Origin of the sequence: Mesorhizobium kowhaii (assembly GCF_042431665.1) — a bacterium.
Lineage (GTDB): Bacteria > Pseudomonadota > Alphaproteobacteria > Rhizobiales > Rhizobiaceae > Mesorhizobium > Mesorhizobium kowhaii.
Map to the genome: position 1 here is coordinate 110991 of NZ_JBHLYT010000176.1, position 56889 is coordinate 167879.

Annotated in this window: 49 protein-coding genes and 1 pseudogene (1 of these 50 cut by a window edge); 23 read left to right on the forward strand and 27 right to left on the reverse strand. The window is 63.1% G+C overall.

Going from position 1 to position 56889, the window contains the following annotated elements; genetic code table 11:
* The 3 genes from ACFFNA_RS37570 to ACFFNA_RS37580 form a co-directional block, all read right to left on the reverse strand.
* Positions 1–201: TCP-1/cpn60 chaperonin family protein (locus tag ACFFNA_RS37570; RefSeq protein WP_281034660.1), on the reverse strand; the 201-nt coding region annotated here is incomplete at its 3' end.
* Positions 202–263: 62 nt separating this feature from the next.
* A complete protein-coding gene (gene groES / locus ACFFNA_RS37575) occupies positions 264–560 on the reverse strand; it encodes a co-chaperone GroES (protein ID WP_006203049.1) in 297 nt (98 codons plus the stop codon).
* A gap of 287 nt (positions 561–847) precedes the next feature.
* Positions 848–1474, reverse strand: a complete 627-nt coding sequence (locus ACFFNA_RS37580) for a TetR/AcrR family transcriptional regulator (protein WP_378925161.1) — start codon at positions 1472–1474, stop codon at positions 848–850.
* Positions 1475–1599: 125 nt separating this feature from the next.
* Between ACFFNA_RS37580 and ACFFNA_RS37585 the strand changes: the two genes are divergently transcribed.
* From ACFFNA_RS37585 to ACFFNA_RS37600, 4 genes are all read left to right on the forward strand, one after another.
* Positions 1600–2784 carry an MFS transporter gene (locus ACFFNA_RS37585; RefSeq protein ID WP_378925163.1) on the forward strand — a complete coding sequence of 395 codons (1185 nt, stop codon included), beginning with the start codon at positions 1600–1602 and terminating at the stop codon, positions 2782–2784.
* Positions 2785–2793: 9 nt separating this feature from the next.
* Positions 2794–4074: a D-arabinono-1,4-lactone oxidase gene (locus ACFFNA_RS37590; protein WP_378925165.1), complete on the forward strand. Its 1281-nt coding sequence runs from the start codon at positions 2794–2796 to the stop codon at positions 4072–4074.
* Positions 4071–5216 carry a DSD1 family PLP-dependent enzyme gene (locus tag ACFFNA_RS37595; protein WP_378925167.1) on the forward strand — a complete coding sequence of 382 codons (1146 nt, stop codon included), beginning with the start codon at positions 4071–4073 and terminating at the stop codon, positions 5214–5216. Before ACFFNA_RS37590 ends, ACFFNA_RS37595 begins: the two co-directional genes overlap by 4 nt.
* 276 nt (positions 5217–5492) lie before the next feature.
* On the forward strand, positions 5493–5807 hold the full coding sequence (locus ACFFNA_RS37600) for an antibiotic biosynthesis monooxygenase family protein (protein WP_378925169.1): 315 nt from the start codon (positions 5493–5495) through the stop codon (positions 5805–5807).
* Between the two features lie 59 nt (positions 5808–5866).
* Here the strand turns inward: ACFFNA_RS37600 and ACFFNA_RS37605 are convergent, their stop codons facing one another.
* The 6 genes from ACFFNA_RS37605 to ACFFNA_RS37630 form a co-directional block, all read right to left on the reverse strand.
* On the reverse strand, positions 5867–6700 hold the full coding sequence (locus tag ACFFNA_RS37605) for an AraC family transcriptional regulator (RefSeq protein WP_378925171.1): 834 nt from the start codon (positions 6698–6700) through the stop codon (positions 5867–5869).
* Between the two features lie 146 nt (positions 6701–6846).
* Positions 6847–7866, reverse strand: a complete 1020-nt coding sequence (locus tag ACFFNA_RS37610) for a LacI family DNA-binding transcriptional regulator (RefSeq protein ID WP_378925172.1) — start codon at positions 7864–7866, stop codon at positions 6847–6849.
* A 68-nt stretch (positions 7867–7934) separates the two neighbouring features.
* Positions 7935–9044, reverse strand: a complete 1110-nt coding sequence (locus ACFFNA_RS37615) for an ABC transporter ATP-binding protein (protein ID WP_378925174.1) — start codon at positions 9042–9044, stop codon at positions 7935–7937.
* A gap of 33 nt (positions 9045–9077) precedes the next feature.
* Positions 9078–9944 carry a carbohydrate ABC transporter permease gene (locus ACFFNA_RS37620; RefSeq protein ID WP_111545891.1) on the reverse strand — a complete coding sequence of 289 codons (867 nt, stop codon included), beginning with the start codon at positions 9942–9944 and terminating at the stop codon, positions 9078–9080.
* The gene (locus ACFFNA_RS37625; protein WP_167458572.1) at positions 9937–10863 is read right to left on the reverse strand and encodes a carbohydrate ABC transporter permease; all 927 of its coding nucleotides are present in this window, start codon (positions 10861–10863) and stop codon (positions 9937–9939) included. Before ACFFNA_RS37625 ends, ACFFNA_RS37620 begins: the two co-directional genes overlap by 8 nt.
* 188 nt (positions 10864–11051) lie before the next feature.
* The gene (locus ACFFNA_RS37630; protein WP_111545927.1) at positions 11052–12353 is read right to left on the reverse strand and encodes an ABC transporter substrate-binding protein; all 1302 of its coding nucleotides are present in this window, start codon (positions 12351–12353) and stop codon (positions 11052–11054) included.
* 299 nt (positions 12354–12652) lie between these two features.
* Here ACFFNA_RS37630 and ACFFNA_RS37635 point away from each other — a divergent pair, with 299 nt between their 5' ends.
* A complete protein-coding gene (locus ACFFNA_RS37635; RefSeq protein WP_281004958.1) occupies positions 12653–12781 on the forward strand; it encodes a hypothetical protein in 129 nt (42 codons plus the stop codon).
* A 263-nt stretch (positions 12782–13044) separates the two neighbouring features.
* Here the strand turns inward: ACFFNA_RS37635 and ACFFNA_RS37640 are convergent, their stop codons facing one another.
* Genes ACFFNA_RS37640 through ACFFNA_RS37665 form a run of 6 tightly spaced genes read right to left on the reverse strand, consistent with a single transcriptional unit; the run spans position 13045 to position 18837 of the window.
* The gene (locus ACFFNA_RS37640) at positions 13045–13980 is read right to left on the reverse strand and encodes a phosphatidate cytidylyltransferase (RefSeq protein WP_378925177.1); all 936 of its coding nucleotides are present in this window, start codon (positions 13978–13980) and stop codon (positions 13045–13047) included.
* On the reverse strand, positions 13980–14642 hold the full coding sequence (locus ACFFNA_RS37645) for a lysophospholipid acyltransferase family protein (protein WP_378925179.1): 663 nt from the start codon (positions 14640–14642) through the stop codon (positions 13980–13982). Before ACFFNA_RS37645 ends, ACFFNA_RS37640 begins: the two co-directional genes overlap by 1 nt.
* Positions 14639–15082, reverse strand: a complete 444-nt coding sequence (locus ACFFNA_RS37650; protein ID WP_378925181.1) for a hypothetical protein — start codon at positions 15080–15082, stop codon at positions 14639–14641. The genes ACFFNA_RS37645 and ACFFNA_RS37650 overlap by 4 nt, the downstream gene beginning before the upstream one ends.
* Complete coding sequence (locus ACFFNA_RS37655; protein WP_378925183.1) at positions 15079–16404, reverse strand: phosphatase PAP2/dual specificity phosphatase family protein; 1326 nt, start codon at positions 16402–16404, stop codon at positions 15079–15081. The genes ACFFNA_RS37650 and ACFFNA_RS37655 overlap by 4 nt, the downstream gene beginning before the upstream one ends.
* 5 nt (positions 16405–16409) lie before the next feature.
* Positions 16410–18194: a bifunctional alpha/beta hydrolase/class I SAM-dependent methyltransferase gene (locus ACFFNA_RS37660; RefSeq protein ID WP_167458581.1), complete on the reverse strand. Its 1785-nt coding sequence runs from the start codon at positions 18192–18194 to the stop codon at positions 16410–16412.
* A 40-nt stretch (positions 18195–18234) separates the two neighbouring features.
* Positions 18235–18837: a CDP-alcohol phosphatidyltransferase family protein gene (locus ACFFNA_RS37665; RefSeq protein WP_378925185.1), complete on the reverse strand. Its 603-nt coding sequence runs from the start codon at positions 18835–18837 to the stop codon at positions 18235–18237.
* Between the two features lie 263 nt (positions 18838–19100).
* On the opposite strand from ACFFNA_RS37665, the gene ACFFNA_RS37670 reads away from it, so the two are divergent.
* From ACFFNA_RS37670 to ACFFNA_RS37685, 4 genes are all read left to right on the forward strand, one after another.
* Positions 19101–19580, forward strand: coding sequence for a MarR family winged helix-turn-helix transcriptional regulator (locus tag ACFFNA_RS37670; protein WP_027038640.1), 480 nt, complete (start codon positions 19101–19103; stop codon positions 19578–19580).
* A complete protein-coding gene (locus ACFFNA_RS37675; protein ID WP_378925187.1) occupies positions 19577–20758 on the forward strand; it encodes an HlyD family secretion protein in 1182 nt (393 codons plus the stop codon). Before ACFFNA_RS37670 ends, ACFFNA_RS37675 begins: the two co-directional genes overlap by 4 nt.
* A gap of 311 nt (positions 20759–21069) precedes the next feature.
* Positions 21070–22605 (forward strand): DHA2 family efflux MFS transporter permease subunit, encoded by a 1536-nt coding sequence (locus ACFFNA_RS37680; RefSeq protein WP_378925189.1) that lies wholly within the window; start codon positions 21070–21072, stop codon positions 22603–22605.
* Between the two features lie 350 nt (positions 22606–22955).
* The gene (locus tag ACFFNA_RS37685) at positions 22956–25685 is read left to right on the forward strand and encodes an EAL domain-containing protein (protein ID WP_378925191.1); all 2730 of its coding nucleotides are present in this window, start codon (positions 22956–22958) and stop codon (positions 25683–25685) included.
* A 70-nt stretch (positions 25686–25755) separates the two neighbouring features.
* Here the strand turns inward: ACFFNA_RS37685 and ACFFNA_RS37690 are convergent, their stop codons facing one another.
* Entirely contained in the window at positions 25756–26268 is a 513-nt protein-coding gene (locus tag ACFFNA_RS37690) for a CAP domain-containing protein (RefSeq protein ID WP_111545882.1), read from the reverse strand.
* 319 nt (positions 26269–26587) lie between these two features.
* Positions 26588–27811, reverse strand: coding sequence for a TadE/TadG family type IV pilus assembly protein (locus ACFFNA_RS37695; RefSeq protein ID WP_378925193.1), 1224 nt, complete (start codon positions 27809–27811; stop codon positions 26588–26590).
* A 301-nt stretch (positions 27812–28112) separates the two neighbouring features.
* Here ACFFNA_RS37695 and ACFFNA_RS37700 point away from each other — a divergent pair, with 301 nt between their 5' ends.
* Complete coding sequence (locus ACFFNA_RS37700; protein ID WP_378925195.1) at positions 28113–28937, forward strand: DUF2189 domain-containing protein; 825 nt, start codon at positions 28113–28115, stop codon at positions 28935–28937.
* A 58-nt stretch (positions 28938–28995) separates the two neighbouring features.
* On the opposite strand, the gene ACFFNA_RS37705 is transcribed toward ACFFNA_RS37700, so the two are convergent.
* Together ACFFNA_RS37705 and ACFFNA_RS37710 are read right to left on the reverse strand one after the other, a co-directional pair.
* Positions 28996–29628, reverse strand: coding sequence for a LysE family translocator (locus ACFFNA_RS37705; RefSeq protein ID WP_378925196.1), 633 nt, complete (start codon positions 29626–29628; stop codon positions 28996–28998).
* Positions 29629–29853: 225 nt separating this feature from the next.
* Positions 29854–31841, reverse strand: a pseudogene (locus ACFFNA_RS37710) (TadE/TadG family type IV pilus assembly protein).
* A gap of 324 nt (positions 31842–32165) precedes the next feature.
* Here ACFFNA_RS37710 and ACFFNA_RS37715 point away from each other — a divergent pair.
* Both ACFFNA_RS37715 and ACFFNA_RS37720 read left to right on the forward strand, forming a co-directional pair.
* Entirely contained in the window at positions 32166–33026 is an 861-nt protein-coding gene (locus ACFFNA_RS37715) for a TIGR01459 family HAD-type hydrolase (protein WP_378925568.1), read from the forward strand.
* Between the two features lie 6 nt (positions 33027–33032).
* Positions 33033–34013 carry a bifunctional riboflavin kinase/FAD synthetase gene (locus tag ACFFNA_RS37720; protein ID WP_378925198.1) on the forward strand — a complete coding sequence of 327 codons (981 nt, stop codon included), beginning with the start codon at positions 33033–33035 and terminating at the stop codon, positions 34011–34013.
* Between the two features lie 57 nt (positions 34014–34070).
* Here ACFFNA_RS37720 and ACFFNA_RS37725 read toward each other — a convergent pair whose 3' ends face one another.
* A complete protein-coding gene (locus tag ACFFNA_RS37725) occupies positions 34071–34625 on the reverse strand; it encodes an HdeD family acid-resistance protein (RefSeq protein ID WP_378925200.1) in 555 nt (184 codons plus the stop codon).
* A gap of 189 nt (positions 34626–34814) precedes the next feature.
* Here ACFFNA_RS37725 and ACFFNA_RS37730 point away from each other — a divergent pair, with 189 nt between their 5' ends.
* The 3 genes from ACFFNA_RS37730 to ACFFNA_RS37740 all read left to right on the forward strand — a co-directional run bounded on the left by ACFFNA_RS37730 (position 34815) and on the right by ACFFNA_RS37740 (position 39784).
* Entirely contained in the window at positions 34815–35621 is an 807-nt protein-coding gene (locus ACFFNA_RS37730; protein WP_378925201.1) for a MipA/OmpV family protein, read from the forward strand.
* Between the two features lie 291 nt (positions 35622–35912).
* Positions 35913–38885, forward strand: coding sequence for an isoleucine--tRNA ligase (gene ileS / locus ACFFNA_RS37735; RefSeq protein WP_378925203.1), 2973 nt, complete (start codon positions 35913–35915; stop codon positions 38883–38885).
* A 218-nt stretch (positions 38886–39103) separates the two neighbouring features.
* Complete coding sequence (locus tag ACFFNA_RS37740; RefSeq protein WP_111545875.1) at positions 39104–39784, forward strand: hypothetical protein; 681 nt, start codon at positions 39104–39106, stop codon at positions 39782–39784.
* A 49-nt stretch (positions 39785–39833) separates the two neighbouring features.
* Here the strand turns inward: ACFFNA_RS37740 and ACFFNA_RS37745 are convergent, their stop codons facing one another.
* Entirely contained in the window at positions 39834–40283 is a 450-nt protein-coding gene (locus ACFFNA_RS37745) for a nucleoside deaminase (RefSeq protein WP_111545874.1), read from the reverse strand.
* A gap of 242 nt (positions 40284–40525) precedes the next feature.
* Between ACFFNA_RS37745 and ACFFNA_RS37750 the strand changes: the two genes are divergently transcribed.
* The 5 genes from ACFFNA_RS37750 (at position 40526) to ACFFNA_RS37770 (ending at position 47168) form a co-directional block, all read left to right on the forward strand.
* Positions 40526–42709, forward strand: coding sequence for a pseudouridine synthase (locus tag ACFFNA_RS37750; RefSeq protein WP_378925205.1), 2184 nt, complete (start codon positions 40526–40528; stop codon positions 42707–42709).
* 13 nt (positions 42710–42722) lie between these two features.
* Complete coding sequence (rsmD, locus tag ACFFNA_RS37755) at positions 42723–43277, forward strand: 16S rRNA (guanine(966)-N(2))-methyltransferase RsmD (protein ID WP_378925207.1); 555 nt, start codon at positions 42723–42725, stop codon at positions 43275–43277.
* 119 nt (positions 43278–43396) lie between these two features.
* Positions 43397–44785 carry a M16 family metallopeptidase gene (locus tag ACFFNA_RS37760; protein WP_378925209.1) on the forward strand — a complete coding sequence of 463 codons (1389 nt, stop codon included), beginning with the start codon at positions 43397–43399 and terminating at the stop codon, positions 44783–44785.
* Positions 44786–44931: 146 nt separating this feature from the next.
* Positions 44932–46302: a M16 family metallopeptidase gene (locus ACFFNA_RS37765; RefSeq protein ID WP_378925210.1), complete on the forward strand. Its 1371-nt coding sequence runs from the start codon at positions 44932–44934 to the stop codon at positions 46300–46302.
* Entirely contained in the window at positions 46299–47168 is an 870-nt protein-coding gene (locus ACFFNA_RS37770) for a patatin-like phospholipase family protein (RefSeq protein WP_378925212.1), read from the forward strand. The genes ACFFNA_RS37765 and ACFFNA_RS37770 overlap by 4 nt, the downstream gene beginning before the upstream one ends.
* Before the next feature lie 70 nt (positions 47169–47238).
* Here the strand turns inward: ACFFNA_RS37770 and ACFFNA_RS37775 are convergent, their stop codons facing one another.
* Both ACFFNA_RS37775 and efp read right to left on the reverse strand, forming a co-directional pair.
* Positions 47239–47781, reverse strand: coding sequence for a dihydrofolate reductase family protein (locus ACFFNA_RS37775; protein ID WP_378925214.1), 543 nt, complete (start codon positions 47779–47781; stop codon positions 47239–47241).
* A gap of 242 nt (positions 47782–48023) precedes the next feature.
* The gene (gene efp / locus ACFFNA_RS37780; protein ID WP_027038615.1) at positions 48024–48593 is read right to left on the reverse strand and encodes an elongation factor P; all 570 of its coding nucleotides are present in this window, start codon (positions 48591–48593) and stop codon (positions 48024–48026) included.
* 113 nt (positions 48594–48706) lie between these two features.
* Here efp and epmA point away from each other — a divergent pair, with 113 nt between their 5' ends.
* Positions 48707–49759 (forward strand): EF-P lysine aminoacylase EpmA, encoded by a 1053-nt coding sequence (gene epmA, locus ACFFNA_RS37785; RefSeq protein WP_378925217.1) that lies wholly within the window; start codon positions 48707–48709, stop codon positions 49757–49759.
* A gap of 19 nt (positions 49760–49778) precedes the next feature.
* On the opposite strand, the gene ACFFNA_RS37790 is transcribed toward epmA, so the two are convergent.
* Genes ACFFNA_RS37790 through ACFFNA_RS37805 form a run of 4 tightly spaced genes read right to left on the reverse strand, consistent with a single transcriptional unit; the run spans position 49779 to position 54108 of the window.
* Positions 49779–50606 carry an ABC transporter permease gene (locus ACFFNA_RS37790; protein WP_378925219.1) on the reverse strand — a complete coding sequence of 276 codons (828 nt, stop codon included), beginning with the start codon at positions 50604–50606 and terminating at the stop codon, positions 49779–49781.
* Between the two features lie 2 nt (positions 50607–50608).
* Positions 50609–51889, reverse strand: coding sequence for an ABC transporter permease (locus ACFFNA_RS37795; RefSeq protein ID WP_378925221.1), 1281 nt, complete (start codon positions 51887–51889; stop codon positions 50609–50611).
* Positions 51890–51891: 2 nt separating this feature from the next.
* Positions 51892–52944 (reverse strand): ABC transporter substrate-binding protein, encoded by a 1053-nt coding sequence (locus ACFFNA_RS37800; protein WP_378925223.1) that lies wholly within the window; start codon positions 52942–52944, stop codon positions 51892–51894.
* Positions 52945–52950: 6 nt separating this feature from the next.
* Positions 52951–54108: an ABC transporter ATP-binding protein gene (locus tag ACFFNA_RS37805; RefSeq protein WP_378925225.1), complete on the reverse strand. Its 1158-nt coding sequence runs from the start codon at positions 54106–54108 to the stop codon at positions 52951–52953.
* Positions 54109–54418: 310 nt separating this feature from the next.
* On the opposite strand from ACFFNA_RS37805, the gene ACFFNA_RS37810 reads away from it, so the two are divergent.
* Together ACFFNA_RS37810 and ACFFNA_RS37815 are read left to right on the forward strand one after the other, a co-directional pair.
* The gene (locus ACFFNA_RS37810; RefSeq protein WP_378925227.1) at positions 54419–55807 is read left to right on the forward strand and encodes an aminotransferase-like domain-containing protein; all 1389 of its coding nucleotides are present in this window, start codon (positions 54419–54421) and stop codon (positions 55805–55807) included.
* A gap of 10 nt (positions 55808–55817) precedes the next feature.
* Positions 55818–56889: the 5' portion of an NAD(P)/FAD-dependent oxidoreductase gene (locus tag ACFFNA_RS37815; protein WP_378925229.1), read on the forward strand. 179 nt of this gene lie beyond the right edge of the window; the window shows 1072 of its 1251 coding nt (coding positions 1–1072); its start codon is at positions 55818–55820; its stop codon lies off the right edge, out of view.

Sequence of the window (56889 nt, forward strand, 5' to 3'; positions counted from 1 at the left end):
TTCGAACTTGTCCTCAAGCTCGATTTCCTTGGCGACGGTCACGCCGTCCTTGGTGATGCGCGGCGCGCCGAACGACTTGTCGATGACGACGTTGCGGCCCTTGGGGCCGAGCGTGACCTTCACCGCGTCGGCGAGGATGTTGACACCGCGCAGCATGCGCTCGCGGGCATCACGGGAGAATTTTACGTCTTTGGCAGCCATTTTTAACTCCTGGCAAGGGCTTGGATTGAGCCCGGGAATTCAGTTGACGGAAAGGCCTGATATCAGCCGATGATGCCCATGATGTCGGATTCCTTCATGATCAGAAGGTCTTCGCCATTGAGCTTGACTTCGGTGCCCGACCACTTGCCGAACAGGATGCGGTCGCCGGCCTTGACGTCCAGCGGGACGAGCTTGCCGGCTTCGTCACGAGCGCCGGAGCCGACAGCGATGATCTCGCCTTCCTGCGGCTTTTCCTTTGCCGTATCGGGGATGATGATCCCGCCGGCGGTCTTGGATTCGGATTCGACCCGGCGAACGACCACGCGGTCATGAAGCGGGCGGAACTTCGACTTTGCCATTTTTTCTTCCTCGATGAGAACGGTGAGAACAGTTCCTCCGTCCGGCGGCGCCGGACATATGGTTAGCACTCACCAATGGCGAGTGCTAACGTGGCGCTGAAATAGGCTGCTGGCCTGCCAGTGTCAAGGCGCGACACGCTGCGCAAACGCGCGAAATTCGCATGAGGCGGTGTCGCCACGACCACTGAGCAGGTTCCGCAAAAGTGTTCTACGGTTTTGCGACAAGAACCTGCGGCAAACAAAGAAACCTAAGCGGACGGCGCGATGGCGAAGCGAGCGGAGTCTGCTTAGAGAAAGAGCCGCAGTTGGGTGTGGATGATCGACCGGTAGTCCTCGATGGTCTGGCGACTTTCCGCTTTGCCCTCGGCAAGCGCCAGGCGCACCACACCACCGGCTAGCTGGAAGATCAGGAGAACCATGCGTTCGAACTGCTCGCGCTTCTCGGGTTCGAGCAGGGCGATGACATGGTCGCAGAACATCTTGGCTTGATGCCGGGTTTCGGCGATGTCGAGATTCTTGAGCGCCTTGTCGGCCTGGATGGCGTTCTGCAGATCCTGGATGGCCGGATCGCCGGCGACACGGCTGAGATAGTCGTCAAGCAACCGGTCGGCAGCCACGATCACGTCCTTGGCCTCGCGGATGTCGGTGATGATCGCAGTCAATCGTGCCCGGCTGACTTCGGAAAACCGCTCGTAGAGCATCGCCAGGATCGCCGATTTGTTGGGAAAATAGTGGTAGACGGTGGCGATCGGCCCGCCCGCCAGCATGCCGACTTCCTTCATGGTGACGGCGTCGATGCCCTTTTCGCCGATCAGCCGCATGGTTGTCGACAGGATCGCGTCGATGCGCTCGCGGCTGCGCTCCTGCTTGGGTTTGCGCCTGAGCCTAGTCACTGTTCGCCTTGCTTCCGTCATGCACCGATCTTCCCCGACAATTCCGGCTCCATGGTTGACAAAATAATATGATCAAGTATCAGTTTTTGAATACTGATAGGTTGTCAGCTTTTTTGCGGCACGGCAAGGGACGTTGGGAGGCGGCTTTGGCATCTGGTGACGCGCATACCGGAAGCAGCGACTGGCTGGTCGGCAATCCGACCGGGGGGCAGCTTGCCTCGGCCCTGTGGATCGGTTCGGTCGGCCTGCTCATCCTCGGACTGCAGCCGGTGCTGCTCGGCGCCCTTTACACCGAAGGCCACGTCAGCGGCGACGAACTGGCGCTGGTCGCCACCGCCGAGATGATCGCCATCGCCATCGGCTCGGCCGTTGTGGCGATGCTGCTTTCGGCGCACAACATGCGCTGGAAAAGTGCGATCCTTTTGCTCCTGCTGGCGCTGGCGAATTTTTGGACGGCTTATGCCGCTGGCGCCAACATGCTGATTGCGGCCCGCGCCCTGGCTGGCCTCGCCGAGGGCGGCCTGGTGGCGGTCGCCACCGAACTGATTGCGCGTTCGCGGCGGGCCGAGCGCATCGGCGGCTATTTCGTCACCATGCAGACCCTGGCGCAATGTGCGCTTGCCCTGCTGCTGGCGCTCTATGTCATCCCGGCCGCAGGATCGGCGGGCGGCTTCATCGTTCTCGCCGTCGTCTGCATTGCCTCGCTGGCGGTCGCCGTCACGGTCCCTGGTGACTATGCTGATCTGCCCAAGGAAGAGAATCTGGCCAATGTGCTGACTGTTCCTTCGATCACCGCGCTGCTGTCGGTCTTCTGCTACTTCATGTTCTTCGGCGCAGTCTGGGCCTTTCTGGAGCCGCTTGGCGCACAATACGGCATCGATGGCCGCACCGTCGGCCTGATCGTCTCGGCCAGCCTCGCGGTTCAGGTCCTGGGCGCGATGACGGCGACCGTGTTCGAGGCGCGCATCGACTACCGCATTGCCATCGCCGTGATCGGTGCCGTCGCGTTTGTCAGCGCGCTGGTCCTCGCCAGCGGACCTGGCCTCACCACATTCTGGGTTGCCGCCTTGGTCATGGGCTTCATCCTCTTGTTCATCGTGCCTTACCAGATCCGCTTGGCGATCACCGCCGACGAGACGCGCACCGCCGTGCTGCTGGTGCCGGCCGCACAGCTTTTTGGCCTGGCGATCGGCCCGATCGCGGCGTCGCTGCTCATCGACGGCAAGGATTTTCGCCCGGTGCCGGAATTCGCCGCCGCCAGCGCCGTTGCCAGCGTGGCGCTGCTCGGCCTGTTCCTCCTCGTGTCGCGGCATCGCCGCGCCGTTGCCTGAGGAGGCGACATGTCGAACACCTGGAGCAACTGGTCCGGCTACGTCACCGCAGAACCGCGGCTGGTTGCCAGTCCCGCCGATGCCGGCGCGCTTGGCGATCTTGTTCGCACCGCACCCGGCCCGGTCCGCGTTGTTGGCGCCGGTCATTCCTTCACGCCGCTGGTGAAATCCGAGGGCACGATCCTGTCCCTGGAGAAGCTGGAAGGGCTGGTCTCGCACGACACCGAAAAACATCAGGCACGCGTGCGGGCAGGGACCCGGCTCGGCTCGTTGATGCACATCTTGCAAGACATCGGCCAGGGGCTGCCCAATATGGGTGACATCGATCGCCAGGCGATTGGTGGCGCACTCGGCACCGCCACGCATGGCTCGGGACCGACGCTCGGCGCCTACCACACGCAGCTTGAAACGGTGCAGATCGTCGACGGGCTGGGCAAGTTGCGTGACTTCAAGCGGGCAGGGGATCAGGAGACGATCCATGCCGTCGGCGTCGCGCTCGGCGCCTTCGGCGTGATGACCGAGGTGACGCTGAACAACATTGCGACCTACCGGCTGCGCCGCCGCAAATGGGTGCTGCCGATCGCCGACATGCTGCGCGATTTCGAAACGATGATGGCCGCGCATCGTTCGGCCGAATTCTACTACATTCCGTTTTCCGGCTATGCGCAGTTCATCGCCAGCGACTTCAGCACGGCGGCGACCACCACGCGTCCGACCGAGGATGACGAGGGTGGGTTGAGGACGCTGCGCCGGCTGCGCACCGGGCTCGCCTGGCTACCGTCGCTCCGCCGCCGGCTGATCCGCGACGCCGTCGCGAAGGTGCCGGCCGAGGACTATGTGCAGGATTGGCTCAACGTCTATGCCAGCGACCGGCAGACCAAGTTCAACGAGATGGAATATCATCTGCCGTTCGATGAGGGGCCGAAGGTACTGGCCGAGATCATCGAACTGACGGAGAAGCGCTTTCCCGAGGTGTATTTCCCGATGGAGGTGCGCTCGGTCGCACCAGACCAGTTTTGGCTTTCGCCATTCTACAACAGGCTGACCTGCTCGATCGCCATCCACCACGATGCGGCGAGCGATCCGCTGCCGTTCATGCGGGCGGCCGAGCCGATCTTCCGCAAATATGGCGGCCGGCCGCATTGGGGCAAGATGCACAGCCTGAAGGCGGCGGAGCTGAAAAAGCTCTATCCGCGCTGGGACGACGCCATGGCGGTGCGCCGCGACATCGATCCGCAAAACCGCTTCATCTCGCCCTATTTGGCAGGCCTGTTCGGCATCGAACGATGAGCGCCTATTTCGCCACTCTTTCGGGCGCGCTGAAGGAAGCCGGCATCTTTCAGCCCTGCCTGCTGCTCGATCTCGACCGGCTGGACCGCAACATTGCCCTGGTGAAAGCGAGGCTTGACCCCGGCCTTGCCGTGCGGCTGGTCGACAAGTCGCTCGCTTGCCTGCCTCTGCTGTCGCACATCGGCAAGGCTCTAGGCACCAATCGCTTCATGACTTTCCATCCGCCGATCAGCGGAGCGGTGTTGAAGGCATTTCCAGATGCCGATCTGCTTTATGGCAAGCCGATGCCGGTCCACGCGGCAAGGGCGGCACTGGTGAAAGGGGACGCCGACTGGTCGCGGGTGTGCTGGCTGATCGATACGCAGGAGCGGCTGGCCGCATATGGCGCGCTCGCGGCCGAACTCGGCACTGAGTTGCGCATTGCTTTCGAGATCGATGTCGGGCTGCATCGCGGCGGTTTTGCCAGCCCGGAGGCCTTGTCGCAGGCTCTTAAGTTGCTGCCGGCTCATAAACGGCTGCATTGCGAAGGCGTCATGGCCTACGAGGCGCATGCGCCGCATATTCCCAGCCTGTTCGGCGGGCCCGCCAAGGCGTTGGCGAAAGCCTCGGAACAGGCCACCGCCTTCGTTGCGTGCCTCGGCGCCGAGCAGCGCCGTATCTTGAACATCGGCGGCAGCAAGACCGCGCTGCTTCATCATGGCAGCGTGGCCAACGAGGTGTCGATGGGCTCGGCCTTTGTGCTGCCCAGCGATTTCGATACGCCCGGCCTCGAAGGCTTCCAGCCGGCAGCCTTTATCGCGACGCCGATCCTGAAGGTCGTCGAGCCGATGCTGCCCGGCCCGCCGGCCGTCACCTGCCTGCTGCAGGGGCTCGGCCGGTTTCCGCGCAAGGGGTGCTATCTCTATGGCGGCAAATGGATGGCCCAGCCGGTCTTTCCCGAAGGGATGAAGACGAGCGGCCTGCTCGGCCTCTCTTCGAACCAGCAATTCATGGGCCTTCCCCACGATGCGACCGCAAAGCCCGGCGACTACGCGTTCCTGCGCCCGACGCAGAGCGAGGCCGTGCTGCAGCAGTTTGGATCGATCGCCGTGTTTTCCGGTGGCAGGATAACCGATCGCTGGCCGGCACTGCCGATGGGATGACGGGGTCGCCACGGCCCGATCACAACAAGCCGCTTCGCCAAATACGTGCGCGATGAACGCCAATTGCTGCCAGCGGTCGGCAATGCTATGCAAAAAGAGTCGAAAAGGACCTTGGAGCGGCAAACGGTAAGCCCGCTCCTTCCATCGGATGGAAGCTCCGTTCTCATCTGGGAACCCACGGCAAGCCCAGGGCGTGCTTTACGTCCGGCTTGGCGTTCGGGGTTTTCGCGGATCGGCGTTCCTTCGTTTGCCAGGCGCCAACGAAGGAGAAGAAAAATGCCCATCATTCGTGCCAACACTGGCGTCATCACCCAGATCAACGTCTTCACCGTACCCGAGGGCGGCCAGCAGGCGCTGATCGACCTGCTGCAGGAGGCGGCGATGAGTTGCCGTGGCATTCCCGGCTGGATGTCCGCCAGCCTGCATCGAAGTCTCGATGGCACGCGTGTCGTCAACTATGCGCAGGCGCAGGATCACGCTGCCATGCGGCACGTCTTCGAGCATCTGCAGGCAAACGGCTTTCTTGAGCGGAACAAGGCCCTTGGGCTAGCCCATCCCGGCCTCTATGAGGTCGCTCTCACCGTGGAGTAATCCTCGCGGTCGCCGCTCGGCGGGCTGGTTCCCTAATGGAACCCAGCCCGTCTCCGAGCCTACGCCTTCACCGGTATCCAGATCTCCAGCCCGCCATTGCCGGTCCGCGGATCGAATTCGGGGCCGTAGCGCTCGAATTCGGGAGCATCCGCGATCTCGTGGCCGGAGGCCGGCAACCACTTGTTCCAGATGGTGTTGACCGTGCGGCGGATGGTCGAGATGTGCTCGCGGTGGGCGAATACGGCATATTTCTGCGCCGGCACGCGCACACGGCTGAGCTCCTTCGGCAGGTCGGAAAAGTCGGAAACCTCGACGCCGGCGATGTAGTCGAAATTGCCGGCATCGTCGCCGTTGACGCAGACGCCATAGGCGACGTTGCCGGTCTCGCCCGGAATGTTGCCGATATAGGGGCCGAAACGTTGCCACTGCATCGGAATGGCGGCGCTGGTTTCGCAGTTGTAGCGTTCGCCGAGGCCGGCGATCAGGAACGGCCGGCTGGTTTCGAAGCGCGGCGGTTCGAGGTTGGCAAGAAGGGACTGGTTCATCAGGATTGGCTCCACGAGGTCGAGATTGTCGAGCGTGCCTTGTGCGCGCACCAGTTCCGGCGTGGTGCCGAACTGGTCGCGGAAGGCGCGGGTGAAAGCCTCATGCGAGTTGTAGCCGGCGTCGAGCGCGACCGAGAGGATGTCGGGCGCCCCGCCAGCCAGCTTGCGTGCCGCCTCGGTCAGCCGGCGCGAGCGCATGTAGCCCATCACCGAACGGCCGGTGGCAGCACCGAAAGCCCGCGTCACATGAAAGCGCGACACGCCGCTGCTTTGCGCGACATCGTCGAGCGAGACCGCTTCGGGCAGATGGCTCTCGACGAACCACAGTGCTTTTTCGGTCGGGTTCATCGAGCTCTTTCCCGCATTGGCCAGATCATCTTGCCGTCTTTCTGCGGGGCCAGTTTGATCGAAATTGCGCCTCTCGTGCAATCGAAGGCGACTGCGATCTCTGGATGGCGCAAGGCGGTCGACCATCAGTCTTCCGCAATGCGGGATCAGGAAACAGCTGGGGCGGCGCAGGAATCTCTGACAACAAGGGTTGATTTCAGCCTCACGGAACGTGGTGCGGCGGACAATCCGTTGATCCGTTCGACAAGCATCTGCGCGGCCCTGTGGCCGATCTCATTGCAGGGCTGCGCGATCAAGGTCAGCCGAGGTTCGAAATAATCCGCCCACTCGAAATCGTCGAAGCCGGCAAGCGATATGTCTTGCGGTATTCTCAGGCCTGCGTTGCGGATCGCTGCCACGGCTCCGATCGTCGTCAGGTTGTTTCCGGTGATGATACCGGTCGGCGGATTTGCCAATCTCAGCAAGGATGCCACCGCGTTCTGAGTGGCCTCGAAATTCTGGTTCGAAGGCTGCAGGAGATCCGGGTCGAAGCCGATGTCGTTCCGCTTGAGCCCTTGTCTATAGCCTTCGATGCGCTCTCTGGTGGTGCTGAACCCCGCCTGGGCCCCGATCATACCGATCCGTTTGTGGCCAAGCCCTGCCATGTGCGAAACCAGATTGGCGACGGCCTGCTTGTTCTCGACGCCGACATGGTCGAAGGCGGACTCGGCAAACCTGTCGACAAGCACGGTCGGAATGCCGCTCTTCTCCAGATAGCGGACGGTCTTGTTTTCGGGATCGCCGCATGGGGCCAGGATGATGCCGTCGACCCTTCGCTCCTGCAACGCCTGCACCACGGCGAGTTCATGACCGGGCTCGTCGCGCGTATCGGCGAGGAAGACCAGCAGGCCGAGGCGCGCGCACTCGCTCTCGATGGCGCAGATGATGTCGCTGAAATAGGGATTGGTGATCGCCGATATGGCAATGCCGACATAGTTGCTGACGTTGCGCGCGAGTGACCGCGCTAGTGCATTCGGCTGATATCCCGTTGCAGCGATCGCCTCGTTCACCAAGGCGGTCTTTTCGGGGCTGACGAGGCGCGTGCCGTTGATGACATGCGATACGGTGGACGTGGACACACGAGCACGGCGAGCGACGTCGCTGATCGTTACAGTCGCTCTCGCCATCCCTCACCTCAATCCGGCGCCGGTCTGCCCGGGAACGTCCCGCGGCCGCCGATCCGCGCGCCGACTATTCATTGTTGTCGGCCATAATCAATGAGGTTTCTGCCGCTCTCGCCGTCGAAATAGTGGACATGGTCCATGTCGATGGAAAACAGCCGGCTTTCCCCAAGCTTGGAACGGTCGCTGGGCGGCAGCCGCGCGATGCACCTGTGATCGCCGATGCTGAGGTCGAGAAGAATTTCGTGGCCGAGATGCTGGACCACATCGACATTGAACGCGATCGAATCGACGCCTGGGATGGCGCCGGGCTGCAGGATCCTGAAATGTTCTGGGCGCACGCCCAACGTGACCATCGTTCCCTTCTGGCCAGCAAGCGCCGCGCGCCGGTTCTCCGGAACCGCGATCCGCAGTCCGCAGGCCTGGTCCGACAGGGAACTGCCATCGTACACAAGGCGCAGGAAGTTCATGGCGGGCGACCCGATGAAGCCGGCGACAAACTGGTTGGCAGGCCGATTGTAGACTTCGAGCGGCGCTGCCGCCTGCTGGATCTTGCCGCCATTCATGACCACAATCTTGCTGCCCATGGTCATGGCTTCCGCCTGGTCGTGCGTGACATAGACGGTCGTTGTTCCGATCTCCTGATGCATCTTGGTCAGGAAACTGCGCGCCTCGATGCGCATTTTCGCGTCGAGGTTGGACAGAGGTTCGTCCATGAGGAACACGCCGGGGCGGCGAACCAGCGCGCGCCCGAGTGCGACACGCTGCCGCTGACCGCCGGAGAGGGCCTTGGGCAGTCTGTCGAGCAGGTCATAGATGTGCAGCCGCTGCGCCACTTGCCGTATCTGCGTTTCGATATCGGCTTTCGGGGTTTTCCTGATCTTCATGCCGAACGCTATGTTGTCGCGAACCGTCATGTGCGGAAACAACGCATAGGACTGGAACACCATGGCGATGTCGCGATCCTTCGGCGGCAGCCCGGTAACGTCGCGCGCGCCGATGCGCAGCGTGCCGCCGGTGATCGATTCAAGCCCGGCGATCATGTTCAGCGTCGTCGTCTTGCCGCAGCCGGACGGGCCTACCAGCACGGTGAATTCGCCATCTTCTATGTCCAGGTTCAACCCGGACAGAACCGGTACCATCGCGTAGCGCTTCTCGACGTCCTTCAGGGACACTTCAGCCATTACAAATTCCTTATTGCAAAAAGCCCGCGGACATCAGCCCTTCACGGCGCCCGAGAGATTGCCGCCCGAGATCTGCCGGTAGGTGAGGATGAACAGCAGGACGATCGGCAACTGCGAGATGACGAGACCCGCGGCCGGCAGGTTGAAGACGGCGAGGTAGCGGTCGCTGTTCAGTTTCAGCATGCCGACCGTCACCGGAAAATTGTCCTCGCTGTTGAGGAACACCAGCCCGAACACGAATTCCTTCCAGATGGCGATGAAGTTCAGCGTGTAGCCGACGAGAATGCCGGGAACCGACAGCGGCAGGATCACCTTCCAGAAAACCTGGAAGTCGGTCGCGCCCTCGACATAGGCGGCCTTCTCGATTTCCGGTGGAATTGTCGTCATGAAGCCGCGCAGGATCAGAACCTGCAAGGGCATTCCATAGACGCCGTGAACGATGATCAGGCCGATCTTGGTATCCAGCAGGTGGAATGTGCGCAGCGTGTCGTAGAGCGGGATCAGCACCGTCTGCTGCGGCAGCATGAGGCCGGTCAGCAAAAGGCCGAATATCCACTTGCGCCCGGGAACGTTCATACGGCTGAGCGCGAAGGCGGGTACCAGCGCCAGCGCCACCGCGAGCGCCGACCCGGCCGTCGCATAGATCAGGCTGTTTCTCAAAAGCGTGCCGAACCCAAGTCCAAACCAGACGTCGATGTAGGGCTGGATCGTCGGCGACTTCGGCAAGGCGAACGGCCCCGCCAGAAATTCGGCGTTCGACTTGATCGACGTCATCACGATCAACAGCAGCGGTCCGAGCCATACGGCAGCTAGCACCAGCATGAGGGCGGTTGCGGCGAGTTTGGGCAAAACCGCAAGGAGGCGGCTGCGGCCAGCGGCGTTCATGGTCGTGTCAGACATCGAAAGCACCCTTCAGGACCTTGCCGAGCAGGACAGCGGCCAGCGACCCGGCAATCACCAGGATGACGACGCTGAGCGCTGCGCCGTAGCCGAAGCGGGAATTCCAGAAGCTCTCCATGTAGACGAGATAGCCAAGCACGTTGGTCATGCCGAAAGGCGCTCCTTTGGTCAGCACGGCGATCAGGTCGAAAGCGCGCAGCGATTCGAACAGCGTGAGCATGACGATGATCGCGGTGACAGGACGCAGCTGGGGCAGGGCGACGCTGCGGATCATGCGCCAATGTCCCGCGCCCTCGATACGCGCGGCGTCGAATGTTTCCTTCGGAACGTCGCCGAGGCCGGCGAAGTAGAAGATCATCGGCATGCCGGTGAATGCCCAGCCGGAAATGACCGCCAGCGTATAGAGCGCGATGCGGTAGTCGCCGAACCATTCATGCACCAGGAAGCCGAGGCCGACCGACCGCAGCAAGGTGTCGAAGGCGCCGAATACCGGATTGAGGATCAGGAGGAACATCAGGCCGACCGCGATCAGCGACATGGTCACCGGAAAGAAGACGATGGTGCGCAACAGCGACGGGGCAAACACCAGGCGCGCCTTCATCACATAGGCGATCAGGAAACCGAGCGAGACGGGGAAGACCAGCGAAACCACCAGCCACTTGGCGTTGTTGACCAGCGCTATGTAGAAATACTTGTCGTGGAACAGGTAGGCGTAGTTGGCGAAGCCGACGAATTTCTTCTGCGGCGCCATGCCGTTCCATTCGAAGAAACTGAGGTAGATCGTGTAGATGATCGGGTAGCCGATGAAGCAGGCGAACACCAGCAGCGGCACCGCGACGCCGAACACGGTTACGAACACATGCTGGCGGGCGTAGCCGATAAAGGTGCCATCATCGAAGCGCTTTGCGCTGCTGGCCATGGTGTCGCGCCTTTCGATTGGTTCAGGAAACGGCCCTTGGTTCAGGAAACGGGTTGGGCAGCGTCGTTGATGCGGCGTCGCCAACATCCCGGCTCCGGCGGTTCGGATAGCGGCCTTGGCGATGAAGCACATGTCTGTCGTGGCAGACACGGGAGAGGCGCATGGCGCCTCTCCCGGTTCGTTCGCGCTTACGACTTCTTGACGCGCGCCGCCTCGTCCTCGGTCAGCTTCATCGCGTCTTCAGGCGACATGGCGCCGGCCAGAACGCCCTGGACGCCATCGAGGAACTTGTCCGAAATCGCTGGTGGCGTGGCATGGTCGACATGCATGAAGGTGAAGGAGCCGGACTCGGCCATCGCCTTGCCGAGGCGCTGCTCCATTTCGCTCAGCTTCGACAGGTTGGAATTGACGTTCGACGGGAAAGGCTTGTCGATCTCGAGCTTCTTGCTCATCGCTTCGTCGGACACCATCCAGTCGAGAAACTCCGCTGCCGCGTCCTTGTTGGGGCTGTTTTCGTGGATCATGATTGTGTCTTCGGCGAACACCGACATCACCGGCTTCTTGCCCGGAAATGCCGGCATCGGGAAGAAATCCATGGGAACGACGCAGCATTGCGGCTGGTCGCCACGGAAGCGGCCGAGATTGAACGAGCCCTGATACCAATGCAGGCCCTTGCCCTGCGTCCACGGCACCATGGCAGGTCCGAGATCGATCGAGTTGAACGACGGCTCGAACATGCCGTCCGTGGCCAGCTTCTGCATCATGGCCGTGACATCGACGGCACGCGGATCGGTCCACGGAATGGTGCCGTTGATCAACCCGTCATAGACGTCCAGACCGTGCTTGTTGACCAGGATTGCCGACCACATGAACTGCGATGGCCACTTCTTCTGGTTGGCCAGCATGAAGGCGGCGAGGCCCGCCTCCTTGCCCTTCTGCGCGTTGGCCATGAGCTCGTCCCATGTGGTGGGAACCTTGAGGCCAAGCTGCTCGTAGATGTCCTTCCGGTACCAGACCACGGAAGCACACATTTCCGTCGGCACGAAATGCTTCTTGCCGTTGTAGATGGACAACGTCACGCCGGCCGGGTTGAGTTTCTTTTCCCAGCCGTATTTTTCATAATAGGGCGTTAGATCCGCCGAGAATCCATTGTCGACGATTTCCTTGCCGCGTCCGCCTTCCCAGGAATAGAAAAGGTCCGGTGGATTGCTCGAGGACAGCTCGATGGTCTGCTTGGTCTTGTAGGTCTCGCCGTCGACGCTGGCGCCGGTGACATGGACCCGATCCCCGTTCTTCTTGTTCCACTCGTCGATCAGCCAGTTGGCGTAGACCTCCGAAGACGGCCATGGCGCCCGGTAGAAATACCTCAGTTCGGCTGGCGCGGCCCGCGCCATCTTGACCCCTGACGCCGCCGCCACGGCGGTCGCGCCAAGTGCAGCGGAAGCCTTCATGAAGGTGCGGCGAGACAGTCCATTCTGCTTGATGTTCATCGTTTTCCTCCCGGTTCAATCTGACAAATGACAGGCAGCACCAGGCCGCCACGAAGCGCGGGCGCGACGTGTGCACAATGGCTGTTGCTGGTCCTCCGAAGGCGAACGCGGCGGCGTGGGTTCTATGCTGCCAAATTCGTCACGGAGAATGAATTAATCTAATCGAAGCGCTTGCGCAAGCGCTTCGATTGACCATTTCCATCTTTTTCTGTCGCATCTCCAGGCCGGCCGACGAAATCCGCGTTGTCGACTGGGCCGCGACCTTCACCTGTCCGGCGGGCGGCAAAGGAGCGGTCGACATGGCAAAGAAGGTCCTGCCCGATTGCGGCTCTTCGGTTGAACCCGACGTCACTGTCGAGATCACGGCAATCACCCGACGCGAACGCAAAGCAGATGATTTTCAAAGAAGCGCGGCTGCACGGAAATAATGCCATCAAGGGCTAGGTTCAGCGATGAGCCTCACCCTTGTCGCGTCGGCACTTACTCATGGAGACGTCTGCTGCGTCCCTCAGGGTTTGCGCAGGATGACCTTTCTCGTCGCCGCGTTCTCGACGGCGATCCTGGTCTAGGTAGCTGGTGTCATCGGCTTCGTCGGACTGATGACCCGCATCTGTCGCGGCCGTCACCATGCTCATCCGCAACCGGCTCTGATCGCGGTGGGCCTGATCGCGGTGGGCAAGAGTTTGCCGACTCAGACCGTCCAGAAATAGCGCACGATGTGAAAGAAGACCGGGGCAGCGAAGACCAGGCTGTCGGTGCGGTCCATAATGCCGCCATGGCCTTCGATCAGGTGGCCCCAGTCCTTGACGCCCTGGTCGCGCTTGATGGCCGACGCGACCAGCCCGCCCAGAAAACCCATCGAGCAGGCGACGAAGGCCACGGCTGCCGCCTGCAGCGGCGAGAAGGGCGTCACAAACGACAGCAGCGCGCCGAGCAGGCTCGCCGACACCAGTCCGCCGATCAGGCCTTCCCAGGTTTTCGACGGCGAGACGTTCGGCGAAAAACGGTGTTTTCCGAAGAGCTTGCCGAAGATGTACTGCAGAACGTCGCTGCCTTGCACGACGATGATCAGGAAGGCGATCAGCAACAGGTTGCGGCCTTCGAAATCAGGCACATTGAGTGTCAGCAGCGCCGGAACATGGCTGACGCAATAGACCGAGATCATCACCGCCCATTGCTGCGCCGCAATCCGCTCGAGAAAGCGTTCGGTGTCGCCATGCAGCGCTGTGATGGCCGGCATCAGCAGGAAGCAGTAGACCGGAATGAAGATGACGAAGAGCCCGTACCAGGCGGTCCACACCAGCCAGTATTGAAACGGTATGATGATGCCGAACATGCCGAGCAGAACCCAATGGTCGCTGCGGCTTGTATGCGTCAGCGTCACGAATTCGCGAAGCGCCGCGAAGGAAATCAGCGCGAACAGGATGGTCATGCCGTAGCGGCCGAAGAAGAAGGCGACCGTTATCAGCACCACCATCACCCACCAGGCGTTGATGCGCTGCGTGAGGTTGACCAGCGTTGAACTGAGCGGCTTTGGCGCCCGCGCCGAAAGTATGGCGGCGACGATGCTGGCAGTGGTCAGCACCGCCAGCAGGCCGATAATCAGAATGGAGATCTCGTGGCGCATCAATCGTCTCGCTCGGGGCGCGGGTTGAGCGCCAGAAGCGTGGCGTGGGCGCGCTCGAGAAAGGCGCGGCGTTCTTCGCCCGGAGCCACCGCCACCGGCGCGCCGAAGACGACGCGGCACAGCAGTGGCACCGGCAGGAATTGGCCCTTGGGCAGCACACGCGACATGTTCTCGATCCAGCACGGGATCAGCTCGACCTCCGGCCGCGCCATCGACAGGTTGTAGAGCCCGGAGCGGAAGGCCAGCAGCGGCTCCTCGGTCATGTTGCGGGTGCCCTCGGGAAACAGGATCAGCGAATGGCCCTGGTCGAGAACCGACAGCATGATCTCGATCGGGTTTTCTTCAGGTTTCGTCCATTGCCGGTTGATGAGCACCGACGACAGCATGTCCTCGGCGATGAAGCGGCGCAGCCGCGACTTTCCCCAGTACTCGCCGGCGGCGACCGCGTGGGTGATCGCGCGCTCCTTTTCGCTCAGGCAGGCCGACAGCAGGATGAAGTCGCCATGGCTGGTGTGATTGGCGAAATAGATGCGCTGCCGGTCGGACGGCAGGCTGCCATTCCAGATCGGACGCACCCCGGTCACCACCCAGGCCAGCGCCGAGAGGCCGACGGAGGTTACCGTCTGCAGCAAGGTGAAGGTCGTGAGCGAAAGCTTGTTCATCGCGGCGCCCAAAATCCCGCCGCCAGAAGCGCTGCGGCAAACAGGGCCAGGGCCGCGCGCTGCTTGAACAGCAAGCGGCGCGTCCCGGCCATGCGGTCGTCGAGCGAGCGTGTCGTGGACGGGGAGGGTTTCAGGCGCATGCGTGCCAATATGCCATCCACCGCGACACCACCGGAAGCCTCGTCATTCTGGCTGGCCATCAGCCGGAACAACAGCGCGTCGAACACCAGAAGCGCCGACAGCGCCAGCACGGCAACGGCGCTCGCGGCTAAGACCGACAGCGCAATGGCCGCAGGCAAGGTCTCGAAGGCGCCGCGCGCCGAAGCCGCCAGGGGCGCAAGAACATTTGCGGCCACCACAACGGCAGCCGGCCATGCGGCCTGCTGCATCAGCACACGGGCGAAGCGCTCGACGCGTTCCTGGTAGGCATTGCCCGTCATGACGCCGCTCGCTCCGTGGCCTCGGCAAGATGAACCGGCCGGCCGGTGGCCATCAGCATCTCGCGGGCAAGCGCCGGCGTCTTGGCCCTGCCGGTCGCCACCAGCCATTCGGCGACAACGCCTGCGCTGCGCTGAAAACCGAGCGCGCAGCAGACCAGCACCGTGCCGTCGCGGCGCGCGCTTTCCAGCGCGCTGGCTGCCTGCTGCTGTACTGTCACCGGCGGCGGCAACAGATCGATCATCGGAAAGCTAATCCAGCGGCAATCCGCTCCCGCCGGCTTTTCAAGTTCGGCGGCGAGGTCGATCACGGTGCCGAAGCCGTTGGCTTCGCTTGCCGTTGGAAAGCGGCCGAAAAAGACGCCATCACTGACGGTGACGAGCGGCGGAAGCTTGCGCGTCCATATGGCGACATTCACCCCAGCGCCGAGCCGGTAGGGCCAAAGCAGGACCCGGCTTGCCAGGGACACATAGCCTTCCGCAGTCTTCTGGAACACCTTTGCGCCGGCCCCGGCATAGGCGAAGGCAACGATGGCCAGCGCCAGCGCCGGCCAGAGCAGGAAGAGCGCGACGCCGGAAAAGAAGGCGCCGAGCGCGGCACCGGCCAGCGCAAGGAAAGCGCCCAGCGCATAGAACAGCGCCAGCCGGCGCGTCTTGGCATCGCTGGTCGGCCGGGCGCCTGAAAACGGCAACTCGCCGGTGCGCGGAAACAGCCACAGGGCGAAAAACCCGAGCAGCGCGCCGGTCGGGATGTCGATGAAATGATGTTGCCATGTCGTCAGCACCGAAGCGCCGATCAGGAAGCACCAGCCATGCCAGAGCGGCAGGAGAGGGCCGCCGAGCCGGTGGCGCCAGTGGTCCCAGATGATCACCAAAAGGGCGATGTGCAGCGATGGCGCCTGGTTGAACGGCTTGTCGAAACCGCCAAGTACGGCAAACAGGAAACCTGGCAAGCCGGTCGTTGCAGGCCGCACGAACGTCGCGGTCAGCGGGAACAGGATAAAACAGGCAACGGCGACGATCTGCGCCGTGAGATAACGCCCTGCTAGGCGGTCGACCCCTTGCCTGCTGTCGTTGAGCAGCAGCGACAGTCCGTAGAACAGGTTGATCGACCAGTAAGGCACGATGGTCCAGGCGAGGAAGGGGATGCTGTGCTCCCAGGAGAACACGATGCTGCCGACGTCGTCGCGCCGCGACGCCAGCCAGTTGGCGAAGCCGTAGGAGAGGTAGAAGAACGGCGCCAGGAAGGCCAGCCAAAGCGCTGCCCTGACGACCACCCGGCCATAAGGTTCGGCACGCACCGTGGATGCAAGCGATGACACCATCCTGTTCAGCGGCGCCGTGCGACCGAGACGGTGAAGATGCCCCATTGGTCGATGCGCTGGTCGAGCTTGTCGAAACCGGCGGCTTCGACGAGCTGGTCCATCTCGCCTTGCGTGCGCCGGCGCATCACCCAGGCCTGGCCGCCGCGATGCGAGGTCAGGCTGCGGGCGATCATCTCGAGCTGCGGATGCCAGGGCTGGTTGGTGTAGAGCAACAGGCTGCCCGGTTGCATGGCGTGCGCAAGCCCACCGAGCGAGCGGGCGATCATCGCATTGTCGGAGAACAGCTCGTAGAGGCCGGAAACGATGGCGAGATCGGGCGCCGGATCGATCGAGGCGAACATGTCGGCATCAAACGCGTCTGCGCGCTGGAACGAGACGCTGGCCGGCAATTGCCGCTCGGCGATCAGCTTGCGGCCGAGCTGGACATTGAGGTCGGAATAATCCTGCAGGCGCACGCTCGCCGGCTGGTCGGGGCTCTTCACGATGGCATCGAGAACATAGCGGCCATGGCCGGCGGCGATGTCGAGAATGTGCGCCGGCCGGCCGGCGGCCTTGAGCGTCGCCAGGCAAGAGCCGATCAGTTCTTCGAGATGCAGCTTGCGCTGGCGGATGCCGCGCCAGCCAATGGCTTCCAGGAAGATGCGGTCGACGGCGCGGCCAAGCTGTGTAAGACCCCGCGCGTCGTTCTCGTAGACGTAATCCAGCGTCGAGCCGGAATCGAAGCCGGTGGTGATGCCCGCCTTCATACCCGACGAGAACCAGGCGCCCATGCGGATGGAGGCACGGCTGAAAGCCCAATAGAGGCCCTTGGGCGACAAAAGATCGAGCGGCGAGGCAAGCCTGTCGGCCTCGTCGCGCGTGTAGCCGGCGATATCCGCCTGCTTCAGGTCGACCGGCGCATCCGGCGCGGCGAACTGTTTTGCCAGGAACGGCCGGATCAGGTCGAGGGCCTGCGCCCGGTCGCGCTCGCCCAGCGTGTCATGGAAGAAACCCGGCAGCACATGGCGTTCCTTGGTACGACTGCCGAGATTGACGAAGAATTCGTGTTGCGGGCCGTGGCGCACCACCCAGTCGCTCCCCGAAAGCAGAAGCTGCGTCGGCACGGTGATGGCGCGGGCGTCGGCAACGATGCGGGCCGCGTGCTGATAGAGTTCGACCAGGATGTTGGAGGCGATCGGCCGCGTGATCAGCGGATCGCTCTCGAAGGAGGCGATGCGCACGGGATCGTGGGTCAGGAATTTCGCCTTCACGTAGGAATTGACGAAGAAGCGGCCTTTGATCTTCTGCCAGAACGCGATGCCTTCCTTGGCGAAAGGCACGTAGAGCTTGACCGAAAAGGCTGGTGAGGCCAGCACCATGGCACGCAGCTTCGGCGCATAGTCGTGCACCCAGGCGGCGGCGAGCACGGCGCCGAAGGATTGCGCGATCAGCGCAACATCCTGCGTGGCAAAGCCATCCCTGGCGGCGATCTCGCGCATGAAGCAGTCGATGTCGCGCACCAGGGCCGAGAAGGAAGGAGCATAGCCGCGCTCGCCGGACGAGCGACCATTGCCGCGGGCATCCCAGGCATAGAAGGCGTGATCCGGCATCTGCAATTCGTCGACGAGATGGGCCATGCGACCGCCATGCTCGTGGCCGCGGTGGAAGAGCACCACCGCACCCTTGGCATTGGCGGAAGCTGCCGGCCAGAAGCGGTAGAAAATCTCCGTCCCGTCATGGCTGCGGAAGACACGCTCTTGCGCTTGCCGCTCAAGGTTTTCCGCAGCCGCGGCGGCGATTGGTTCGTGCATCATGGTCTTTCCCTCTGGCGACATGGCGAAGCCTCGATGCTTAGCTGGCGTTGCCAATAAGGCCGGCGCGTATCCGGTTTATGGCGGTCAACAGCGAAAGCGTTGCCATGGCTGGAAACACAAGCGGCGCGATGGAAGCCGGCCAGAGCCCGGCGGCGCACAGCACGGCGACCACGCCCAGCGCCCTGTCGCTCTTGCCGAACGGCCCGGCATAGTTTCGCCCGATCCCGGCGGCGATGCCGAGCACGCCGGCGAATTCTGTCAGCACGGCGGTCAGGGCGAAGGCGATGACGCCCCATGGGCTGAACTCTGGAAAGGCGGCGAACGGCAGGATCAGCGCAAGGTCCGAAACGACGTCGCAAATCTCGTTCAGATACATGCCGAGCGTCGAGGCCTGCCCGTGTTCCCGCGCCAGCATGCCATCCACGGCATTCAGCGCCATGCGCACGAACATCACGACGGGAACGAGCAGCAGCAGCGAGCGCCATTCATGCAGGATCGCGATGGCCGTTCCGGCCGCGATCGACATCAGGGCCGCCAGGATGGTTATGCTGTTTGCGGTGACGCCGATTGCCGCCAGCCGATTGACCAGCGGCCGCAACCTTCCCTGGAAAGCCGGCTTGAGAGCGTAAAGCGTCGGCATTTCGTTGATCCCCCGATCCTGACCAGCGGCTGTACATCAATATGTCACACGCGACCAGAGTATAGACCGCTGCGGTCGAAGCTGCGCCTCCCAGTGCGCACACCCCGATACGGTGGAAGGGTCACGCCGACTGCCATGGCCACCGGCCAGACGTTCACCACTCGCTAACCATGATTGCGAAGCACGACTGTCATGCACATTTGCCGGCTTCTGGTGCAACGCAGCATCTTGAATAATAAGCACGCTTATTATATATGCCGCTCATGGTTTCTGATGGCATAGACAGATTGGGCTTCTTGATCCACGACGTGCAGCGCCTGATGCGCAAGCGCTTCGAGGCGAGAGCCAGTGGCTTGGGGCTTTCTTCGGCGCAATGGCGGCTTCTGGTCCGCGTTGCCAAGGAAGACGGTGTCGCGCAGGCGCGGCTGGCCGAACTTCTCGAAATCGAGCCGATCAGCGTTTCGCGCCTGGTCGACCGCATGGAGGAGGGGGGCTGGATCGAGCGTCGCTCCGACGCCGCCGATCGCCGCGTCCGCATGATCTTCCTGACGCCCAAGGCGAGTGACGCCTACGCCGTGATCAAGAGCATTGCCGGAGAAGTCTATGAGGAATCGCTGGTCGGCGTGAAGCCGGAAGCCCGTCGCGTCCTTATCGAGGGGCTTGAGGCGATGGTCCGCAACCTGACTGACGACGAGACGCCGTCCATAGAAAAAGTGAAGAATACGGAGGGCGCAGCAGCATGAACGCCGTAGCCAAGATAGACGACAAGGTGACCGAACTGGAAGTGGAAGCGCCGGCTCAGCCGGCCGCGGCCCCGGCGGCGGTTGCTCCTCCGGTGCAGCCAGCCCCGGCGCCGGTGAAGAAAAAGCGCCGGCTGGGCCGCTCTTTGCTGATGGTTGCGCTGCCTGCGGCACTGGCTATCGGCGGCGGTTACGTCTGGGTCACCGGCGGCCGCTACCAGGAGACGGAGAACGCCAATCTGCAGCAGGCCAAGGTGTCGATCGCTTCCGATACGGCGGGCCGCATCGTTCAGGTCGACATTGCCGACAACCAGCTGGTCAGGCAGGGTGATGTGCTGTTTGCCATCGACCCTGAGCCCTACCGGATCGCACTGGCTCAGGCCGACGCGGCGGTGGCGGGCGCTCGTCTCAATGTCGAGCAGCTGCGCGCGGCCTATGGCCAGTCGATGGCTCAGCAAAAGTCCGATGCCAGTGAGGTCGCCTTCGCCCAGTCGCAGTTCGACCGCGCCGCCGACCTTGCCCAGAAGGGCATCAACGCCAAGTCGTCGCTCGATCAGGCCAAGAACGATCTCGACAAGGCAAAGCAGCAGCTGGCCGTTGCCGAGCAAGGCATCATCAGCGCCAAGGCCGCACTTGGTGGCAATCCCGACATCGAGACCGGCAAGCATCCGACCGTGATGGCCGCGCTCGCCGCACGCGACAAGGCGGCCTACGACCTGGCGCAGACTACGGTCAAGGCGCCGGCCGACGGCGTCGTCAGCCAGGCCTCATCGTTCAAGGTCGGTCAGTATGTCGGTTCCGGCACGCCGCTGTTTGCGCTGGTCGAGACCGGCGACACCTGGATCGAAGCCAATTTCAAGGAAACCCAGCTCACCGACATGAAGTCCGGCCAGAAGGCCGAGATCGTAGTCGACACCTATCCGGGGCGCACCTTCGAGGCGACGGTCAAGGCGATCGGTGCCGGCACGGGAGCCGAGTTCTCGCTGCTGCCGGCGCAGAATGCCACCGGCAACTGGGTCAAGGTCACGCAGCGCATTCCGGTGCGCTTGGAACTGACCGATGCCGACGCCAAGATGGCGTTGCGCACCGGCATGAGCGCGACTGTTACCGTCGACACCGGCGTGGCGCGCGGGTTTCCCGCCATATTCGGCCACGCCACGGCGGGCGAGGCGGCGGAGTAAAATCGGCGGAAGCCCGTGGGGAACCAAGCGGGTGGAAGCCAGTGGCAGGATTGGTCTGAAGGGAGGAGTGGGAAGGATCAGCGTTTGGTTGGAGCCGCGTCGCGACTCGACCGGAATCTGAAACCTTCGACACGGACCCGTCGGTCCTCATGTTTCCGGGCGGCAGGCATCCGCTCAATCGAGACTTTCGGTCGATGTAACCCCCACATCGATAAATCGCGTCCCACCGCGATGAGGGTCTCTCAACGGAAGGCCTTGCCGCCCGGAAACCCACCGTACACGATTTTGTTACCTGCCGGAAGTTCCGCATCATGAGCACGCCCGAACCCTTCAAAGAAGTGCCGCATCGTGGCCTGATCACGGTCGCGCTCATGCTGGCGACGATCATGCAGGCGCTCGACACGACGATCGCCAACGTCGCGCTGCCGACCATGACCGGCGATCTCGGCGCCTCTCCGGACAACATCAACTGGGTGCTGACCTCATACATCGTTGCCGCCGCCATCATGACGCCGGTCACCGGCTGGCTGGCCGACCGCTTCGGCCGCAAGGAACTGTTCCTGACGGCGGTGGTCGGCTTCACGGTGTTCTCGATGCTGTGCGGCATCGCCTGGAGCCTGGAGAGCATAGTGTTCTTCCGGCTGATGCAAGGCGTGTTCGGCGCCGCGATCGTGCCGTTGTCGCAGACCTTCCTGCTCGACATCAACCCGAGGGAACGCCATGGCCAGGCGATGGCCATCTGGGGCGCCGGCATCATGCTGGGGCCAATTCTGGGCCCGACGCTCGGTGGCTGGCTGACCGAGAATTTCAACTGGCGCTGGGTGTTCTTCATCAACCTGCCGGTCGGCATTGTCGCCTTCCTCGGCATGGCCGCCTATTTGCCCGCTGTTGCTCGGCGGGTGCGCGGTTTCGATTTCTTCGGCTTCGCCATGATATCGCTCGGCGTCGGCGCGCTTCAGCTGCTGCTCGATCGGGGCGGCGAGGTCGACTGGTTTTCCTCGAATGAGATCTGGATCGAGCTTGGTCTTTCGCTGACCGGCTTCTGGGTGTTCATCATCCACACGGTGACGGCCGAACATCCCTTCATCGATCCCAAGATATTCCTCGACCGCAATTTCGTCACCGGGCTGGCGTTCATCTTCGTCATGGGTGTACTCATCCTGGCGAGCATGTCGCTGCTGCCGCCGATGCTGTCGACCATCTTCGGCTATCCGACCATCACCATTGGCGTTGTCCTTGGGCCACGTGGTGTCGGCACGATGATTTCGATGCTCGTCGTCGGGCGGCTCATGAGCAAGATCGACGCCAGGATCCTCGTCGTCATCGGCTTTCTGCTGACCGCGCAATCACTCTACACCATGTCCAGCTTCACGCCGCAGATGGACAACTGGCTGATCATCAGCTCCGGCGTGATCCAGGGCCTGGGAATGGGAATGGTGTTCGTGCCGCTGTCGACCGTGGCCTTCGCCACGCTTGACGTGCGCTTCCGCACCGATGCCACGGCCTTGTTCAGCTTGGTGCGCAATCTTGGCTCGTCCATTGGCGTGTCGGTGGTGACGGTTCTGATGGTGCGCAACACGCAGGTCAATCACACCGAGCTTTCGGCGTTCATCAATCCGTTCAACCCCAATCTGTGGGCGGTCTCGCCGGCGGCCGCAAGCGGCGATCCAATGGCGCTTTCGGAGGTTGATCGTATGGTCAATCTGCAGGCGATGATGATCTCCTACGTCAATGACTTCAAAATACTCATGGTGATGACCCTGATTTCCATTCCGTTTGTTTTCCTGCTGCGCAAGCCAAAACAGGCGCCGGCCGGTGGCGCACCGGCCGCCGCCCACATGGACTAGATGCCGTCGCCCTCGAGGCTGTAAGTCTCCAGGGCAACCAGTCTGGAGATCATGATCATGCAGCCTGCATTCCCGGTGGTCGATCTCGGGCGGTTCGAAAACTCCGGCACCGAGGAGAAAAGGCGCTCGGCGCCGAAGTTCAAGGCGACAACCAAGTAGGGCTAGGCACGGGTCATGTAGCGGCGATTGTCGGCCGAATTCATCCTGATATTGAAGAATACTGAGCCTGGAAGCTCAAAATAGGTTCGAGAACAGTCCTTTTTGATCAGGTATCCAGGATCCACGGCTCCGATTTCTATCTGGTTCATCTGCTATTAGTATTTCAGTAACACTATGGGCAGACTTTCCGTTTGCAAGCGAGCGGTTTTTTTCCAGACACCAAACCGGAGGAACTCTGTTTGGTCACGAAATCATCCAGGCTGGCCACCAAGGCGCCCGAGTCGAACGGTCTGGCCGTACTGGCAAAACTGGCGACTGCTTCCTACGAAACCCTTGAGCACGAGCTTCGGGCTACGATCGTCGGACTCGAAGGGCAGGCGCTCCGATTCAAGACGGTGATCGACAACATCTCGCAAGGCATCTGCTTTTTCGACGCCGATGAACGGCTGATCCTGTCCAACCGTCGCTATGCGGAGATCTACCGCATTGCGCCCGAGCAATTGCAGCCGGGCCTGATATTGAGCGAAATCATCGAACGCCGCGTCGCTGCCAGGACATCTGCGATGGCTACCGACGCCTATCTCGCGTTGGCCCGGTCGGTCAATTCGGGCAAGGCTTCGAGGGTCTGGACAGCCAACCTTGTCGACGGTCGGACAATTCAGGTCTGCCACCAACCTATGCCCGATGGCAGTTGGGTGGCCACCCATGAGGACATTACGGAACTCACGGCGAATCGTCTGATTGCGGACGAACGCATTTCGCTGCAAACACTGATCGACTGGGTGCCCGCCTATCTGTGGGTCAAGGACACCGAAAGCCGCTTCGTCGTGGTCAACAGCGCCCTTGCGTCCGACAGTGGCCGGGAGCAGACAAGCGACATGATCGGTTTGACCGATTTTGATCTCCATGCCCCCGAACTTGCGCAGAAATTTTGCCTGATCGAGCAGAACGTCCTCAATAGCGGACAACCGATGATCGACGAGGAGGAGTTTGTTGTCGATGCGTCAGGCGCCGGCAAATGGCTCTCGTCGACGAAGGTGCCGTTGCGCAATGTCCAGAATGATATCTTCGGTCTGGTTGGCATCGCCCACGACATCACGGTCCGCAAGCAGGCGGACATCCTTCGAAACGGGCAGGCGAACATCCTGGAGATGATAGCGACGAGCGCTCCGCTCGAAGATGTGCTCGACCGCCTCATGTGCCTCGTTGAATCTCAGCTGACGGGGATATTCGGTTCCGTCTTGCTGCTAGACAAGGACGGCAGCCATTTGCGGCACGGCGCCGCGCCGAGCCTGGCGAAAGACTATACCGTTCTCATCGACGGGATCGCCATCGGTCCCAAGGTAGGGTCCTGTGGAACCGCCGTTTATCGGCGGGAGCCGGTCATTGTCGCCGACATCCTGCAGGATCCCCTCTGGGAAGATTACCGCGAGCTGGTGGCGCCCTACGGCTATCGTTCGTGCTGGTCGACCCCGATCCTGTCGCATCAAGGTGCCGTGTTGGGTGTCTTTGCGATGTATTCGATGACGGTGCGCGAACCGATCGAGGCCGAGACTCGGCTGATTGACTTCACGACGCGCATCGCCGGGATCGCGATCGAGCGCAAACTGGCTGAAGATCAGATCCACTTCATGGCCAATCACGATGTGCTGACGGGGCTTCCCAATCGCGCCTTGCTGGAGGACCGGCTTTCTCAAGCGATCTTGTACGCGCAGCGATACGATCGCTGGGTGACAGTGGTGTTCATCGATCTGGACAATTTCAAACTCGTCAATGACACGCTGGGCCACAATGCCGGAGACGAACTGCTGAAGACTGTCGCCGGCCGTATGGTTGAATGCGTAAGGGCGACCGATACCGTTGTGCGGCTTGGTGGCGACGAATTTGTCATCGTTCTGTTCGACCAGCCTACGAATGTCGATCTCATTTCGGAGACCTTGCAAATGATCCGGGCAGCGATTGCAGCGCCGGTTCATATCGGAGAGCATCACCTGAGGACGACGGCCAGCATCGGCATCGCAAACTACCCCAAGGATGGGGCGAGCTCGGAAACACTCCTGGCCAATGCCGATGCGGCCATGTATCGCGCAAAAGAGCTCGGCCGCGACAATTTCCAGTTTTACACTCCCGAATTCAACTCGAGGGCGCATGAAAAATTCGTGCTTCAGGAGGAATTGCGAAACGCCGTGGCCCGCTCGGAATTCGTGCTGCTCTATCAGCCGCAAGTCGATCTTCGCTCGGGGCGCGTCTTTGCGGTAGAAGCGTTGATACGCTGGAACCATCCGACACTGGGCGTGGTAACGCCGATGACGTTCATCCCGACCGCCGAGGAGACAGGTTTGATCGTGCCGATCGGCGACTGGGTTCTGCATGAAGCCTGTCGACAGAACAAGGCCTGGCAGGACGCGGGTCTGCCGCCGATGACCGTTTGCGTGAATGTGTCGGCACGACAATTCAAGGAAAAGAACCTGGTCGGACGTGTCGTCAATGCACTCAGGGACAGTGGCCTGGAGGCAAGCTATCTTGAGCTGGAGTTGACCGAAAGCCTCATCATGCAAGATACAGAATTGGCGGTCGCGACGATGAACGAACTGCAAAGCCTGGGCGTTCAGATCTCCATCGACGATTTCGGGACGGGCTATTCAAGCCTCAGCGCACTCAAGACGTTTCCGGTTGCGCGACTAAAGATCGATAAATCCTTCATCAACGACGTCGCCGAAGACGAAAACGATCAGGCTGTTGCCAGCGCCGTAATTTCGTTGGGTCAAAAGCTGAACATGAGGGTTATCGCCGAAGGCGTCGAAACCGACGATCAAATCGCCTTCCTGCTCAAAAACAATTGCGATGAAATGCAGGGCTATCATTTCAGCAAACCGGTCTCCGCACGGGACATCGAAAATTTGCTCAACCACAAGGATTGACGGATCAGCCGTCGGCCTACCACGCAGCTTGACGAAGAAGACAAGCGGCCGATGACGACATGCCGGCTCCCTATTTCCCGAGCACAAGGCTCCAGTAGCGCAGGGCGCTATCGCGGCCGTCGCGCACGTAGGCGAGGCCAAAGCGGGTGAAGCGCGGGTCGAGCATGTTGCGGCGATGGCCAGGTGAATGAACCCAGATATCGAACAGTTTCTGCTGATCGAAGCGGCCCTCGGCGATGTTCTCGGCGGCCGCGCCTGCGATGCCATTGCCCTTGACGCGCGAGGCAAAATCCTTGCCCCAGCCGGTGGTGTGGCTCATGCGGCCACGCCGCGCCATATAGCCGGCCTGCTGCAGGGCGGCCTGCTCGAGCTGTGGGTCGGTAACCAATGGCGGCAGCCCCGCCGAAGCGCGGATACTGGTCAATGTGCTGGTGGCGGAAGAGGAGACCCCGGCGCCTTCGCCGGTCGGCAGCACCGTGGTGGCGCAAGCAGCCAGCCCAGCCAGCGCGACGAGGCCGGCAGCCTTGAGCAGCACACGCCTGTTCAAATTTGCTTGTTGATTCTCGGTTTTTGCAACGCTCATGCCTGCCTGACATAGTCGCGATCATGGCTTTTGCCGGGCAGGCGATCAAATTGCGAAACTGCACAGCGATTGGAACCCTTGTGTTGGTTGGGTTATGCTGCGGATGTTCAATCGATGCCTTTCCTGCGTGCCGCAGCCAGAAGCTATTGGCGTGGTATGGTCGGCACGCAGGGTCTTTGCAGGGTTTTGTGGTTGCGTCACGCCTTGATCATGCTGGCGTCAAACTGATGCGCCTAAGTTTCCACAGCCGACGTGTCGATCGAGACGTGTGAGCGGCCGGCGCCGCCGAGACGTCAGGTCAAAACGTGGGAGGCGTCTCTCATTTCACCAGCGTGATCATCCGGTCGGCATACATTGCGCGATTTCCAAGCGCCGCCGCGCAGTCCGACTTGACGGATGAGTTTCCGGTCATCTGCACCGTCATGCCGACAAGCCTGAGGCAGTCGCCCTGGCCGCTCATATCAGAATTACCGGCGTAGGAAATCGGCGCGTCCGGCGCGTAGATGAAACCGCTGAGCGCGGAATTTGCGCCGCCGTTCAGCGTCAAGGCAGACGTATTCCCGTGGTCCTGAAAAATAGTGATGCCGGCATAAGTGCCGCTGGTCGGCGGGGACAGGTTCACCGTCTCATTGGCATTTATGTAGATCTGCGCGCTTTCCATGAGGAATATCGTCACGCCCTGGCCAGTCAGGCTGCCGTTTCCCCCGGGCTTGATGGTGGTGCCGCGCATGATGTAGACGCCCGGATTGAGCGTGATATTTCCCGACAATGTCTTGTCGCAGTAAGTGCCGGGCGACAGCGTGTAGGTTTTGCCGTTCGGGACCGGCAAACACAATGTGTAGGGGGGAGGAATGACGTCGGCCAGTGGATCAAAAGATGCGTATTGATGTTCGTGCGGCGTTCCGCAGGTGAGACTGGCGCTGGGTGGCAAGAGCCCGCTGGTGCCGCCGACGGTTGAGACACAGCCCGCTGAAACCAGAGCGGAGCCGCCCCTATTGACGGCATCGGACGCGTCCGAGTTCGCCGCGATCACGCAACTGTCCATCGAGACATTGGTCGAGCCTTGCAGGCTTACGGCGGCGGACGCATGCGGATCGAGCGCCAGCACGCAGGCCTGCGCGCCAGGTTTTATCTTGACCGAGGCCGTGCGGTAGGCCTGCCAGGGGGCCGAGTCACCGATGAAGCTTGGGCGGCTTATACTGGACGACAGCGAGATAAAGTAGGCGCTTGGGCTGCCGCTGGCCGTTGCCGCGAAAGCGGAGACGCTGCCCGAATATTCCTGCGGGTCGGCCGCGCTCATGTTTGCGGCGAAGAATTGCAGCCCAAACTGACGAACATCGTCAGCCGTCATATCGGGAGAGAACTTCGTGCCGATGGCCAGCCCCGCCGCGTCCAGGGAGTTCTGTAGTTGCGCGGCGTCATGGCTCGTGCCGACCAGATCAATGGCGCCGGCCACACCAAGCATCATCGGTAGCGTCGCTACAACGGTCGCCATGGCAAAGTTGCCGCGCTCCGAAGACCAGAAGCCTTTCAATGCGAACATCGCCCCTCGCCAAACCTTGTAAAGCCCAAGCGATACGACAGGGGTCTCTACGGGCCATTTCAGTAAATGCTAAAATGCGAAATGCTAAAATGCAGCGCAATGGTCGGCCAAAAACGAAAGCCTGCCAAGGCACGGCCATATGAGAGGCGCCAGGGAGGGATGAACATAACCAGGAACTGCTCCAGGCCACTGACGCGGCGACAACCAGCGCCAAGTCTGTTATCGTGACTCTCGTTCTACTAGTGGCAGCTGCGGGCGGCCATCCAGGCGATGACCGCCCCCGACTCACGGGAGGAAGGTTATGGCCGGCTTTCATGTCATGGCGGACGCACGCGGAATGCACGTGCAGCCCACGGTGCGCCTTATCACCACGGCGGATCTCAGGGATGCGCTGCGCCTCGGCGCCGAGGATTTCTGGGCAAAACCGTCGCACTACGTGTTCCTGTGCCTGATCTACCCCGTCGTCGGCCTGATCCTGACGCGATGGACGTCCGGCGCCAACGCCATCCAGCTCATCTATCCCCTGATGTCGGGGTTCGCACTGGTCGGTCCGTTTGCCGCCCTCGGTCTTTACGAGATCAGCCGCCGGCGCGAGCTCGGCATGAACACTTCCTGGCGGCATGCTCTCGACGTGCGCCGCTCGCCGGCGATTCCGTCGATCGCGGTGATCGGTATCATGCTGGTGGCGCTGTTCCTGTTGTGGCTCTACACCGCGCAGTCGATCTACACCGGTCTGTTCGGCGACCAGCCGCCGGCATCGATCGGCAGCTTTGTCCGCGAGGTGCTAACGACCGGCAAGGGCTGGACGCTGATCCTCGCCGGCAACGCCGCCGGTTTCGTCTTCGCCGTGGTCGTGCTCGCCACCACCGTGGTTGCCTTTCCACTGCTGCTCGACCGCGATGTCGGCGCCGTTTCGGCCATCGAGACCTCGGCGCGCGCGGTGATGGCAAACCCGCTGCAGATGGCACTGTGGGGGTTGTTGGTTGCCGTGCTGCTGGTGATCGGCTCGATCCCGCTGTTTGCCGGGCTCGCAGTGGTCATGCCGGTGCTCGGCCATGCCACCTGGCATCTCTACCGCAAGGTGGTCGAGCCGGAGCGGGCGCAGCAAATCCGGCGGCCGATGTAGGCAAGCCGTACGATCCTGGCAACATAGCCGATGCGACCGCTGCTTTGCAGTTTCGCTCTCAGCGTTGCGCGTCGGTCGCCATCTTCAGCGCGAGCGCCATCAGCACGGTGCCTATCATCCAGCGCTGGATGACCAGCCACAATGGCCGTCCGGCGAGGAAAGTGGCAATCGAGCCGGCCGTCACCGCGATGATGGCATTGACGCTGAGGCTGATCGATATCTGCGTCGCACCGAGCACCAGAAGCTGCGACAGGACATGGCCCTTGTCCAGGCTGATGAACTGCGGCAGCAGCGACAGATAGAGCACGGCCACCTTCGGATTGAGCAGATTGGTCATCAGGCCCATGGCGAACAGCTTGCGCGGCCGGTCCCTCGGCAACTCGCGCACTTGGAATGGCGAGCGTCCGCCCGGCTTCACCGCTTGCCAGGCGAGCCACAAGAGATAGAGCACACCGGCAAAGCGCAGCGCGTCATACGCATAAGGCACGGCAAGCAGCAGCGCGGTGATGCCGAATGCCGCCGCCAGCACATAGAAGACAAAGCCGAGCGCCACGCCACCAAGTGAGATCAGCCCCGCCTTTGGCCCTTGCGACAGGGAACGCGAGATCAGGTAGATCATGTTGGGGCCTGGCGTCAGCACCATGCCGAGGCAGACCAGCGCGAAGGCGAGATGGTTGGCGGTTTCGGGCATCTGTTCGTTTCCCTGTGCATCGCGGTACGGAAGCGAGCGGCCAATATCTGCCCGCACCGGCAGGCAACCGCAAGAGCATGGCGGCGCCAGCCGTTGCGCCAGAGGGCTGCCAGTGCATGTCGCCCAAAAGTGGCCCGGTTTTGGGAGAACGACATGCATAAAAACAAAGACCTAAAGCGCGTCGCCTGAATCCGTTCAAACGCGACGCGCTTTAGTGCCTTCGGATCAGCTGACGACGCGCAGGTTCGACAATTCGTTGCCGATTTCCTTGAAATCGTTCGACAAGGTGGCGCCCGTGGCGTTCCAGAACAGCTTGGCCGGCTTGCTCGCGTCCGTCGGATCCTTGCGGAAGCGCGAGTTCGACGAGCAGGATTTCAGCGCCGCGATCGCCGCTTGATCGGCGGTTTTGGTCGTGGACAGGTCGAGCGCCACCGTCATCACCATGATGTTGGCTGCCTTGGCGTTGTTGCAAAGCGTCGCCATATCTGCTCGTTGAGTGCGCCTGTGTAATTGCCGTTCGAATAGTCCAACTGGCCAATGGCGCTCGATGTGCCCAGAAACAGGCGGCCGACCGAAGTGCCGTTGTAGCCGGGGTTGAGATAGCCGTAGGACGCATAGGTCGACTTCGAATCGGCAGGGTCGGAGTAGCCGAGCGACGAAGGCGTGTAGTAGGTGTTGGCGCCGTCGGTCAGCACGATCACGACCTTGTCGTTGCCTCGTTCTGTTTCCGGGCGACCTTGCGTGAACGGCTCGCCGCTCGAAACCACCCGCCAGCCCCAGGCCATGCCCTCGGGAACGCTGGTGCCGCCATTCGGCTGCATCAGGTCGATCGCTGCCTTGATCGAGGTGAGTCCGGCGGCGACGCTGACATCGGTCAATGGCGTGATCGGGTTGGTGGTGCAGCTGTAGTTCGGACCGTTGCCAGCCGGCAGCGCCGGCGCATCGATCGGCCGCGGCTGAAAATATTTGGCCATGTTGCGCAGCCGGGATTGGCCGGTGCTGCTCGTCGGGTCGTCATTCCACCAGCTGTTCACAGCGCCATAGGTTGTCGGCATGGCCTCATCGGGATCCTGGGTGAGCTTCCAATGATTGCCTGGTTCGTCCGGGGCGAACATCGGCACGAACATCGTTGCCGGATCGCCGACGCCTATGCCGGTGTTCGCCGAGCCGCCGGACGGCGGCGCGTCGTTGACATTGTAGGGGTGGGGCCGGGACTCGACACAGCCCTGCCAACTGGCGAACGGGCCATAGGAATCGATGTAGTCGTACTCGTCGTGGTTTCGCTTGCAGGTGTTGTTCGAGTTGTACTCGTCGCACACCACGCGCTTGCTGTTGGTGACACGCTCGTGGTTGGTGACGACTTTCATGTCGTGGTAGAGCGAAAACCGGGTCAGCATCTGGCCTTCATCGGCACCCCATCCGGAGCCGCGCTTGTACCAGATGCCGTTGGTCTGCTGGGCGTATTTGGCCGCCGCGTTCAGCGTCGACCAGTCGAAGTTCTCGTTCGATACCGGCGACAGGCCTTCGGTGTCCATCCAGGATGCATTGCCGTTGCTGGCACCGACATTGACCGAGGCGGCAAACGGCACGAGGCCGAATTGCACCGGCTTTTCGACCTGCTTGATCATTGCCGCTTGCTGGGCCAGCGTGTCGACCAGCTGTTTGGCCGCAGTTTTGAGAAGATCGATGCGCTTTTGCCCCGAGCCGGTTCCGGTGGTGGTCATCGATCCGGAATTGTCGAGCACCAGGGCAACTTCCAGAGTGTTCTTCAACCGCACTTCCGAGGTGACGTCGAAGCTGATCTTCTGGTTCGCGTCGGTTTGGGATTTGCCGACGAGCTGGCCGAAGGCAGGATAGAAATAGGGCTTGTAGTCAAGCCGCGCGCTCATCTTGAGCAAGCCGCCGCCCGTGGTGTTGCTTGGCAAGGTGACATTGAGCGTCGTGTTGGCGGGATCGACGTTGTTGAGGTTGGCGTTGAAGAAGTCGAGCGCATAGGCTCTCAACTGGTCGTCGGTCGCACCTTCCGTCAGCCGTCGCGCCGTGGCGAAGTTGGCGGCATCGAGCGCATTCAACACCGCCTGCTTTTCACGATTCATCTCGGTGAAGTCGACCGCCATCGCCAGGCCGCCCATCAGCGGAACCATCGCAACGACCGTCATAAGAGCATAGTTGCCGCGTTTGTCGCGGCAGAACCGACGCCAGAGTTCATACATATATTGCTGCGGCCCCCGCCGGCGGATTCTTGACCAGGCGTCAACTTTCCACAAAACGCTGAAGGACGGGTTTGGGAAACCGCTCGATTGCTTGGTCCGCGCTTCACCAACCGCTAACCAATCCGGCAACCTCGCTCATCATCCGATGTGGATCACCTCACGGGCCTGTGGACATCTCGCGTTGGCAAAAAGGCCGATCAACTGATGATACGCAGGCGTCCGGGCGAAAGCTGGTGACAGGTCGGGGCGGTTCGGCTAATCCGAACCGGCTGCGGCGAACCGTCGGCCGCGGTGCTCGCAATGATCATGACTGAAGGAAACGGCATGGCGGCTTCGCCTGAAATCATCGGCTCGCTCGAAGACGTGTCGAAGGCTTATTCGGCAATCCTGTGCGATGTCTGGGGTGTGGTGCACAATGGCGAGAGGCACTTTCCTGTCGCAGCCTTGGCGCTGGCGAGGGCTCGAGGGGCAGCAATCCCCGTTGTCCTGATCACCAATTCGCCGCGCAGAAGTGCCGATGTGGTGGCGCAGATGAACGCGATCGGCGTGCCACCATCAGCCTACGACCGTGTCGTCACATCAGGCGACGTGACCCGCGACCTGATCGCCGAGGGCCCCCGAAAAATCTTCCATATTGGCGCTGACCGCGATTTCACGCTCTATGACGGTCTCGACGTCGAGCTTGTCGAGGAATTCGAGGCGTCCGGCGTCGTCTGCACCGGTCTGTTCGATGACGAGGTCGAAAAGCCCGAGGACTACACGGAGCTTCTGCGGCGGTTGCGCGCCAGGAACCTGCCCTTCATCTGTGCAAATCCCGATATCGTCGTCGAGCGCGGCGAGCGCATCATCTGGTGTGCCGGCGCGCTGGCACGCGACTATGCCCAGCTCGGCGGCCGCACATTGATCGCCGGAAAACCTTACGCGCCGGTCTATAACGTCGCGATGAAGGAGGTTGCGGAGCTTCTTGGCCGGCCGCTCGAGCGTTCGCAGGTGTTGGCCATCGGCGACGGCATGATGACCGACGTGAAGGGCGCGGTCGACAATGGTTTCGACGTTCTCTATGTGTCCGGCGGCATCCATGCACGCGATTATGGCGATGCATTGCAACCGGATCCGGCAAGGCTGGCGACCTTCCTGGAAAAGCATGGGTATCGTCCGGTGGCTGTCATTCCCAGACTGCGGTAGGTGACGATGGCAGCCTTCCAGCACATTTTGGCAACCGCGCCGCTGCCCGCCGATTTGCGTGGCGGCGTGGTGGCGATCGGCAATTTCGACGGTGTCCATCGCGGCCATCAGACGGTGCTCGAGCGAGCCCTGGCAGAGGCCGGGCGGCGCGGAGTACCAGCATTGGTGCTGACATTCGAACCGCATCCGCGCAAGGTCTTCAGGCCTGACATGCCGTTGTTCGTGCTGACGCCGCCGCCGATGAAGGCGCGGCTCCTGTCGCTGCTGGGGTTTGCCGCGCTCGTCGAGCAGCCGTTCACGCGCGACTTCGCCTCGCTGTCGGCGGAAGCATTCGTGACCGACGTGCTGGAAAAGAACCTTGGCATTACCCACGCCGTGACCGGGTTCGATTTCCATTTCGGCAAGGACCGTCAGGGCGGCCCGGCCTACCTGATGGCGGCCGGCGAGCGTCATGGCTTCGGCGTCACGCTCGTCGACGCCTTTCGTGACGAGGGCGCCGAGGTGGTATCGTCGAGCCGCATCCGCGGCTTGCTGAGCGAGGGCGCGGTGGCCGAGGCCGCCGGACTACTCGGCTATCGCTTCACCGTCGAAAGCGAGGTGGTGGGCGGCCAGCAGCTCGGCCGCACGCTTGGCTTTCCAACCGCGAATATGAGGCTTTCCGCGGAAGCTGCGCTCAAGGAGGGTATCTATGCCGTCCGCTTTCGTCGCGCCGACGGCACGCTTCACGACGGCGTCGCCAGCTTCGGCCGCCGCCCGACCGTCGACGACAATGGCGCGCCGCTGCTGGAAACCTTCGTCTTTGATTTCTCAGGCGACCTCTATGGCGAGGTCTGCCAGGTTTCCTTCTTCGGTTTCCTGCGCCCGGAGGTGAAGTTCGAAGGGCTCGATGCGCTGGTCGCGCAGATGAAGCGCGATGAAGCCGAAGCGCGCGCGCTGCTTGCAGGCGTCAGGCCGCTCTCCGTGCTCGACGCGGCCATGGCGTTCTAAGCATGATCCCGAAAAGTGGGAACCGGTTTTCGGATAAGATCATGCTCAGGCAAAAATCTACTTTTTCAGTGCCAGGCCGACGGCGATGAAGGTCCAACCCTGGAAGATCAGGTCGATGGCCAGAAAGAGCCCCAGCACCCACAGGCTGTTGACCGGCCAGCCCATGGCGATGATCAGGCCTGCAAGCGCGCTGATCACACCGGCCGCGACGATCCAGCCCCAGCCGCGTTCCGGCCTGTGGCTGTAGCCGACCCAGGCCCGGAGCACCCCGGAAGCGACAAGCGCGATCGCAAGCAGGAACGTCAACACCGCCGAAGCAAGCAGCGGATTGTCGAAGGCGAAAAATCCGGCGATGGCATAGAGCAGCCCGCTGAGCAGCCAGTAGAAGAAGCGGCTCCAGGTCTTGACGCCGAAGGCATGCACGATCTCGATGACGCCGGCCATCAGCATCAGCCATCCCACGACATAGACCGAAGCCACGGTGGCGATGAACAGATTGCCGAAGGCAATGCCGCCGAAGATGAGCAGCAGCACGCCGAGCGCGACGAACCATCCCCATTTTGTCCGTGTCTGTTCGATCGCGGTTCTCAAGGCGTCGCCATGCAGGGTCATTGTCGCCATCTCCATCGGGGGTCGCGGGATACTGCGCCCTGGAGGTTAGTCCCGGCGCCTGCCAACGTCCAGCCGATGGCGGGATCGCCGCAAACCGCGATCGGATGTCTCGCGTTTAAATCAAATTTTACCAAACGACGGCCAAAGCTTTCATCGGTAAACCGTGTGCGTTGTGTTAGTGGAGTGGCCATGAGTCCGGTCGGAAAAATCTCTGTGGTGTTGGCCGCTGCGGTGCTGGGTGGCGCGGGCGCTGCCAATGCGGGCGAGGGCAGCTGGCTGTCCGGCGACTGGTATCTGACCGTTGGCGCCACCGGCATGATCGCGCCGAATTTCGAGGGCGGCAAGAAATACCTGCTCAGCGCCTCGCCGATCATCTCGCTGGGCAAGGCAGGACCGGCGGCCCGCTTCACCTCACGCAACGACAACATCTCGCTGGCGCTGATCGACGATGGCGGCGTTCGCGCCGGTCTGACCGGCAAGTTCCTGTTTTCCCGTGACGACGACAATGCCGATGAACTGAAGGGCCTCGATCCGGTTCGCTGGGGTGGCGAGGTCGGCGGCTTCTTCGAATTCTATCCGACCGATTGGCTGCGCGCCCGCGCCGAACTGCGCCACGGCATTCGCGCCCATAACGGCTTTGTCGCCGATATCGCCGCTGACGCCTTCTACGATGTGACGCCAACAATCAGGATTTCGGGCGGACCGCGTGTGTCGTTCGCCTCGGCCAAGTATTTCGACGCCTATTACGGCGTCGACGCGCAGGAGGCCGTCGCCTCAGGCCTCAGCGAATATCATCCCGGCGGCGGGCTGAAATCGACCGGCCTCGGTGGCGCCATAACCTGGAAGGTGACGGAGCCGATGACCGCCAGCCTGTTCGGTGAATATTCGCGCCTGATGGGACCGGCGGCCGATTCCAGCCTGGTCAGGGAACGCGGCGACCGCAATCAGTTCGTGATCGGCGTGTCGACCACCTACCGCTTCGATTTTACGATGTAATCGAATCGAACGAGAGACACTTTATTCCTGCGCCTATCTCCGCTAAAAGCCCACCGATGACGAGCTTTTCGCGCCTTCACGCGCTGACGATACGAATTACCGGCCCGGTGTTCCGGGCGGCCTGAGGGTCGCCGGAGCCGCCGGGAATCTTGCGTGCGGCCTCTCGCGCTTTTTCCAGATCATCAACGCATTTCGCCCAAAAGTGGCTTCGGTTTTGGGAAATCGATATGCGTCAAAGCAAAGACTTCAACGCCCGAGCCCTTCGCCGCCGGGCATGCACATGGCAGACCAATGACCGACGAAACGCCCAGTAATTCAACAATCGACTATTCCAAGACGCTTTATTTGCCGCAGACGGATTTCCCGATGCGCGCCGGCTTGCCCGAAAAGGAGCCGCTGCTGGTCCAGCGCTGGCAGGACATGGATCTCTACCGCAAGCTGCGCGAGAGCGCGGCCGGCCGCACCAAATACGTGCTGCATGACGGTCCGCCCTACGCCAACGGCAATATCCATATCGGCCATGCGCTGAACAAGATCCTCAAGGACGTCATCACCCGCTCGTTCCAGATGCGCGGCTATGACTCGAACTACGTGCCAGGCTGGGACTGCCATGGCCTGCCGATCGAATGGAAGATCGAGGAGCAGTATCGCGCCAAGGGCAAGAACAAGGACGAGGTTCCGGTCAACGAGTTCCGCCGGGAATGCCGCGAGTTCGCCGCGCACTGGATCACGGTGCAGGGCGGCGAGTTCCAGCGGCTCGGCGTCATCGGCGACTTCAAGAATCCCTATACGACGATGGCTTTCCATGCCGAGTCACGCATCGCCGGCGAACTGCTGAAGTTTGCCATGTCGGGCCAGCTCTATCGCGGCTCCAAGCCGGTGATGTGGAGTGTGGTCGAACGCACGGCGCTTGCCGAGGCCGAGGTCGAGTACCAGGATTACGAGTCCGACACGATTTGGGTGAAGTTTCCCGTCGTCAGCCTGGTCCGGCCTGTCGATGATGGCGCGACCAAACTGACAGAGGGGACGCTGGATCTGTTGCAGGCCCACGTCGTCATCTGGACGACGACGCCATGGACGATCCCAGGCAACCGCGCCGTCAACTATTCGCCACGCATCAGCTATGGCCTCTACGAGGTCACGGCGGCCGAGAATGCGTTCGGCCCACAGTCGGGCGAAAAGCTGATCTTCGCCGACGCGCTGGCCGACGAGTCCGCTGCCAAGGCCAAGGTCACCTTGGATCGGCTTCGCAGTGTTTCGGCGCAAGAGCTTGGAAGTCTTACGCTTTCGCACCCGTTCAAGGGTTTTGGCGGCGGCTATGAGTTCCCCGTGCCCATGCTCGCCGGCGACCATGTCACCGACGACGCCGGCACCGGCTTCGTCCACACCGCGCCCGGCCACGGCCGCGAGGACTTTGACGCCTGGATGGATGCCGCGGCGGATCTGCGCGCGCGCGGCATCGACAGCGCCATTCCGTTCGCCGTCGACGATGGCGGCTTCTTCACCAAGGACGCGCCGGGTTTTGGCCCGGACCGCGAGGACGGAGCCGCACGCGTCATCGACGACAATGGCAAGAAGGGCAACGCCAACCAGGCGGTCATCGATGAGCTGATCAAGCGCAACGCGCTGTTTGCGCGTGGCCGGCTGAAGCACAGCTATCCGCATTCGTGGCGATCCAAAAAACCGATCATCTTCCGCAACACGCCGCAGTGGTTTGTCTATATGGACAAGGACCTCGGCGACGGCTCGACGTTGCGCAGCCGCGCGCTGAGGGCGATCGACGACACCCGTTTCGTGCCCGCCGCCGGCCAGAACCGCATCCGCGCCATGATCGAGGAGCGCCCCGACTGGGTGCTGTCGCGCCAGCGCGCCTGGGGCGTGCCGATCGCCGTCTTCGCTGATGCCGACGGCAATGTGCTGAAGGACGAGGCGGTCAACCAGCGCATCATGGACGCCTTCGAGCAGGAGGGCGCCGACGCCTGGTTCGCCGCCGGCGCCAAGGAGCGTTTCCTTGGCAATCACGATGCATCCATGTGGAAGCAGGTGATGGACATCCTCGACGTCTGGTTCGACTCGGGCTCGACGCACGCCTTTACGCTGGAGGATCGTCCTGACCTGAAATGGCCGGCCGACGTCTATCTTGAAGGCTCAGACCAGCATCGCGGCTGGTTTCACTCCTCGCTGCTGGAAAGCTGCGGCACCAGGGGCAGGGCGCCTTACGACACCGTCGTCACCCATGGCTTCACCATGGACGAGGACGGGCGCAAGATGTCGAAGTCGCTCGGCAACACCGTCGTGCCGCAGGACGTCATCAAGCAGTCGGGTGCCGACATCCTGCGCCTGTGGGTGGTGACGACCGACTACTGGGAAGACCAGCGGCTCGGCAAGAATGTGCTGCAGACCAACATCGACGCCTATCGCAAGCTGCGCAACACCATCCGCTGGATGCTGGGCACGCTTGCGCATGACGATGGCGAGGAGGTGCCGCTGGACAAGATGCCGGAGCTGGAGCGGCTGATGCTGCACCGGCTGGCCGAGCTGGATGAAGTCGTGCGCTCGGGCTACGACGCTTTCGAATTCAAGCGCATCACGCGCACGCTGCTTGATTTCATGGTGGTGGAACTCTCGGCCTTCTATTTCGACATCCGCAAGGATGCCCTCTACTGTGACGGGCCGTCGAGCGTGAAGCGCAAGGCCTCGGTGCAGGTCGTGCGCCATCTCTTCGACTGCCTGGTGAAATGGCTGGCGCCGATGCTGCCTTTCACCATGGAAGAAGCCTGGCTCGACCGTCATCCGGACGACGTCTCGGTGCATCTCGACCAGTTCCCGCAAATCCCGGCCGACTGGAAGAACGAGGCGCTGGCGGAAAAGTGGCGCAAGGTGCGGCAGGTGCGACGCGTCGTCACCGGTGCGCTGGAGATCGCACGTGCTCAGAAGGTGATCGGTTCGTCGCTGGAAGCGGTGCCCGTCGTCACCATCAACGATGCAGCGCTCGAAGCGGCGATATCCGATGTCGACATGGCCGAGATGGCGATCACCAGCGATCTGGTCATCGCTCATGGCGAGGCGCCGGCTGGTGCCTTCACGCTCGACGACGTCAGGGGTGTCGCCGTGGTGGTCGAGAAGGCCGAGGACCGTGGCCTGGTGAAATGCGCACGGTCCTGGCGCTACACCGCCGATGTCGGACAGGACGCTGCGTTTCCCGACGTTTCGGCGCGCGATGCGGCGGTGCTGCACGAGTTGAAGGCGCTTGGCCGGCTTTGATGGGCCGGCCTATCAGAAAGGCTCTATCGGTGCACAAATGCCACGCCGGGCGGGCGAAAACCGCCCGCGCGTTGCCCTTAACGAGTGGTTGAGGTAAACACGCGAAACTCCGGAAGACAAATTGTCGCCGGATTTCCGTCGCAAGTGCTTGGACGATGGGGAACCGGACATAAAGGCCGGTGGCAATCGAGAGGCTGTCTAGAGTGGGACTTTTTGGCATGACCGAGAGATATAACGCGCGCCTGGCGCTGCTGGCGCCACTTGTCGCATCGGGCCTCGCTTTGTCCGGCTGCATGGGCTCTCCGACCTATGGCACCGACAAGACCGCCGGCGAACAGCTGGCCGGCGATATTTCCAGCGCCTTTTCGTTTGCGCCGAAGCGCAAGGAACAGATCGACTACAAGCCGCGTCCGACGCTGGTCAAGCCGGCCCCAGGCCAGAAGGAAGCGCTGCCGGCACCGCAGGACAGCATCGAGACGGCGAGCGCCGAATGGCCCGAATCGCCAGAGCAGCGCCGCGCCCGCCTGCGCGCCGACGCCACCGCCCATCAGAACGATCCGGCTTATCAGTCAGAGATCGTCGACGACGTGCAGACCGATCCAGCATCGATCAAGAAGGCGATGGCGGATTCGGGATCGAGCCACCCGCCGCGCTGGAGTCCAGCCGATTCCGACACCGGCCGTGCCGCCGAGATCCAGCGCCGCCTTGCCGAAAGCAAGCAGGGCGACCCGAACACCCGCAAATATCTGAGCGAACCGCCGGTGCAGTATCGCGTCGCGGCCAGCACCGCGCCGCAAGATCAGCTTGGCGAGGACGAATACAAGAAGCAACGCCGTCTCAAGAAAGAGGCGGAAGGCAAGAAGGGCAGCGGCTGGTTCGACTGGCTGCCGTCGCTGTAAAGACGGGCTACGCTTCGTTGCTTTTGCGTTGCCGGGCGCTGCGCCCGGGTCAGTCGCGCCGCTCCCGGAAAAATCCTTTGAGCAGCAGGGCCGCTTCGGTCTCGCCCATGCCCGGATAGATATCGGGCGCGTGGTGGCAGGTCGGCGAGGCGAAGAAGCGCGCGCCATTGATCACCGCGCCGCCCTTGTCGTCGGCGGCGCCGAAATAGAGCCGGCGCAGCCGGGCGAAGGAAATGGCGCCGGCGCACATGGCGCAAGGTTCCAGCGTCACATAGAGATCATGGCCGGTGAGCCGCTCGCTCGAGAGTTTGCGGCAGGCCTCGCGGATGACCAGCATCTCGGCGTGCGCCGTCGGATCGGCAAGCTCGCGGGTGCGGTTACCAGCGCTGGCAACGACCGTGCCGCCCCTGGCGATCACGGCGCCGACCGGCACTTCGCCGCGCAAGGCGGCGCCTTCAGCCTCTTTCAGCGCCAGCGCCATGAAATCCGGCCGCTTCACGCGATATCCATTCCGATTATCTCCTCGCCACTCCAGGCTTTTGGTTTTCGTTTGTCTTCCCGGAAAAACCGGTGTCCACTTTTCCCTGACAAACTCCGGTGATCCTGTTATTGAGCGCATAACCTCGAAAATCGGACTCGGTTTTCGGAAATGATCATGCGCCAAATCAAAAGTGCTACAGCGTTCGTTGCGCGCCCAAAAGGATGCGCCACGCTGTAGCAGCGCAAACGGACAAAGGCCACATGGACGACAGCGACAAGAAGTTCCGACCCAAAAAGGGTCCGGTCAGGAGCGGCTCGAAAGCTTCGGGACCGCGCAGCCGCGATGACGCCGCCGGCAAAGGCGGCAAGCCGTCCTTTGGCGCCAAGAAACCTTACGCACCGCGCGGCGATCGGCCGGTGGCGGCCGAAGGCGAGCGGCCGAAGCGCGACTTCAAGGGCGGCGACAAGCCATTCAGCAAGAGGCCGCGTCCCGAAGGCAAGCCTTTTGAGAAGCGCGAGGGACCACGCAAGCCCTACGCACCGCGTGGCGACCGCCCGATGGCGGCCGAAGGCGAGCGCAAGCCTTATGAAAAGCGCGAAGCGCCGCGCAAACCCTATGCGCCACGTGGCGACCGCCCGATGGCGGCCGAAGGTGAGCGCAAGCCATATGAAAAGCGCGAAGGGCCGCGCAAGCCCTACGCACCGCGCGGCGACCGCCCGATGGCCGCCGAAGGCGAGCGCAAGCCATATGAAAAGCGCGAAGGGCCGCGCAAGCCCTATGCGCCACGTGGCGACCGACCGATGGCGGCCGAAGGTGAACGCAAGCCGTATGAAAAGCGCGAAGGGCCGCGCAAGCCTTATGCACCGCGCGGCGATCGTCCGGCTGCTGCGGCGGCGGAGGGCGGCGAAAAGCGCTTCGACCGTCCCAAGCGAGATTTTGGCCGCGCGCAGAGTGACTTCGCTGACCGCCCCAAGCGCGATTTCGCAGATCGCCCCAAGCGTGACTTCGGTGGTGACCGCCCCAAACGCGACTTCAGCGATCGGCCGCAGGGGGCATCGGGTGCTGGCTTCAAGCCGCGTCCACGTTCCGCGGAAGTGACGGAAGAGGCAGGCGAGCGCATCGCCAAGCGGCTGGCGCGTGCCGGCCTTGCTTCGCGCCGCGACGCCGAGGAGCTGATCGCCGCCGGCCGCGTCAAGGTCAATGGCCGGGCGCTGACCTCGCCGGCTTTCAACGTCATGCCCGACGACATCATCCATCTCGACGGCATGGAAATCCCACCGATCGAGCGCACACGCCTGTTCCTGTTCCACAAGCCGGCCGGCGTCGTCACCACCAACCGCGATCCCGAGGGCCGCAAGACCGTCTTCGACGTGCTGCCGGCTGAATTGCCGCGGCTGATGACCATCGGCCGTCTCGACATCAACACCGAAGGCCTGCTGCTGCTCACCAATGATGGCGGCTTGTCGCGCGTGCTCGAACTGCCGGCCACCGGCTGGCTGCGCCGCTACCGCGTGCGCGTCCACGGCAAGGTCGAGGAAAGCGCGCTTGCCGGCCTGCGTGAAGGCATTGCCGTCGACGGCGTCTTTTACGGCGCCATCGAAGCGACGCTCGACCGTGAGCAAGGCACCAATGCCTGGCTGACCATCGGCCTGCGCGAAGGCAAGAACCGCGAAGTCAGGAACATCCTCGGTTCGCTTGGTCTCGATGTGACTCGGCTGATCCGCATCTCCTACGGGCCGTTCCAGCTCGATGACCTCGCCGAGGGCCATGTGCTGGAGATCAAGGGCCGGGTGCTGCGCGACCAGCTTGGCGAGCGTCTTGTCGAGGAATCAGGCGCCAATTTCGATGCCGAGATTTCAAAGCCGTTTTCCAACAAGCCGGTGCGGCGCACCGAGATTCGCGAGCCGGAGCCGGAACGGCCGAAATTCACCCGCGACGGCGAACGCCGGCCGATCGGCGAGGGCGGGCTGATCAAGAACCGCAAGCGCCGTGAAGGCAGCCGCGACGAGGCACTGGGCAAGCTGTCGACAAGTCCCGACAGGGGCGCCGGGCCGGAAAAGAGCTATGGCGAACGCGGTCCGAGACCCGAACGCAGCTTTGGTGACAAGCCCCGTGGCGGCTTTGGTGACAAGCCGCGCGGTGGTTTTGGTGGCAAGCCGGGCGGTGGCAAGAAATCCGAGCGCGAGCAGCGGCCGATCGAGCCGCCCGGCCAGCGCAAGGCCAATGTCTGGATGGCACCGGGCGCGCGGCCGATCGGCAAGGGCAGGGCTGAGGCTGACGCCGCCAAGGCGGCTGACGCCAAGGCGCGCAAGGCTTCGTTCAAGCCCTCCTATGGCAAACCGGCCGGCGCCAAGCCGTTTGGCAAGCCGCGTGGCGAGCGTCCGGGCGGCGCCGGTGGCGGCGAACGGCCGCGCAGCGGCCCCAAGGGTCCCAGGACGAAATGAGGCCCGGATTCTAATGAGGATTGTCGGCGGTGAGTTTCGCGGGCGTCCCCTGGCGACACCCCGCAGCAGCGCTATCCGCCCGACGACCGATCGCACCCGCGAGGCCGTCTTCAACGTGCTGGCGCATCGCTTTGCGGAGCAACTGGAGGGGGCGCGCGTGCTCGACCTGTTCGCCGGCACCGGCGCGCTCGGTCTCGAAGCGCTGTCGCGCGGTGCCTCCTACGGCGTCTTCATCGAGGAATCGGCCGAAGGCCGTGGCCTGATCCGCGACAATGTCGAGGCGTTCGGCCTGACCGGCCGCACCAAGATATTCCGCCGCGATGCCACCGGCCTTGGCGAGGCCGGCACGCTCGCACCTTTCGGCCTCGTCTTCGCCGATCCGCCTTACGGCAAAGGCCTCGGCGAGCGCGCCTTGCAGTCGGCCAGGGCTGGCGGCTGGCTTCGCCCCGGCGCGCTGTGCGTGGTCGAGGAGGCGGCTGTGGCGCCCTTCGAGCCAGGCCCCGGCTTCTCCGTGCTGGACGAGCGCAGTTACGGCGAGACCGTGATCCGGTTTATCGAGGTTGCGTGATACGCCTTGCATCCAGGCCGGCCTCTTTGCCGCCGCCTTTGCCGGCAACATGACGAACAATTCACTTTGCTTGTCGGCAGCACCTTGCCTATCGTCCTGCTAGGAAATCGGAGCCATTGATGACATCCAGGGTTGAATGGCTGCGCGCAACGCTGCTGGCGACATCGCTGGCTTTCACCATGACCGGCCCGGTGCTGGCGGACGGCACCGTGTTGCCCAACACGACGCCGAACGAGTTCAAGGTGACGGATTTCCTGCTCGACAACGGCATGGAGGTCGTCGTTATCCCCGATCACCGCGCGCCGATCGTCACCCACATGGTGTGGTACAAAATCGGCAGCGCCGACGAACCGCCCGGCAAATCCGGCATCGCCCATTTCTTCGAGCATCTGATGTTCAAGGCGACGACCCACCATGCGGCCGGCGAGTTCGACCGCGCCATCTCCGACATCGGCGGCTCCAACAACGCCTTCACCTCCTACGACTACACCGCCTTCCACGAGACGGTGGCGCCGTCGGCGCTCGAGCTGATGATGAGCTTCGAGGCCGACCGCATGCGCAACCTCATCCTCACCGACGATGTCATCAAGACCGAGCGCGACGTCATCCTCGAAGAGCGCCGCTCGCGCATCGACAACAATCCCGAGGCGGTGCTGGACGAGGAAGTCGACGCCACGCTGTGGCAGAACCAGCCTTACCGCATTCCGGTCATCGGCTGGATGCAGGAGATGGAGCAGCTGAACCGGACCGATGCCACCGCCTTCTACGACAAATATTATCGGCCCAACAACGCCGTGCTGATCGTGGCCGGCGATGTCGAGCCGGACACAGTGAGGGCGCTGGCCGAGAAGACCTATGGCAAGGTGGCGCGTGGCCCCGATCTGCCGCCGCGCATCCGCCCGGTCGAGCCGGAGCAGAACACCAAGCGCACGGTCACCCTCTCCGATGCCCGCGTCAGCGTGCCGAATTTTTCAACCCAGTGGGTGGTGCCGTCCTATCATTCCGGCAAGCCGGGCGAGGCGGAAGCGCTCGACCTGCTGGCGGAAATCCTCGGCGGCGGCAACCGCAGCCGGCTCTACCAGGCACTCGTCGTCCAGCAAGGCATCGCGTCCAACGCCGGTGCCTATTTCCAGGGCACGATGCTCGACGACACCAATTTCACCGTCTATGGCGCCCCGCGCGGCGACGCCAAGCTCGCCGACGTCGAAGCGGCGGTCGATGCCGAGGTGGCGCGCATCGTCAGGGACGGCGTCACGCCGGCAGAGCTGGAAAAGGCCAAGGACCGCTATGTGCGCTCAATGATCTTTGCCCGCGACAAGCAGGATTCCATGGCCAACATCTACGGCTCGACATTGGCCACCGGCGGCAACGTCCAGGACGTCCAGCAATGGCCCGACCGCATCCGCAAGGTCACCGCCGACGAGGTGAAGGCCGTCGCCGCGCGCTATCTGGTGCTCGACCGGTCGACGACGGGCTACCTGCTGCCGCAGCAACAGGTGGGGAATTGATCATGAATTCGATCCCCATGAGCGAGACAGCCCCCTCATCCGGCCGCTTCGCGGCCACCTTCTCCCCGCTGGGGAGAAGAAGCTGGCGCCAGCGCTGGCAAACTCCTCTCCTTGGGGAGAGGTCAGCCGAGCGAAGCGGAGGCTGGGTGAGGGGGAGCGCCGAGTTCCGCAATTGGTCGCTGCCGACGATTGCTGCATGGCGCGCCCTCGCAACACTCTTCCTCTCCATCCTCTTCCTGATCCTGCCGGCGCTCACGGCGCGCGCCATGGACATCCAGTCCATCACCTCGCCAAAGGGCATCACCGCCTGGCTGGTCGAGGACTATTCCGTGCCGATCGTCGCCATCCGCTTCGTCTTCGGCGGCGGCTCGACGCAGGATCCTGTCGGCAAGGAGGGCTTGGCCAATCTGATGACCGGTCTGTTCGACGAAGGTGCCGGCCCGCTCGACAGCGAATCCTTCCAGATCAAGCTCGACGATGCCGGCGCCGAGATGAGCTTCGACGAGAGCCGCGACGGCATCTATGGCTCGATGCGCATGCTGGCCGAGCAGCGCGACGAGGCGTTCGACCTGTTGCGGCTGGCGGTCAACGAGCCGCGCTTCGACCAGCTGCCGATCGACCGCATCCGCGCCCAGATCCTGTCCGGCATCATCGCCGGCGAGAACGATCCCGACACGGTCGCGCAGAACAAATGGGCGCGCGCACTCTATGGCGACCATCCCTATTCCCGCTCCGACCAGGGCACCAGGCAGAGCATCGCCACCATCACGCCGGATGATTTGAAAGCCTTGCACAAGGCGGTTTTTGCGCGCGGCGGCCTGCATGTCGCCGTGGTCGGCGCCATCGATCCCGAGACGCTGAAGAAGAAGCTCGACATGGTGTTCGGCGACCTGCCGCAGAACCAGGCGCTCGCTCCCGTGGCCGATGTCGACCCGAAGCTGGCGCAGCATGTCGAGGTCGATTACGACCTGCCGCAAACCGCGCTCCAGCTGGCCTATCCCGGCGTGAAGCGCAAGGCGCCGGATTTCTTTGCCGCCGTGCTGATGAACGAGATCCTCGGCGGCGGCACCTTCACCTCGCGCCTGTTCCAGGAGGTGCGCGAAAAGCGCGGGCTGGCCTACAGCGTCAACTCTTCGCTGATCAACCAGGACCACGCCGACGCGCTGGTCGTCAGCACCGGGACCCGGTCGGATCGGGCGGCCGAGACGCTGGGCATCGTCCGCGACGTGGTCAAGCGGCTGGCCGAGGAAGGCCCGACCGAAGCGGAACTGGCGGCGACCAAGAAATACATGATCGGCGCCTACGCCATCAACAATCTGGACTCTTCGAGTTCCATCGCCGCGACGCTGGTCGAGCTGCAGCTCGACGATCTCGGCATCGACTACATGCAGCGCCGCGCCGGCTACATCAACGCGGTGACGCTCGATCAGGTCAAGGCGGCGGCGAAACAGCTGCTGTCGACTGAGCCGACCATCATGGTCATCGGACCGAAACTGGCCGGGGCCGGCAAGGGATGAGCCCAACCTTCGGCATCGCCTTTGGCGGCGGCGGCGCGCGCGGGTTGGCGCATATCCACGTCATCGAGGCGCTGGACGAACTGGGCATCAGGCCGGTGGCCATAGCCGGCTCGTCGATCGGCGCCATCATGGGCGCCGGCATGGCCGCGGGCATGACCGGCAAGGACATCCACGACTATGCCCGCTCGATCCTCGGCCGCCGCGCCGAAGTGGCGAGCCGCATGTGGCGGGCACGGCCGGGCACCATCGCGGAAGCCATGCAGAATGGCATCCGTGTCAGCCAGTTCAATGTCGAGCGCATCCTGAAGGCCTTCCTGCCCGAGGCCATTCCCGAAACCTTCGCCGAGCTCAAGATCCCGCTGAAGGTGACCGCGACGGACTATTTCGGCCACAAGCTCGCCGTGTTCGACGACGGCGACCTGCACTCGGCGCTTGCCGCGTCGGCGGCGATACCCGCCGTGTTCCGCCCGGTGATGCGCGACGGAAGGCTGCTGATCGACGGCGGCATCTACAACCCGGTGCCGTTCGACCTGATAGAGAACGACGCAGACATCATCATCGGCGTCGACGTGGTCGGCGCGCCGGAAGAAGCCGATCGCAAGCAGCCGACCTCCGTCGACCTGATGTTCGGCGCCACGCAACTGATGATGCAGTCGATCATCGCCAACAAGCTGAAGCAGTGCCGCCCCGACATCCTGGTCCGCCCGGCGGTGTCGAAATTCCGCGTGCTCGATTTCCTGAAGATCGACGCTTTGATGAACGAGACGGCCGACATCAAGGACGAGCTCAAGCGGCAGGTGGAGCGGGTGCTGGAGGCTAGAAATGGCGCTGCCGTCAAGGGGAGGCGAGGGAAGAAGGCCGGATAAGGGGCGGGCACGACGTCGGCGATCGATCATCTAGGGTCGAGCGCTGTTGTCATACAAGCATGGAAGCCAACTACGCCTTCGCCGCCACAGGCGCATACTCCAGCGCCACAACGCCATTGCTGAACGGCGTGGCCGAAATCAGCTCGAGCGCTACTGGCTCGCCGGCGGGGAATAGCGGTTTGCCTTGGCCGACGGCGCCGGGGTAGCTGAGCAGCCTGACGCGGTCGACCAGACCGTGACGCAGCAATTCCTGCGCGACGCTGAGGCTGCCATGCACATAGATGTTGCCGCCGCTGCCTTGCATCAGCGTCCTGACCGCTTCCGGCAGGGGTCCCTTCAGGAATTCGGCCGGCTTCCAGTCGAGCGCCTTCAGGCTGGTCGAGGCGACATATTTCGGCAGCGCGTTGAACCGGTCGGCAAAATCTCCGGTTTCCTTGGGCCATGAGCCAGCAAAGATCTCATAGGTCGCGCGCCCCAAAAGCATGGCGCCGCTGTCGGCAAGCTCGTCCTCCTTGAACCTGTTCATCTCGTCATTCCAGGTCACGCCGGGCAGCTTCTCCACCTCGGCAATGCCATCGACGCTGATGAATTCGGTGACGATAAGTTTTCGCATGGGGTTCTCCTTCTTCCGTCAGAGGACGAACCGAGGGGGCCATCTGCGACACGCTTCGTGAAAAATATCGCGGTGCTTTGTTAGAGGGTGGGCTTTAAGCGCGAGCTTACGAAAGACCGATACGCATAGGAAAACCCCGCGAGCACTGCTTTAAGCAGTGATGCGGAATCTGCGCTTCGCCGGCGTACCTAACGGTACCTGATCATTGACGATAGCCCAAAGGGCTTATGAGCGAAGGCGTCTCAGTCCTTCGCGCGCTCCACATACGCCCCATCCGCCGTCATCACCACCACGCGGGTGCCGGGGGCGATGTGTGGCGGCACCAGCGTGCGCACGCCGTTGGAAAGCACGGCCGGCTTGTAGGACGACGAGGCCGTCTGTCCCTTGGTCGTCGGCTCGGTTTCCACCACTTCGAAGGTAGCACGCTGCGGCAGCACCAGTGAAATGGCAATGCCGTTGAACTGTGACACCTGCACGGCCATGCCTTCCAACAGGTAAGGCGCCATGTCGCCGACCACGGCTTCCGACACCGCCACCTGGTCGTAGCTTTCCGGGTTCATGAAATGAAAACCTTCGCCGTCGCGATAGAGGAACGTGTGCTCGCGCTCCTCCACATAGGCGCGCTCCACCTGCTCGGTGGTACGATAGCGCTCCGAAACCTTCACCCCGTCGCCGATGCGGCGCATGTCGAGCTGCGTCACCGGCGTGCCCTTGCCTGGGTGGATGTTTTCGGCAAAGAGGATCACATAAAGCTTGCCATCCTTGTCGACGACATTGCCTTTGCGGAGCGAACTGGCGATGACTTTCACCACGGCTTACAATCCTGAAATGGTTGATTGGTACAAATCGGCTTCAGCAGCCGTCCGCTGCGAACTAGCGCATCTTGGCCGCAACCGCCAGCCCCATTCCATATGATCTGAGCCCCATGAACGATACGTCGCCCGATGCCTCGCCCTGGTGGACGCCGCATGTCCACGCCGACCGCCGCCCGCGGCTGATGCTGCGCAACGCCATCGCCGCCAGCCTGCGCGACTGGTTCGCCCGGCGCGACTTCGTCGAGGTGGAAACCGCGGCCCTGCAGGTCTCGCCCGGCAACGAGGCGCATCTGGCGGCTTTCGCCACGCAAGCGATCGGGCCGGACGGCACGCGGTCGCCGCTTTATCTCCACACCTCGCCGGAATTCGCCTGCAAGAAGCTGCTCGCCGCCGGCGAACAGCGCATCTTCAGCCTCGGTCCGGTCTACCGCAACCGCGAGCGCGGCCCCTTGCACCATCCCGAATTCACCATGCTCGAATGGTACCGGGTGGGTGAGGCCTATGAGAGCCTGATGCAGGATTGCGCGGCCCTTCTGGCGCTGGCGGCGACAAGGGCTGGGGCGATGCGCTTTTCTTTCCGGGGCCGCGACTGCGACCCGTTTGCCGAGCCGGAACGGCTGACGGTGGCGGACGCTTTCAGCCGCCACGCCGGCATCGATCTGCTCGCCACGGTCGCCGCCGACGGCGTCACCGATCGCGACGCTCTTTACGCCGCCCTGGTCCGGGCCGGGCTGCGCACCGCGCCTGATGACAGCTGGGCCGATTTGTTCAGCCGGGTGATGGTGGAAAAGGTCGAGCCGTTCCTCGGGCAGGGGCGGGCGACCATCCTGTGCGAGTATCCGCTGGCCGAGGCGGCTTTGGCGCGGCCTAGCCCCAGGGATGCGCGCGTCGCCGAGCGCTTCGAGCTCTATTGCTGCGGTGTTGAACTCGCCAACGGCTTTGGCGAGCTGACCGATGCCGATGAGCAACGCCGGCGCTTCATCATCGAGATGGACGAGAAAGAGCGCATCTATGGCGAGCGCTATCCGCTGGATGAGGATTTTCTCGCCGCCCTCGCCATCATGCCGCAGGCCAGCGGCATCGCGCTCGGCTTCGACCGGCTGGCGATGCTGGCGACCGGCGCACAGAAAATCGAGGACGTCATCTGGACGCCGGTGGCCTGAGGGGAAGTTTCGGACCGAGCTAAGCGCCTGCAACCGGTCGCCGCTGGCTGCGCCGCGCCAGAAGATTGGCGACGACCAAGAGCACGATGGAAAGCCCCATCATCAGCGTCGCCGCGGCGGTGATCGCCGGGGACAGTTTTTCGCGGAGCCCGATGAACATTTCGAGCGGCATGGTGCGCTGGTTGGCGCTGGCCAGGAACTGCACGACCACCACCTCGTCGAACGAGGTGACGAAGGCAAACGCAGCACCCGAAAGCACACCGGGCAGGATCAGCGGCAGCATCACCCGGAAGAACGAGGTCACCGGTTTCGCCCCGGAGATGGCGGCGGCGCGCATCAGATTGCGGTCGAAGCCGGTCAGGCTCGCCCCTACGGTGACGACGACGAAGGGGCTGGCAAGCGCAGTGTGCGCCAGGATGATGCCTGCATAGGTGCTGGCCAGGCCGACGCGGGCGTAGAACAGGTACGAGCCGACAGCGGTGATCACCACCGGCACGATAAGCGGCGACAAGAGCAGCGACATGACGATGCGGCGGCAGGGAAATTTGTCGTCGGACAGCGCGATTGCGGTGAGCGTGCCCAGCGCCGTCGCGATCAGCGTCGTGCCGAAAGCGACGATCAGGCTGTTGCCGATTGCCGCCTGCCAGCGCTGGGTGCCGAGCACGACTTCGTACCAGCGCGTCGAAATCCCCTCCAGTGGAAAGATGAAGAAGGTGCCGCTGTTGAACGACAGCGGTACCGGGATCAGGATCGGCACGATCAGGAACAGGATGACCAGGCCGCACCAAAGCCACAGCAGCCCGATGCGGATGCGTTCTCCAAGCGTTGGGTAGGGAGACAGGAGCATGGCTACACCAGCTTGAGGCGGTCGAGGCCGAGGATGCGGGCGAAGATGCCGAACAGTGCCAGCGTGAACACCAGCAGGATGAAGCTGAGTGCCGCCGCCATCTCCCAGTTCAGCTCGACATTGACGTAGTTGGCGATGAAGTTGCTGATCAGCTGGTCGCTTGCGCCGCCGATCAGCGCCGGCGTGATGTAGTAGCCGAGGCACAGGATGAAGGTCAGCAGGCAGCCGGCCATGACGCCTGGAAAAACCTGCGGAAGATAGACGCGGCTGAACGCGGTGAAGGGTTTTGCGCCGAGCGAATAGGCAGCCTTCATCTGCGACGGCTGGATGGTGCGCATGACGCTGTAGATCGGCAGCAGCGTGAACGGCAGCTGGATGTGGGTCATGGCGATGATCAGGCCGATGCGGCTGTACATCAGGTCGAGCCGGACCTCGGCAACGCCGAACCACAACAGCAGGTCGTTGACCAGACCGAATTTCTGCAAAAGCACCGTCCAGGCGGCGGTGCGCACCAGGATCGATGTCCAGAACGGCAGCAGCACCGCGACGATAAGGATGGCGGCTAGGCCTTTCGGCACGCTGGCGATGAGATAGGCCAGCGGAAAGCCCAGGATCAGCGTCGCCAGCGTCACCGCGGCGGCGACGAAGAATGTCCGCATGAACACCTGCAGGAAGATCGCCTGTTCGGGCGGCACGCGTTCGATGCCGCCATCATTGTTCCAGCGCAGGTCAAGCGCGCTCATGAGATAGAACGAGGTGATGCTGTGGGTGCCGTTGGCAATAGAAGGCCAGGTGCCGGGCTGCGACCAGAACGGCACCGATTTCATCACCTCGAGCGGCGGCTTGTCACCGGCGCCTTCCAGCTGGCGCACCGTCTTCAGCACCTGGCTGCGCGCGCCGGGCAGGCGGGCGTTCAGGCTCTTGGCAAGTTCGTAGGCGGTGCCCTTGGCCTGGCTGCTCCTGAGATCCGCGGCGAGAGCCACGAAGGCAGCGTCATCGGGCAGGCCCTGGCCGTTCCAGCCGCTAAGCGCCTGGGCAGTCTGCGGCAAGGCATTGGCAATCGTCGGGTCGTAGACGGCCCGCGACAGTAAAAGCACGATCGGGATGCCGAAGCTCAGCGCCAGAAGCACCAGCAGCGGCGCCGCCAGCGCCAGCGAGCGAAGCCGGTCGCCGAAATCGGCCCGGCGAAGCGCCGCCGACACCGACTTGAAATCGGCGTCGGCGGCTGACCGGCCACGGGCCAGCGGAGGCCGGTCGAGTTCGCTGGGCTGCAGCGCCGACATCGTTACTGCGCGAGCCAGGCGTTGAAGCGCTTGACCAGATCCTCGCCATAGTCGCCCCAGAACTCGGTGTCGGCGACGAGGTAGGCGCCGGCCAGATGGTCGGGCGCGTTCGGCAGTTTCGGCAAGGCGTCGGTCGCGACGAAGGACGCCGCATCGGTGCGCACCGGCCCATAGGTGATGTAGCTGGCGAGCTTGGCGTTGTTTTCCGGCTGGCTGATATAGGCCAGATATTTGTACGCCAGATCCGGGCTCTTGGCGCCCTTCGGAATGGCGATCATGTCGTATTCGAGGATCTGGTTGTTCCAGACGATCTTGAACGGCTTCTTGTCGGTGTCGATTGCGTTCTGGATGCGGCCGTTCCAGGCCGTCGTCATCACCACTTCCTGGGAGGCGAGTAGCTGTGCCGGCTGCGCGCCCGCATCCCACCAGACGATGTCCTTCTTGATCGTGTCGAGCTTCTTGAAGGCGCGGTCGACGCCTTCCGGCGTACCCAGCACCTTGTAGACATCGGCGGGTGCGACGCCATCGGCCATCAGCGCCCATTCGAGATTCTGCGCCGGGAATTTGCGCATCGCGCGCTTGCCCGGAAACTTCTTCGTGTCGAACAGGTCGAGCACCGAGGTCGGCGCCTCCTTCAGCACGGTCGGGTCGTAAGCCAGGATATCGCCATAGGCGTCGAGGCCGACACCGCAGTCGAGCGCCGACCCTTCGATGAACTTTTCGCGCGGCGCGATCTTGGAATAGTCGAGCCGCTCGAGAATGCCGGCGTCGCAGCCCTGCAGCACGGTCGCCGTCTCCACCGTCACCAGGTCGATCGGCACGTTGCCGGTGTCGACCATGGCTTTGACCTTGCCGAGATCGCCGAGATATTCCTGCTCGACGATCTTGGTGCCGGTTTCCTTGCTGAACGGCTCAAACCACGCCTTGCGTTGCGCGTCCTGCCAGGCGCCGCCGCTGGCCATGATCGACAGCTCATCGGCGACAGCGGCATGTCCTATCGCCATCCAGGCGGTGGCCGCCGCGAGCGCGAACAGCCGGGTCTTTGTGGTTTTCATGTGATCTTACTCCCCTGTTGTTTTTGACTTCGATCCGCCCGTTCCGGCATCAAAGGCGCGGCAATCACCGAGCGCGCAGGAAACCATCACCGGCTCCCCATTCGCCATGGTCGCTTCCGGGCCGACCTTGACGGTCAGCACCTGTCCATTTTCGAGTCTGGCCAGCAGCCGTTGGTGGTCGCCGAGATAGATGCGGCCATCGACCGTCGCCGCCAGTCTGTTTTCGGCGTGTCCGCCGGCTGCGAGGCTGAGCCGCTCGGGGCGGATGGCGACATGGCAGGCAGCACCGTCCGTGACGCCGATGGCTTGCGCGGTGATGGCTCCGCCGCCATCCAGCGCGATGCGGCATTCCTTGCCAATCACGCGCTCGACCTTGCCAGCCAGCGTGTTGTTCTCGCCGATGAAGCTCGCCACGAACGAGCTCCGCGGCGTGTTGTAGAGATCGTCGGGTGAGCCGAGCTGGGCGACGCCGCCATTGTTGAAGACGGCGACGCGGTCCGACATGGTCAGCGCCTCGCTCTGGTCGTGCGTGACATAGACGATGGTGACGCCGAGCATCGTGTGCAACTGCTTGATCTCGAGCTGCATGTGTTCGCGCAGCTTCTTGTCGAGCGCGCCGAGCGGCTCGTCCATCAGCACCAGGCTCGGCTCGAACACCAGCGCGCGGGCCAGCGCCACGCGCTGCTGCTGGCCGCCGGAAAGCTGCGCCGGTCGCCGGTCGCCGAACTGCTTGAGCCGCACCATGTCGAGCGCGCGGCTGACGCGGGCAGCGATGTCCGGCTTGTCGATCTTGCGCACCGAGAGCGGGAAGGCGACGTTCTCCTCCACGCTCATGTGCGGGAACAGCGCGTAGTTCTGGAACACCATGCCGATGTTGCGCTCATAGGGCGGCAACCGGTCGACCGAGCGGCCTTCCAGCGTGATGACGCCGCTCGTCGGCCGCTCGAACCCGGCAAGCATGTTGAGCGTCGTCGTCTTGCCGGAGCCGGAGGGGCCGAGAAGGGTGAGGAATTCACCGCGGGCGACGCTGAGGTTCAGCCGCGTCACCGCGAAGGCACGGCCATCATAGGATTTCTCGACGTCGACGAACTCGACGAACCCGTGGCGGCCGGCATCGGCGCCAGGCCCAGCGCTTTCGACCGACAAGGCTGCCGCTTTGCCCATCACCGGCAGGCTTCTTCTGTGCGGCTACAGGGGCCGCGAGTCGAAACGAGCTGTTGCTTGCCGTGCATGTCCGGTCTCGTATGACGCTGGCCGCGCAAGGGCGGCTATCCAAACTTGTATGCTCACACAATCAATGTCTGATGGACCATAGATGCAGACAAGTTTGCCCGTCAAGCGGCTTTTTATGTGATTGTGTGAGTTTTAGGCAGCCATGTTTCGAATTGAGAGCCAGACAAGCGCTATTGTCCGGAGCATTGTCTTATGCTAGATGCGCCGGGTAGCCAGATCGTATCAACCCACCGAAAGCCGCATGCTCCAAGACCTCCAGCTCGCCTCGGAAGAAGGTCCGGTCTATCGCCGCCTTGCCGATGCGATTGCCGAACGCATCGCTGCGGGCACGCTCGCCGTCGGCGACCGGCTGCCGCCGCAGCGCGAGATCGCGCGGGCGCTGGGCATCAACGTCACCACGGTGACGCGCGCCCTGTCGACGCTGCAGCAGCGCGGCCTGCTCGAAGCGCGGCCGGGGCGCGGCACCACGGTCGCTGCCCGCGACACCGGCGAAAGGCCGGGCTTCGTCTCGGCGCCGAGCGACGACACCGGCGTCATCGACCTTTCCGTCAACCGGCCGGCAACCTCGGCCTATCTCGACGCGCTGGCGCTGCTTTTGCCGCGTCTTTCGAAGGACCGCTATTACCCGACGCTGCAGGACTACCATCCGCCCGAGGGACCGCTATGGGCGAGGGCGGCGATTGCCGAATGGATGCGGCCGGTGGCCGGCGACGGCGATCCCGGCCGCGTGGTGCTGGCGGCCGGCGCCCAGCATGGGCTGGACTGCGTGCTCGGCGCGGTGACCAGGCAGGGCGAGGTCGTGCTCGCCGACGAGGTCACTTATCAAGGCATCAATGCGCTGTGTCGCGTGCATGGGCTCGATCTCCGGGGCGTCAGCATGGACCGTGGCGGCATGCGGCCCGACGCATTCGAGGCAGCCTGCGCGCAACTGCGCCCACGCTCGGTGTTCCTGGTGCCGACGCTGCACAATCCGACCACCATCACGCTCAGCGAACAGCGCCGGCACGAACTGGTGGCGGTCGCCCGGCGCCACAACGTCCTCATCATCGAGGACGACGTCTATCGGCCGCTGGCGGACAATCCGCCGCCATCGCTGGCCAGCATCGAGCCCGAACTGACCGTGCATATCGGCGCCTTGTCGAAATGCCTGGCGCCAGGTCTGCGCCTCGGCTTCGTCATCGCGCCACGCACCATAGCCGGCCAGGTCGCGGCGGCTTTGCGCATCAATTGCTGGAGCATCAGTCCGTTGACGGCGCTGATCGGCACGCGGCTGATCGAGGAAGGCACGGCCGCCCGCATCATCGAGGCCCAGAAGCAGGAACTGCGCCAGCGCCAGGCGGTGCTGAGCGAAATCCTCGGCCGCTACGATGTCCAGAGCCATGCCACCTCGACCCATGCCTGGCTGCGCCTTCCCGAGCCCTGGCGTGGTGCCGGTTTCGCCCGCACCTGTCTGGAGCGCGGCGTGGCCGTCCTTCCCGGCGATGCCTTCGCGGTCGGCCGCGAACCGGTGCAGCACGGGGTCCGCATCAATGTCGGCGCCGCCCGCTCTCTGGACGATCTGCGTGCCGCGCTGACCACGATGGCAGAGCTGCTCGCGGCCGGCCATTTGCAACTGCCCGGCTTCGTTTAGGAATCCAACATTGTCAGCTTCTGAAACCGTCGAAATCGCCATTGTCGGCGCTGGCGTTGTCGGGCTGGCGACGGCGCTCCGCCTTGCTGCCGAGGGGCGCGAAGTCCTGCTCATCGATCCCAATGAGCCGGGCTCCGGCGCCTCGTTCGGCAATGCCGGCACGATCGCCGAATATGCCTGTATGCCGGTTGGCAATCCGGCCGTGCTGCGTGCGCTGCCGAAATTGCTGCTCGATCCCGACAGCCCGTTTTCGCTGCGCTGGCCGGCGCTGTTGCAACTGGCGCCGTGGCTGATTCAATTCGTGCGGCAGTCGCTGCCGGCGGCCACCCGCGCCAATGCGCTGGCGCTTGCCGGACTGCTGGCCGACGCCTTGCCGGCCTGGGAGGAGATGGTGACGGAGGCCGGCCTGGAGGATCTGCTGCGCCGCAATGGCTGTCTCTATCTCTATCGCCGCGAAAGCGATTTTGCCGCCGGGGCCGGTGGCCGGGCAATGCGCGCCGGCTTCGGTGTTCACCAGGAGATTCTGACGCCAAATGAGGTGGCGGCGCTTGAGCCTGGCCTGCCGGCGAGCGGAACGCGTGGTCTGTACTTCCCGGACTCGACGAACGTCACCGATCCGAAGACGCTGATGCAGCGGCTGCTCGGTGCGGCGACCGCCCGCGGCGTCTCGGTGAAGCGAGCTGATATAACCGGACTGCAAGTCGAGACCGGCGCTGTCCGGCTCAGCGGTCCCGGCTTTGGCATCAAGGCGGGTACGGTGGTGATCGCCGCCGGCGCACGGTCGCGCGCACTGGCCGCGCAGGCCGGCGACAATGTCCCGCTCGAGACCGAGCGCGGCTATCACTTGGAATTCCGGACCGAAGCGCTGTTGCTGACCCGGCCTGTCTGTCCCGTCGATCTCGGTTTCTACATGACGCCGATGGCCGGCCGGCTGCGGATCGCCGGAACCGTCGAACTCGGCGGGCTTGCCGCGCCGCCAAATCCGCGCCGGCTGGCGCTGCTCGACCGCGGCGTCAGGCAGTTCTTTCCCAAGCTCGGCTCACCTTCATCGGAATGGCTAGGCTTCCGCCCGTCGCTGCCGG

What these genes read in the sequence shown, in the direction of transcription:
- groES (WP_006203049.1), bottom strand. Translation starts at nt 560, where the DNA reads ATGGCAAAGTCGAAGTTCCGCCCGCTTCATGACCGCGTGGTCGTTCGC.
- ACFFNA_RS37580 (WP_378925161.1), bottom strand. Translation starts at nt 1,474, where the DNA reads ATGACGGAAGCAAGGCGAACAGTGACTAGGCTCAGGCGCAAACCCAAG.
- ACFFNA_RS37590 (WP_378925165.1), top strand. Translation starts at nt 2,794, where the DNA reads ATGTCGAACACCTGGAGCAACTGGTCCGGCTACGTCACCGCAGAACCG.
- ACFFNA_RS37595 (WP_378925167.1), top strand. Translation starts at nt 4,071, where the DNA reads ATGAGCGCCTATTTCGCCACTCTTTCGGGCGCGCTGAAGGAAGCCGGC.
- ACFFNA_RS37600 (WP_378925169.1), top strand. Translation starts at nt 5,493, where the DNA reads ATGCCCATCATTCGTGCCAACACTGGCGTCATCACCCAGATCAACGTC.
- ACFFNA_RS37605 (WP_378925171.1), bottom strand. Translation starts at nt 6,700, where the DNA reads ATGAACCCGACCGAAAAAGCACTGTGGTTCGTCGAGAGCCATCTGCCC.
- ACFFNA_RS37610 (WP_378925172.1), bottom strand. Translation starts at nt 7,866, where the DNA reads ATGGCGAGAGCGACTGTAACGATCAGCGACGTCGCTCGCCGTGCTCGT.
- ACFFNA_RS37615 (WP_378925174.1), bottom strand. Translation starts at nt 9,044, where the DNA reads ATGGCTGAAGTGTCCCTGAAGGACGTCGAGAAGCGCTACGCGATGGTA.
- ACFFNA_RS37620 (WP_111545891.1), bottom strand. Translation starts at nt 9,944, where the DNA reads ATGTCTGACACGACCATGAACGCCGCTGGCCGCAGCCGCCTCCTTGCG.
- ACFFNA_RS37625 (WP_167458572.1), bottom strand. Translation starts at nt 10,863, where the DNA reads ATGGCCAGCAGCGCAAAGCGCTTCGATGATGGCACCTTTATCGGCTAC.
- ACFFNA_RS37630 (WP_111545927.1), bottom strand. Translation starts at nt 12,353, where the DNA reads ATGAACATCAAGCAGAATGGACTGTCTCGCCGCACCTTCATGAAGGCT.
- ACFFNA_RS37635 (WP_281004958.1), top strand. Translation starts at nt 12,653, where the DNA reads ATGGCAAAGAAGGTCCTGCCCGATTGCGGCTCTTCGGTTGAACCCGAC.
- ACFFNA_RS37640 (WP_378925177.1), bottom strand. Translation starts at nt 13,980, where the DNA reads ATGCGCCACGAGATCTCCATTCTGATTATCGGCCTGCTGGCGGTGCTG.
- ACFFNA_RS37645 (WP_378925179.1), bottom strand. Translation starts at nt 14,642, where the DNA reads ATGAACAAGCTTTCGCTCACGACCTTCACCTTGCTGCAGACGGTAACC.
- ACFFNA_RS37650 (WP_378925181.1), bottom strand. Translation starts at nt 15,082, where the DNA reads ATGACGGGCAATGCCTACCAGGAACGCGTCGAGCGCTTCGCCCGTGTG.
- ACFFNA_RS37655 (WP_378925183.1), bottom strand. Translation starts at nt 16,404, where the DNA reads ATGGTGTCATCGCTTGCATCCACGGTGCGTGCCGAACCTTATGGCCGG.
- ACFFNA_RS37660 (WP_167458581.1), bottom strand. Translation starts at nt 18,194, where the DNA reads ATGCACGAACCAATCGCCGCCGCGGCTGCGGAAAACCTTGAGCGGCAA.
- ACFFNA_RS37665 (WP_378925185.1), bottom strand. Translation starts at nt 18,837, where the DNA reads ATGCCGACGCTTTACGCTCTCAAGCCGGCTTTCCAGGGAAGGTTGCGG.
- ACFFNA_RS37670 (WP_027038640.1), top strand. Translation starts at nt 19,101, where the DNA reads ATGGTTTCTGATGGCATAGACAGATTGGGCTTCTTGATCCACGACGTG.
- ACFFNA_RS37675 (WP_378925187.1), top strand. Translation starts at nt 19,577, where the DNA reads ATGAACGCCGTAGCCAAGATAGACGACAAGGTGACCGAACTGGAAGTG.
- ACFFNA_RS37680 (WP_378925189.1), top strand. Translation starts at nt 21,070, where the DNA reads ATGAGCACGCCCGAACCCTTCAAAGAAGTGCCGCATCGTGGCCTGATC.
- ACFFNA_RS37690 (WP_111545882.1), bottom strand. Translation starts at nt 26,268, where the DNA reads ATGAGCGTTGCAAAAACCGAGAATCAACAAGCAAATTTGAACAGGCGT.
- ACFFNA_RS37695 (WP_378925193.1), bottom strand. Translation starts at nt 27,811, where the DNA reads ATGTTCGCATTGAAAGGCTTCTGGTCTTCGGAGCGCGGCAACTTTGCC.
- ACFFNA_RS37700 (WP_378925195.1), top strand. Translation starts at nt 28,113, where the DNA reads ATGGCCGGCTTTCATGTCATGGCGGACGCACGCGGAATGCACGTGCAG.
- ACFFNA_RS37705 (WP_378925196.1), bottom strand. Translation starts at nt 29,628, where the DNA reads ATGCCCGAAACCGCCAACCATCTCGCCTTCGCGCTGGTCTGCCTCGGC.
- ACFFNA_RS37715 (WP_378925568.1), top strand. Translation starts at nt 32,166, where the DNA reads ATGGCGGCTTCGCCTGAAATCATCGGCTCGCTCGAAGACGTGTCGAAG.
- ACFFNA_RS37720 (WP_378925198.1), top strand. Translation starts at nt 33,033, where the DNA reads ATGGCAGCCTTCCAGCACATTTTGGCAACCGCGCCGCTGCCCGCCGAT.
- ACFFNA_RS37725 (WP_378925200.1), bottom strand. Translation starts at nt 34,625, where the DNA reads ATGACCCTGCATGGCGACGCCTTGAGAACCGCGATCGAACAGACACGG.
- ACFFNA_RS37730 (WP_378925201.1), top strand. Translation starts at nt 34,815, where the DNA reads ATGAGTCCGGTCGGAAAAATCTCTGTGGTGTTGGCCGCTGCGGTGCTG.
- ileS (WP_378925203.1), top strand. Translation starts at nt 35,913, where the DNA reads ATGACCGACGAAACGCCCAGTAATTCAACAATCGACTATTCCAAGACG.
- ACFFNA_RS37740 (WP_111545875.1), top strand. Translation starts at nt 39,104, where the DNA reads ATGACCGAGAGATATAACGCGCGCCTGGCGCTGCTGGCGCCACTTGTC.
- ACFFNA_RS37750 (WP_378925205.1), top strand. Translation starts at nt 40,526, where the DNA reads ATGGACGACAGCGACAAGAAGTTCCGACCCAAAAAGGGTCCGGTCAGG.
- rsmD (WP_378925207.1), top strand. Translation starts at nt 42,723, where the DNA reads ATGAGGATTGTCGGCGGTGAGTTTCGCGGGCGTCCCCTGGCGACACCC.
- ACFFNA_RS37760 (WP_378925209.1), top strand. Translation starts at nt 43,397, where the DNA reads ATGACATCCAGGGTTGAATGGCTGCGCGCAACGCTGCTGGCGACATCG.
- ACFFNA_RS37770 (WP_378925212.1), top strand. Translation starts at nt 46,299, where the DNA reads ATGAGCCCAACCTTCGGCATCGCCTTTGGCGGCGGCGGCGCGCGCGGG.
- ACFFNA_RS37775 (WP_378925214.1), bottom strand. Translation starts at nt 47,781, where the DNA reads ATGCGAAAACTTATCGTCACCGAATTCATCAGCGTCGATGGCATTGCC.
- epmA (WP_378925217.1), top strand. Translation starts at nt 48,707, where the DNA reads ATGAACGATACGTCGCCCGATGCCTCGCCCTGGTGGACGCCGCATGTC.
- ACFFNA_RS37790 (WP_378925219.1), bottom strand. Translation starts at nt 50,606, where the DNA reads ATGCTCCTGTCTCCCTACCCAACGCTTGGAGAACGCATCCGCATCGGG.
- ACFFNA_RS37795 (WP_378925221.1), bottom strand. Translation starts at nt 51,889, where the DNA reads ATGTCGGCGCTGCAGCCCAGCGAACTCGACCGGCCTCCGCTGGCCCGT.
- ACFFNA_RS37800 (WP_378925223.1), bottom strand. Translation starts at nt 52,944, where the DNA reads ATGAAAACCACAAAGACCCGGCTGTTCGCGCTCGCGGCGGCCACCGCC.
- ACFFNA_RS37805 (WP_378925225.1), bottom strand. Translation starts at nt 54,108, where the DNA reads ATGGGCAAAGCGGCAGCCTTGTCGGTCGAAAGCGCTGGGCCTGGCGCC.
- ACFFNA_RS37810 (WP_378925227.1), top strand. Translation starts at nt 54,419, where the DNA reads ATGCTCCAAGACCTCCAGCTCGCCTCGGAAGAAGGTCCGGTCTATCGC.